The 57671-nt window shown below is 47.7% G+C and carries 54 protein-coding genes (1 of these 54 running past the window's edge); 42 read left to right on the plus strand and 12 right to left on the minus strand.

Annotated elements, in window-relative coordinates; all coding sequences use genetic code 11:
- The 24 genes from ACFQ3W_RS13200 to pduL all read left to right on the plus strand — a co-directional run.
- A protein-coding gene (locus ACFQ3W_RS13200) for a ribonuclease J (RefSeq protein ID WP_379319691.1) crosses the window boundary here: on the plus strand, window positions 1-883 show its 3' portion. It extends 797 nt beyond the left edge of the window; 883 of the gene's 1680 nt are visible here — the last part of the coding sequence; the start codon falls outside the window, past its left edge; its stop codon occupies window positions 881-883.
- A gap of 214 nt (window positions 884-1097) precedes the next feature.
- On the plus strand, window positions 1098-1871 hold the full coding sequence (locus ACFQ3W_RS13205; protein ID WP_379319692.1) for a ClpP family protease: 774 nt from the start codon (window positions 1098-1100) through the stop codon (window positions 1869-1871).
- Window positions 1868-2098 (plus strand): YlzJ-like family protein, encoded by a 231-nt coding sequence (locus ACFQ3W_RS13210; protein ID WP_379319693.1) that lies wholly within the window; start codon window positions 1868-1870, stop codon window positions 2096-2098. Before ACFQ3W_RS13205 ends, ACFQ3W_RS13210 begins: the two co-directional genes overlap by 4 nt.
- Window positions 2099-2170: 72 nt before the next feature.
- Complete coding sequence (locus tag ACFQ3W_RS13215; RefSeq protein WP_379319694.1) at window positions 2171-4840, plus strand: FtsK/SpoIIIE family DNA translocase; 2670 nt, start codon at window positions 2171-2173, stop codon at window positions 4838-4840.
- Window positions 4841-4980: 140 nt separating this feature from the next.
- Window positions 4981-5838: a spore cortex-lytic enzyme gene (gene sleB, locus ACFQ3W_RS13220; protein ID WP_379319695.1), complete on the plus strand. Its 858-nt coding sequence runs from the start codon at window positions 4981-4983 to the stop codon at window positions 5836-5838.
- Window positions 5839-5979: 141 nt separating this feature from the next.
- Window positions 5980-7284 carry an EF-P 5-aminopentanol modification-associated protein YfmF gene (yfmF, locus tag ACFQ3W_RS13225; protein WP_379319696.1) on the plus strand — a complete coding sequence of 435 codons (1305 nt, stop codon included), beginning with the start codon at window positions 5980-5982 and terminating at the stop codon, window positions 7282-7284.
- A gap of 31 nt (window positions 7285-7315) precedes the next feature.
- Entirely contained in the window at window positions 7316-8545 is a 1230-nt protein-coding gene (gene yfmH, locus ACFQ3W_RS13230; protein WP_379319763.1) for an EF-P 5-aminopentanol modification-associated protein YfmH, read from the plus strand.
- Between the two features lies 1 nt (window position 8546).
- The gene (gene ymfI / locus ACFQ3W_RS13235; RefSeq protein ID WP_379319697.1) at window positions 8547-9314 is read left to right on the plus strand and encodes an elongation factor P 5-aminopentanone reductase; all 768 of its coding nucleotides are present in this window, start codon (window positions 8547-8549) and stop codon (window positions 9312-9314) included.
- A gap of 92 nt (window positions 9315-9406) precedes the next feature.
- Window positions 9407-9661, plus strand: a complete 255-nt coding sequence (locus ACFQ3W_RS13240; protein ID WP_379319764.1) for a DUF3243 domain-containing protein — start codon at window positions 9407-9409, stop codon at window positions 9659-9661.
- 218 nt (window positions 9662-9879) lie between these two features.
- Entirely contained in the window at window positions 9880-10647 is a 768-nt protein-coding gene (locus ACFQ3W_RS13245; protein WP_379319698.1) for a DUF3388 domain-containing protein, read from the plus strand.
- Window positions 10648-10684: 37 nt separating this feature from the next.
- Window positions 10685-11740 (plus strand): helix-turn-helix domain-containing protein, encoded by a 1056-nt coding sequence (locus ACFQ3W_RS13250; protein ID WP_379319699.1) that lies wholly within the window; start codon window positions 10685-10687, stop codon window positions 11738-11740.
- A 173-nt stretch (window positions 11741-11913) separates the two neighbouring features.
- A complete protein-coding gene (locus ACFQ3W_RS13255; protein WP_379319700.1) occupies window positions 11914-12405 on the plus strand; it encodes a YajQ family cyclic di-GMP-binding protein in 492 nt (163 codons plus the stop codon).
- 153 nt (window positions 12406-12558) lie between these two features.
- Window positions 12559-13887, plus strand: coding sequence for a 30S ribosomal protein S12 methylthiotransferase RimO (gene rimO / locus ACFQ3W_RS13260; RefSeq protein WP_379319701.1), 1329 nt, complete (start codon window positions 12559-12561; stop codon window positions 13885-13887).
- Window positions 13884-14471, plus strand: coding sequence for a CDP-diacylglycerol--glycerol-3-phosphate 3-phosphatidyltransferase (pgsA, locus tag ACFQ3W_RS13265; protein WP_379319702.1), 588 nt, complete (start codon window positions 13884-13886; stop codon window positions 14469-14471). The genes rimO and pgsA overlap by 4 nt, the downstream gene beginning before the upstream one ends.
- 58 nt (window positions 14472-14529) lie before the next feature.
- Window positions 14530-15780, plus strand: coding sequence for a competence/damage-inducible protein A (locus ACFQ3W_RS13270; protein WP_379319703.1), 1251 nt, complete (start codon window positions 14530-14532; stop codon window positions 15778-15780).
- 713 nt (window positions 15781-16493) lie between these two features.
- Window positions 16494-17555 (plus strand): recombinase RecA, encoded by a 1062-nt coding sequence (gene recA, locus ACFQ3W_RS13275; RefSeq protein ID WP_379319704.1) that lies wholly within the window; start codon window positions 16494-16496, stop codon window positions 17553-17555.
- 124 nt (window positions 17556-17679) lie between these two features.
- A complete protein-coding gene (locus tag ACFQ3W_RS13280; RefSeq protein ID WP_379319705.1) occupies window positions 17680-18513 on the plus strand; it encodes a regulatory protein RecX in 834 nt (277 codons plus the stop codon).
- 309 nt (window positions 18514-18822) lie between these two features.
- Window positions 18823-20364, plus strand: coding sequence for a ribonuclease Y (gene rny / locus ACFQ3W_RS13285; RefSeq protein WP_379319706.1), 1542 nt, complete (start codon window positions 18823-18825; stop codon window positions 20362-20364).
- Between the two features lie 87 nt (window positions 20365-20451).
- Complete coding sequence (locus ACFQ3W_RS13290) at window positions 20452-21246, plus strand: TIGR00282 family metallophosphoesterase (protein ID WP_379319765.1); 795 nt, start codon at window positions 20452-20454, stop codon at window positions 21244-21246.
- 146 nt (window positions 21247-21392) lie between these two features.
- Entirely contained in the window at window positions 21393-21653 is a 261-nt protein-coding gene (locus tag ACFQ3W_RS13295) for a stage V sporulation protein S (protein ID WP_006286829.1), read from the plus strand.
- Between the two features lie 90 nt (window positions 21654-21743).
- Window positions 21744-22709, plus strand: coding sequence for a dipeptidase (locus ACFQ3W_RS13300; RefSeq protein ID WP_379319707.1), 966 nt, complete (start codon window positions 21744-21746; stop codon window positions 22707-22709).
- Window positions 22710-22918: 209 nt separating this feature from the next.
- Window positions 22919-24694 carry a 2-oxoacid:acceptor oxidoreductase subunit alpha gene (locus tag ACFQ3W_RS13305; protein ID WP_379319766.1) on the plus strand — a complete coding sequence of 592 codons (1776 nt, stop codon included), beginning with the start codon at window positions 22919-22921 and terminating at the stop codon, window positions 24692-24694.
- A complete protein-coding gene (locus ACFQ3W_RS13310) occupies window positions 24681-25547 on the plus strand; it encodes a 2-oxoacid:ferredoxin oxidoreductase subunit beta (protein WP_379319708.1) in 867 nt (288 codons plus the stop codon). The genes ACFQ3W_RS13305 and ACFQ3W_RS13310 overlap by 14 nt, the downstream gene beginning before the upstream one ends.
- A 119-nt stretch (window positions 25548-25666) precedes the next feature.
- Window positions 25667-26239 carry a phosphate propanoyltransferase gene (gene pduL / locus ACFQ3W_RS13315; protein WP_379319709.1) on the plus strand — a complete coding sequence of 191 codons (573 nt, stop codon included), beginning with the start codon at window positions 25667-25669 and terminating at the stop codon, window positions 26237-26239.
- A 73-nt stretch (window positions 26240-26312) separates the two neighbouring features.
- Here pduL and spoVAD read toward each other — a convergent pair whose 3' ends face one another.
- From spoVAD to ACFQ3W_RS13330, 3 genes are read right to left on the minus strand one after another with little or no spacing between them, the layout of a single operon-like run.
- A complete protein-coding gene (spoVAD, locus tag ACFQ3W_RS13320; protein ID WP_379319710.1) occupies window positions 26313-27317 on the minus strand; it encodes a stage V sporulation protein AD in 1005 nt (334 codons plus the stop codon).
- A 1-nt stretch (window position 27318) separates the two neighbouring features.
- The gene (gene spoVAC / locus ACFQ3W_RS13325) at window positions 27319-27807 is read right to left on the minus strand and encodes a stage V sporulation protein AC (protein WP_379319711.1); all 489 of its coding nucleotides are present in this window, start codon (window positions 27805-27807) and stop codon (window positions 27319-27321) included.
- A gap of 12 nt (window positions 27808-27819) precedes the next feature.
- A complete protein-coding gene (locus ACFQ3W_RS13330) occupies window positions 27820-28680 on the minus strand; it encodes a DUF421 domain-containing protein (protein WP_379319712.1) in 861 nt (286 codons plus the stop codon).
- A 178-nt stretch (window positions 28681-28858) separates the two neighbouring features.
- Between ACFQ3W_RS13330 and ACFQ3W_RS13335 the strand changes: the two genes are divergently transcribed.
- The 11 genes from ACFQ3W_RS13335 to ACFQ3W_RS13385 all read left to right on the plus strand — a co-directional run bounded on the left by ACFQ3W_RS13335 (window position 28859) and on the right by ACFQ3W_RS13385 (window position 40215).
- Entirely contained in the window at window positions 28859-29065 is a 207-nt protein-coding gene (locus tag ACFQ3W_RS13335; RefSeq protein ID WP_379319713.1) for a DUF1657 domain-containing protein, read from the plus strand.
- 229 nt (window positions 29066-29294) lie between these two features.
- Complete coding sequence (miaB, locus tag ACFQ3W_RS13340; protein WP_379319714.1) at window positions 29295-30845, plus strand: tRNA (N6-isopentenyl adenosine(37)-C2)-methylthiotransferase MiaB; 1551 nt, start codon at window positions 29295-29297, stop codon at window positions 30843-30845.
- Between the two features lie 40 nt (window positions 30846-30885).
- A complete protein-coding gene (locus tag ACFQ3W_RS13345; RefSeq protein ID WP_379319715.1) occupies window positions 30886-31365 on the plus strand; it encodes a RicAFT regulatory complex protein RicA family protein in 480 nt (159 codons plus the stop codon).
- 192 nt (window positions 31366-31557) lie between these two features.
- Window positions 31558-31956, plus strand: coding sequence for a PaaI family thioesterase (locus ACFQ3W_RS13350; RefSeq protein ID WP_379319716.1), 399 nt, complete (start codon window positions 31558-31560; stop codon window positions 31954-31956).
- Between the two features lie 80 nt (window positions 31957-32036).
- Window positions 32037-32816, plus strand: a complete 780-nt coding sequence (locus ACFQ3W_RS13355) for an NUDIX domain-containing protein (protein ID WP_379319717.1) — start codon at window positions 32037-32039, stop codon at window positions 32814-32816.
- Window positions 32817-32873: 57 nt separating this feature from the next.
- On the plus strand, window positions 32874-33422 hold the full coding sequence (locus ACFQ3W_RS13360; RefSeq protein ID WP_379319718.1) for a cysteine hydrolase family protein: 549 nt from the start codon (window positions 32874-32876) through the stop codon (window positions 33420-33422).
- Between the two features lie 7 nt (window positions 33423-33429).
- Window positions 33430-34884 (plus strand): nicotinate phosphoribosyltransferase, encoded by a 1455-nt coding sequence (locus ACFQ3W_RS13365; protein WP_379319719.1) that lies wholly within the window; start codon window positions 33430-33432, stop codon window positions 34882-34884.
- Window positions 34885-35242: 358 nt separating this feature from the next.
- The gene (locus tag ACFQ3W_RS13370; protein WP_379319720.1) at window positions 35243-36247 is read left to right on the plus strand and encodes a 2-oxoacid:acceptor oxidoreductase family protein; all 1005 of its coding nucleotides are present in this window, start codon (window positions 35243-35245) and stop codon (window positions 36245-36247) included.
- 26 nt (window positions 36248-36273) lie between these two features.
- Complete coding sequence (locus ACFQ3W_RS13375) at window positions 36274-38580, plus strand: thiamine pyrophosphate-dependent enzyme (protein WP_379319721.1); 2307 nt, start codon at window positions 36274-36276, stop codon at window positions 38578-38580.
- A gap of 21 nt (window positions 38581-38601) precedes the next feature.
- Entirely contained in the window at window positions 38602-39600 is a 999-nt protein-coding gene (locus tag ACFQ3W_RS13380) for an acrylyl-CoA reductase family protein (RefSeq protein WP_379319722.1), read from the plus strand.
- 87 nt (window positions 39601-39687) lie between these two features.
- The gene (locus ACFQ3W_RS13385) at window positions 39688-40215 is read left to right on the plus strand and encodes a hypothetical protein (RefSeq protein ID WP_379319723.1); all 528 of its coding nucleotides are present in this window, start codon (window positions 39688-39690) and stop codon (window positions 40213-40215) included.
- Between the two features lie 85 nt (window positions 40216-40300).
- Here ACFQ3W_RS13385 and ACFQ3W_RS13390 read toward each other — a convergent pair whose 3' ends face one another.
- Window positions 40301-40813 (minus strand): MogA/MoaB family molybdenum cofactor biosynthesis protein, encoded by a 513-nt coding sequence (locus ACFQ3W_RS13390; protein WP_379319724.1) that lies wholly within the window; start codon window positions 40811-40813, stop codon window positions 40301-40303.
- A gap of 147 nt (window positions 40814-40960) precedes the next feature.
- Here ACFQ3W_RS13390 and ACFQ3W_RS13395 point away from each other — a divergent pair, with 147 nt between their 5' ends.
- Complete coding sequence (locus ACFQ3W_RS13395; protein ID WP_379319725.1) at window positions 40961-42016, plus strand: CobW family GTP-binding protein; 1056 nt, start codon at window positions 40961-40963, stop codon at window positions 42014-42016.
- 95 nt (window positions 42017-42111) lie between these two features.
- Here the strand turns inward: ACFQ3W_RS13395 and ACFQ3W_RS13400 are convergent, their stop codons facing one another.
- Both ACFQ3W_RS13400 and ACFQ3W_RS13405 read right to left on the minus strand, forming a co-directional pair.
- Entirely contained in the window at window positions 42112-44184 is a 2073-nt protein-coding gene (locus ACFQ3W_RS13400; protein WP_379319726.1) for an ABC transporter ATP-binding protein, read from the minus strand.
- Between the two features lies 1 nt (window position 44185).
- Complete coding sequence (locus ACFQ3W_RS13405) at window positions 44186-45943, minus strand: ABC transporter ATP-binding protein (protein WP_379319727.1); 1758 nt, start codon at window positions 45941-45943, stop codon at window positions 44186-44188.
- Between the two features lie 536 nt (window positions 45944-46479).
- Here ACFQ3W_RS13405 and ACFQ3W_RS13410 point away from each other — a divergent pair.
- Window positions 46480-46782 carry a HesB/YadR/YfhF family protein gene (locus tag ACFQ3W_RS13410; protein WP_379319728.1) on the plus strand — a complete coding sequence of 101 codons (303 nt, stop codon included), beginning with the start codon at window positions 46480-46482 and terminating at the stop codon, window positions 46780-46782.
- 143 nt (window positions 46783-46925) lie between these two features.
- Here ACFQ3W_RS13410 and ACFQ3W_RS13415 read toward each other — a convergent pair whose 3' ends face one another.
- On the minus strand, window positions 46926-47429 hold the full coding sequence (locus ACFQ3W_RS13415; RefSeq protein ID WP_379319729.1) for an ADP-heptose synthase: 504 nt from the start codon (window positions 47427-47429) through the stop codon (window positions 46926-46928).
- A 265-nt stretch (window positions 47430-47694) separates the two neighbouring features.
- Between ACFQ3W_RS13415 and ACFQ3W_RS13420 the strand changes: the two genes are divergently transcribed.
- A complete protein-coding gene (locus ACFQ3W_RS13420) occupies window positions 47695-49464 on the plus strand; it encodes an ABC transporter ATP-binding protein (protein WP_379319730.1) in 1770 nt (589 codons plus the stop codon).
- An 89-nt stretch (window positions 49465-49553) separates the two neighbouring features.
- Here the strand turns inward: ACFQ3W_RS13420 and ACFQ3W_RS13425 are convergent, their stop codons facing one another.
- The 3 genes from ACFQ3W_RS13425 to ACFQ3W_RS13435 all read right to left on the minus strand — a co-directional run bounded on the left by ACFQ3W_RS13425 (window position 49554) and on the right by ACFQ3W_RS13435 (window position 51700).
- On the minus strand, window positions 49554-50051 hold the full coding sequence (locus ACFQ3W_RS13425; RefSeq protein ID WP_379319731.1) for a DUF2231 domain-containing protein: 498 nt from the start codon (window positions 50049-50051) through the stop codon (window positions 49554-49556).
- A 175-nt stretch (window positions 50052-50226) separates the two neighbouring features.
- Window positions 50227-50679, minus strand: coding sequence for a DUF441 domain-containing protein (locus ACFQ3W_RS13430; RefSeq protein ID WP_379319732.1), 453 nt, complete (start codon window positions 50677-50679; stop codon window positions 50227-50229).
- A gap of 34 nt (window positions 50680-50713) precedes the next feature.
- Window positions 50714-51700: a YpdA family putative bacillithiol disulfide reductase gene (locus tag ACFQ3W_RS13435; RefSeq protein ID WP_379319733.1), complete on the minus strand. Its 987-nt coding sequence runs from the start codon at window positions 51698-51700 to the stop codon at window positions 50714-50716.
- Window positions 51701-51928: 228 nt separating this feature from the next.
- Between ACFQ3W_RS13435 and ACFQ3W_RS13440 the strand changes: the two genes are divergently transcribed.
- The 3 genes from ACFQ3W_RS13440 to rsgA all read left to right on the plus strand — a co-directional run bounded on the left by ACFQ3W_RS13440 (window position 51929) and on the right by rsgA (window position 54877).
- Complete coding sequence (locus ACFQ3W_RS13440; RefSeq protein ID WP_379319734.1) at window positions 51929-52393, plus strand: DUF3939 domain-containing protein; 465 nt, start codon at window positions 51929-51931, stop codon at window positions 52391-52393.
- A gap of 146 nt (window positions 52394-52539) precedes the next feature.
- The gene (locus tag ACFQ3W_RS13445) at window positions 52540-53232 is read left to right on the plus strand and encodes an HAD family hydrolase (RefSeq protein WP_379319735.1); all 693 of its coding nucleotides are present in this window, start codon (window positions 52540-52542) and stop codon (window positions 53230-53232) included.
- Window positions 53233-53791: 559 nt separating this feature from the next.
- Window positions 53792-54877, plus strand: coding sequence for a ribosome small subunit-dependent GTPase A (gene rsgA / locus ACFQ3W_RS13450; RefSeq protein ID WP_379319736.1), 1086 nt, complete (start codon window positions 53792-53794; stop codon window positions 54875-54877).
- Between the two features lie 83 nt (window positions 54878-54960).
- Here rsgA and ACFQ3W_RS13455 read toward each other — a convergent pair whose 3' ends face one another.
- The gene (locus ACFQ3W_RS13455; protein WP_379319737.1) at window positions 54961-55746 is read right to left on the minus strand and encodes an alpha/beta hydrolase; all 786 of its coding nucleotides are present in this window, start codon (window positions 55744-55746) and stop codon (window positions 54961-54963) included.
- Window positions 55747-55993: 247 nt separating this feature from the next.
- Between ACFQ3W_RS13455 and ACFQ3W_RS13460 the strand changes: the two genes are divergently transcribed.
- Window positions 55994-57205 (plus strand): MFS transporter, encoded by a 1212-nt coding sequence (locus ACFQ3W_RS13460; RefSeq protein ID WP_379319738.1) that lies wholly within the window; start codon window positions 55994-55996, stop codon window positions 57203-57205.
- 84 nt (window positions 57206-57289) lie between these two features.
- Here the strand turns inward: ACFQ3W_RS13460 and ACFQ3W_RS13465 are convergent, their stop codons facing one another.
- Window positions 57290-57529 carry a hypothetical protein gene (locus ACFQ3W_RS13465; RefSeq protein ID WP_379319739.1) on the minus strand — a complete coding sequence of 80 codons (240 nt, stop codon included), beginning with the start codon at window positions 57527-57529 and terminating at the stop codon, window positions 57290-57292.
- Window positions 57530-57671 lie beyond the last annotated feature (142 nt).

The following is a 57671-nucleotide window of genomic DNA, read 5'->3' on the forward strand; positions in this document are numbered from 1 at the left end:
AGCGATCGCCCATGAACTGGGGTATTTGAATGTACCGGACGGTATTCTGATTGAACCGGAAGAAGTAAACAAAATGGCTGCTGATCGCGTAGTTATTCTATGCACGGGCAGCCAAGGTGAACCGATGTCAGCGTTAACCCGTATGGCCCGTTCCACGCACCGCAAGGTCGATATTTTACCAGGGGATACGGTTATTATCGCAGCTACGCCGGTTCCAGGTAATGAGAAATATGTGGGACGGACGATTGACGAGCTATTCCGCCTTGGCGCAGAAGTGATTTATAGTGGCTCCAATTCCGGAGTTCACGTTTCCGGGCACGGCAGTCAGGAAGAGTTGAAATTGATGCTTAACCTGATGCGGCCAAAATATTTCATTCCGATTCATGGTGAATACCGGATGCTTCGGAAACATGCTTTACTTGGACAATCCGTCGGAGTTGAGCCTGACAACATATTTCTGGTGGATATCGGAGAAATCGTTGAGATCCAAAACGGCGTAGCCCGTAAAGCAGGCAAAGTTCCGGCCGGCAACGTTCTGATTGACGGATTAGGAGTAGGCGATGTAGGTAATATTGTGTTGCGCGATCGCAAACTTTTGTCTCAAGACGGCATTTTGGTTGTTGTTGTAACCCTGAGAAAGCAGGATGGCACCATTGTATCCGGTCCGGATATTATCTCCAGAGGTTTTGTTTACGTAAGAGAATCCGAAGGCTTGCTTGATGAAGCGAACCGGATTGTCTCAAGCACTCTCGAGAGATTGATGAACGAGAACGTGAACGAATGGGCATCGCTTAAGACAAATGTCAAGGAAGCCTTAGGGCGATTCCTGTATGAGCAAACACGCCGTAGACCGATGATTTTACCGATCATCATGGAAGTTTAATTTTTTGAAAATCAAAAATCTAAAGAAAAAGTGACCTTTGTTATTTAGCACACAGTCGCCTCTTCTCCCGCCGGTAATATGGACGGTTCCTTGCGGGAAGAAGGGGCTTTTTTTGTTTTATGTTGTATAGAGAGGAGAAGTTTGTCGGCATACTAATTGCTGCGTTAGCTTGCGACGACTATAGGCCTCAGGGCTGAAAGGAAGGCGTTTTTTAATGAATAAAGATACAGGCAGCATGAAACCGTCCGCCCGCGAAGAAGAAGAAATCCCGCCCGGCTCTGACATGGAAAAGAAAGAACCGTCCGTTACTGATGTCATTCAGCAATTTGGCCAGACGAATGTTCCGACTACGGGAGAATCCAACGTTTATTGCTTAACGATAATCGGGCAAATTGAAGGCCACTTGGTACTGCCGCCGCAAAATAAAACGACGAAATATGAACATTTGATTCCCCAGCTTGTTGCAGCTGAGCAAAACCCACGAATTGAGGGATTGTTAATTATATTAAATACAGTTGGCGGTGATGTCGAAGCCGGCCTTGCTATCGCTGAAATGATCGCCTCGTTGACTAAACCGACGGTAACAGTCGTGATCGGAGGAGGCCACAGTATTGGTGTTCCAATCGCGGTTGCCTCGAATTATTCCCTGATCGCTGAAAGCGCGACAATGACGATTCATCCTATTCGGATGACTGGGCTCGTCATTGGCGTTCCGCAAACCTTTGAGTACATTGAGAAGATGCAGGAAAGAGTCGTTAGGTTCGTCACCACCCATTCAAAGATCTCTGAGGAGATGTTTAAGGAACTAATGTTCAAAACTGGAGAACTCAATCGAGATATCGGGACTGCAGTGGGAGGTAACGATGCCGTCAAATTCGGGCTCATCGATGCGATTGGAGGTATTGGTGAAGGGCTGAATCAACTGAATGTTTTGATTGAAAACCGCCGGAAGACTAATATGCACGGTCTAGAGGGGATAACGCAATGACACATTATACGATACTCCCGGAGGAAGCTTATTGGGAACAGGCGGAAGAACAAGAGGCGTACGGCGAAATTGAATTGCAGGGTGTGTTGATGCAAATCCGCATAGAACCTGGGAATCGGGCTACAATTGTACGTTTGCTGCGATGCAGTTTGGATGACTATTTAAATCCGGATTTCGCCCCTGGAAGACAAATTATGTTTTATCCGGCTCTCCAAAAGAAAGATTGAAATGCTAACCGGCTATTTCTACAGGTCCCCCTAGAGAATATGGTATAATAACCATCTAGGGGGTGTTTTCGTTTGGCACGGAAACGGAAGAAGAAAAAAGCTGCTCTGGGCAGCATGCTAAAATATGAAATTTACGGAATCATCCTTATTACCTTTTCAATTATTGCTTTGTCCGGGGAAGCCGCCGTGGGTAGAACCTTATCGAAAATGGCTGCTTTAATTCTCGGCAAATTTTATTTTGTTATTCCTTTAGTAGGTATTTACATAGGACTTGCTGTTATGATCAATCGAAAATGGCCGTCGCGGTGGACGACTCGTCGCAGCGGTATACTGCTTGCCGTACTGGCGCTCGCCTTAATGAGCACGATTTCTGCCATGCAGCAAAAAATAGCTCCAGCTGTTCCTTTAACAGCGGGAAACATCATAGGGCAAATTCACACTGACTTGCAGAGTGCATTATTTCAGACAGCGGCTACGGATACGGGATTTAGCTTGCTAGGGAGGAATATCAGCGGTGGATACGTCGGCGGGCTGGAGTTTGCGCTGCTGTATTCGCTATTCGGTGTAGCAGGCGCTAAGCTGATTATGATCGTTATGCTGGCGATTAGCTTTATGTTGATTACGGGGCTATCTTATGTAGATTTGTTTAAAATGCTTCACTCAAAAATGGGTGGACTTGGCGATCGGTTCAGCAAAAAAATGCGTCTGCTCCGTCCAGTACCAGTTACGGCTAAACCAAAAAAAGAAGAAGAGCATACTCCTCATGTCAATTTGTATGATGAGGAGCAAGAGGAGATGCCAACGACAGAAGCGGTTGCACGGAAAAAGCCGGTATTTTTTCAACTGCTGGGCTTTAAGGGACGCGAGGCGGATCAGGGAACGGTTTCCTCTTCAGACGAGGTGGACGAAGTTGGCTCGGATCCTGGGGCACATAGTCATTCGGAAGGTGCGATCAACTGGAATGAGCTCGATTACTCCGGTGTAGATGCTGGCGGTGCGCACGCAAACGGGGCGCAGGATCATTTTTCTGCTGCTGAAACGGATACTGTACCGATCATTCGCGATTTCTTCGATCATATTCAGCGAGAAGGCCATTTTCATGACGGCGAAGGACATGAGGGGATGAACGGTGATCACCCCACTGAAGAAGCAGAGCATGCCTTACGGGCTATTGATCCGGTGCATCAACCGAATGGAGAACCGGATATAGGTACGGAGGAAGCGAATGTAGATTCCTTGAAAGATAGTGCTGAAGTGGAGGGGCAGGAACATCTTGAAGCTGCGGATACCGTTCCTCAACCGCCCAAACCGGCGCCTAAACCCTACAAGCTGCCGTCCTTTAAGCTGCTTTCGAAGCCGGCGGGGACTGGCAAGTCCGGTGATCAGGCAGATTATATGCAGACCGCCCGTAAACTTGAGGCGACGCTGGAGAGCTTTGGCGTAAGGGCCAGAGTTTTAGAGGTCGTACGCGGTCCTGCAGTAACGCGCTATGAAATACAGCCGGATATTGGAGTTAAGGTCAGCCGAATCGTTAACTTGACGGATGACATTGCACTGGCCCTCGCGGCGAAGGATATCCGAATGGAAGCGCCGATTCCAGGTAAATCCGCTATCGGAATTGAGGTGCCGAACAACGAGGTATCGCTTGTAACGATGCGCGAGGTCATGGAAACACCAACATTTGTGGATGCCGAGTCCAAGCTGACCATCGCTTTTGGACGGGACATTTCCGGTCAAACGATTATCGGCAACTTGGCAAAAATGCCTCACTTACTTGTAGCTGGGGCAACGGGGTCTGGTAAATCGGTATGTATTAACGGTATCATTACCAGCATCCTGTTCAAGGCAAAGCCGAATGAAGTCAAATTTATGATGGTTGACCCTAAAATGGTTGAGCTGAATGTGTATAATGGAATACCGCATTTGCTTACTCCGGTCGTGACCGATCCAAGAAGAGCATCGCTCGCTCTGAAGAAGATCGTCGTTGAAATGGAAAAACGATATGAGCTGTTTTCCAAGTCGGGGGCACGGAACGTTGAGGGTTATAATCACATGATGAAGGATAATCCGGATGCGGTCCTGCCCTATATCGTCGTCATTGTGGACGAGTTGGCCGATCTCATGATGGTCGCAGCCAACGACGTAGAGGATGCGATCGCTCGTCTTGCTCAAATGGCTCGTGCGGCCGGAATTCATTTGATCATCGCTACGCAGCGTCCATCAGTGGATGTTATCACCGGTGTCATTAAGGCCAATATTCCCTCACGGATTGCGTTCGGGGTATCGTCTCAGGTGGATTCGCGGACTATTCTCGATATGGCGGGAGCGGAGAAGCTGCTCGGACGGGGGGACATGCTCTACATGCCGATGGGCGCATCCAAGCCGATTCGCGTTCAGGGCGCATTTATGAGCGATCAGGAAGTAGAGACGGTCGTTCATTATGTTCAGGGTCAGGGGCAAGCCGAATATGACGAGAGCCTCGTTCCTGAAGTGGATGATGATGTTCATGAACCGGAGGAAGTTCTCGATGAGCTGTATGATCAGGCGGTTCACATCGTTTTAGAGGCCAAGCAAGCATCTGTATCACTGCTACAGCGAAGGATGCGGGTTGGATACACCCGAGCGGCCAGACTTATTGATTCGATGGAGGCAAGAGGTATAGTAGGACCTTACGAAGGTAGTAAACCACGTGAAGTTCTAATGTCGATAGAGCAGTACAAAATGGGAAGGATATCTTCTTGAGCCACTAAGGACAAGGGACATCCTTCCCTTGTTTTCGTTCTAATTACCTTTGACTTTATGGTGCATAGGAAGGGACAATGCTTGTCATACTAAAGTTACCCATCCATGTTAATCCACTAAAGAGAGGTAGAGCTAAACGTATGAATAAAGCAAAAATATGGTTTGCCGCCGGTTTAGTGCTGCTTTTATTCGGAATCGGATACGGAGTCACTGTGTTCAAGCAAATCCATGTTGATGTCAATAAGGAGATCCCACACGATGCCGAAGCTCAAGCTGTATTCAGCAGACAGGTCATTGATTATGGGGCATTTGGCCGGGATGTATATGAACTGCAAGGGCGTTTATCGTATCTCGGTTTTTACAAGGGAAAATTAGATAGCTCTTTTGGCCTGAAAACGAAGAGAGCCTTAAAACGGTTTCAGGCGGAGTTCGGAATGAAGCCGGACGGCATTGCCGGATCTCGAACAAAGCTTAAGCTGTACAATGCAACAAAAAAATGGAGACCGGGCATGGAATTGACTCGGAAAGCCGCTACGACCAAGTCCAAGGCTAAGGTTAAGGCCAAGAAAACCGTAGCTAAAAAAAATGCCGGAAAGCTGAAGGCGACATCGACGGAGCTTTCACCTTCCAATGGCCTGGGACTCTCGGAGAATGATTTGAGAATTATGGCAAACGCCGTTTATGGCGAATCTCGGGGCGAACCCTTTGAAGGACAAGTTGCGGTAGCGGCGGTTATTTTGAATCGGGTTAAATCCCCAAGCTTTCCAAACACCGCGTCAGGCGTCATCTTTCAGCCTGGAGCCTTTACTGCAGTTGCTGACGGACAAATTTGGCTTGAACCGAATGAGATTGCTCGTAAAGCTGTGCAGCAGGCCTTGAACGGCTGGGATCCTACGGGTGGCTGTATTTATTACTTCAATCCGAACACGGCCACTTCAAAATGGATTTGGTCCCGGCCTCAAGTGAAGACGATCGGGGAACATATTTTTTGTATGTAAATATCGTCCAATCGAGAAGGAGCAGCCAATGGTGCATCAGGTTGCTTCTTTCCTTTGAAATGGTATAGAATGGAACTGAATTTCATATGATAAACCTTTAAATACAGTGCAATATAAGTCTCTTGCAAAGGAGTTTTGGTCTTGACTAAGACGCTATTTGAACGCGGCAAGGTGGGTCATATTCGACTTCACGTCTTGCCGACAACCCGATTCAAAACGTTTGCCGTTTCTCTCTATGCGGGCCTCCCGCTTCATGAGCAAACGGTTACTACAACAGCATTGACCCCTTTTGTACTGCGGCGGGGGACAAAATCTTATCCTGAGACAACCGAATTTAGAGAGCAGCTCGAGCATTTGTATGGTGCAGGATTCGGGTTTGATGTCTATAAACGTGGTAACTATCAAATTGTTCAGTTTCGGATGGATACGATTAACGATTCTTTTGTGGAGACTGGGGAGTCGCTCCTTGGAAAAACCTTTGCTTTTCTAGGCGAGGTAATAACCAAGCCAGTGACGGAAAACGATGCATTCCGGACATCCTATGTTGCCTCCGAACGAGAAACGGTTCGTAAAAAGCTCGAAAGCATCATCAACGATAAGATACGTTATGCCGCTGAGCGTTGTATGGAGGAAATGTTCAAAAATGACCCGTACCGCTTGCATCCGCTAGGCCAACAAAGTGATTTGGAGCAAATTACGCCTAATTCATTGTTTGAAGCCTACAAAAAATGGCTCAAACAGGCCAATTTTGACCTGTATGTCGTGGGAGACACTACGCTGGCTGAGGTAGAAGAGTTGGTGGCGCGAGAATTCAGCTTGGACCGCTCCAGTTCGTCCGAGTATGTTCCGGAAACCGGCGAAGTGAAAGCTCAAGAGGTTCGCACCGTTAAGGAAGCCCTAGATGTCAATCAAGGCAAACTGAATCTTGGACTGCGGACTCCGATTATGTATGGCGATGACCGATATGCCGCTGCGTTGATGTATAACGGAATTTTGGGCAGCTATCCGCATTCCAAATTGTTTGTAAACGTTCGGGAAAAGGAAAGCTTGGCTTACTATGCCGCGTCTCGGTTTGATGGACATAAAGGAATTGTGGGCATTCAATCGGGTATTGAAATCGATAATTACGAAAAGGCGCTTAGCATCATTAAGGCGCAGCTTGACAGTATGAGAGCAGGGGAGATCAGCGAACTCGAAATGTCGCAGACTAAAGCGATGATTCGCAACAGCTTGCTGGAGATGCAGGATTCGGCTTTTGAAATGATCGCGTTTGATTTTAACCGGGTTTTGTCCGGCAAAGATCGGTCCGCCGAAGAATTGCTCAGTCAAGTGGAGGCAGTAACCCCGGACAACGTTGTGGCTGTCGCTAATACGGTTGAGCTGGACACGATATACTTTTTGACAGGTCAAAAGGAGGTGCAGCCGCTTGAAAACGATCGCTTATAATGTACTGCAGGAAACCCTATACCATGAAACGATGGATAACGGGCTGCAGGTTTATGTACTTCCGAAGTCAGGTTTCAAAAAAACATATGCCACCTTTTCCACAAAATACGGATCGATCGACAATCATTTTCGGGTGGAGGGAGCACAGGATATTTCGGTACCGGATGGGATTGCCCATTTTCTAGAGCACAAAATGTTTGAGGAACCGGAGGGTGATATTTTTGCCAAATTCGCCTCACAAGGTGCTTCAGCAAATGCGTTTACGAGCTTCGATCAAACGGTGTACCTGTTCTCGGCGACTGAAAACATTTCAGAGAACCTGGAGACCTTGATCAATTTCGTACAGCATCCGTATTTCACCGATCAAAATGTAGAGAAGGAAAAAGGGATCATCGGCCAAGAGATCGGCATGTATCGTGACAACCCGGATTGGCGGGTATACTTTGGTCTAATTGAAGCGATGTATCGGGTTCATCCCGTTCATATTGACATTGCCGGGACGGTCGAGTCGATCGGCACGATTACGAAAGAGACGCTCTATACTTGTTACAATGCTTTTTACCACCCGAGCAATATGCTTCTATTTGTGGTTGGCGGCGTCGATCCGGAGGAAGTCATGAAGCTTGTTCGAGAAAATCAAGCGAAGAAGAAATATGAGCCTCAGGGCGGAATCGATCGGTTGTTTGAAGATGAGCCGAAGGAAGTTCATGAGAAGCGAAGAGAGACGCGCTTACCAGTTTCGTTGCCAAAATGTCTTTTCGGTTTCAAAGAGACGAAGCTTGGGCTCACAGGCGAAGCGCTGATGCGCAGAGATTTGACCACCAAGCTGGCGCTCGACTTACTGCTGGGGCCAAGTACGAAGCTTTACCAAAAGCTTTATGATATGAACCTGATCTCGGATAGCTTCGGACATGAGTACAACAGCAGTCCTAATTATGCATTCTCCGCAATCGGAGGGGATACAAGTGATCCTGACCGAATGATGGCGGTGATCCAAGAGGAAGCGAACGCGATTCTGTCCAGCGGCTTCAGAGAAGAAGATTTCGAGCGCGCCCGTAAAAAGAAAATCGGCGGATATTTGCGGATGCTCAATTCCCCAGAAAATATTGCCCACGAGTTTACCAGATATCGGTTCCGCGGCGGTGATTTGTTCGGTGTTTTACCGGTCTATGAATCGCTTACGCTTAATGAGGTAAACGAACGCTTGCGTGAACACATCGATTGGGAGCAGTTGTCCGTATCAATCGTGGTGAGTCCGTAATATGGCAATGGAGCATGGGGGAGGAAAAAGGCTTACTGATATGACAGTACTGATTACCGGTGCTAGTCGGGGAATCGGTGCTGAAGTGGCGGTCAGGTTCGCTTCCGTGGGCATGAACGTTGTTATCCATTATGGAAGATCACTTGAGGCGGCGAATGAAGTTGCACGAAAATGTCTTGAACTAGGGGCTAATGCTTACACGGTATCGGCTGACCTCCGAAGCAAGGATCAGATAATAAAGATGAAGGAACGGCTGGAGAACTATGGCCTTCATCCGGACATATTAATTAATAATGCGGGGATTTCCCATTACGGCATGCTGACCGATTTAAAGGAAGCCGAATGGGACGATGTGATGGACGTCAACTTAAAGAGCGTTTTTTTGTGCAGTCAGCAATTTATGCCTTATATGATCAGTCAGCGCTATGGGCGGATCATTAACATGTCCTCCGTATGGGGGCTAACAGGAGGCTCCTGCGAGGTGGCGTATTCTGCCTCAAAGGGAGGTATCAATGCATTTACAAAGGCGCTCGCTAAGGAGCTTGCTCCTTCCGGCGTAACTGTTAATGCCGTGGCGCCGGGGGCTGTAAAGACCGATATGATGGAACGCTTTGATAAGGAGGAGCTGAGATCCCTGGAGGATGAAATTCCTGTAGGGAGGTTGGCTTCGGCGAAGGAGATATCTTCGCTTGTCTATTTTCTTGCATTGCCGGAATCGGGGTACATTACAGGACAAATTATTAGTTCAAACGGCGGATGGTACACCTGAGGAATGCACTTTAGTCCTCGCGAATAAAAACACCAGAAACATCACATATTACGACTGTTGATTTTAAATCGCCAAACGAAGGAGGATTTATGATGTCAACAGTACTCAAAAATTTTGATACATGGAAGAAGTTTCTGGGTGAACGTGTTAAGCATGCTGAAAGAGCGGGCTTTAGTGAGGATGCGATCACAAATTTGGCTTACGAAATCGGCGGCTTCTTAGACGATAAGGTGGATCCGCAAAACGAATCTAATCGAGCGCTGAAAGAGATTTGGGATGTAGGGAACGAGGAGGAACGGAAAACCATCGCTCGTCTCATGGTAAAGCTGGCGAAGAAAAACGCATAATTGGTTTTCCGGAAAAGCTCCCGAACCCGGGGGCTTTTCCCCCATTTTGTAAGTCCCCTTGCCTTTCATTTTTATTTTATATATCATAAAACACATACGATTATTTTTCTGAACTGCGAACACTGTCAGAAAAAGAGAAACTGGTCGAATAGAATAGCAGGAATAAAGACCTATTTTGTCGAATCGTGCAAATAGGAAATTAAAGAAGGTGTCTTTGTATGGTACAAAAACAATGGTATTTGGAATACACGATACATAAGAACCGTCCCGGCCTTTTGGGTGATATTGCATCCATGCTCGGGATGCTGGAGATAAATATTCTGACGATAAACGGTGTGGAGGGAAAAACTCGCGGGCTCTTGCTAGAAACCGACGATGATGGCAAAATAGATCAGGTCAGCAAAATTCTAAACAAGGTAGATTCCGTCACAGTTACCGCTCTTCGCTCACCCCGGTTAGTCGACTTACTTGCGGTTCGTCATGGGCGCTACATTGATCGGGACTCCGACGATCAGAAGACATTTCGCTTCACTCGGGATGAGCTCGGAATACTCGTTGATTTTTTGGGCGAAATTTTTAAGAGGGATGGACATCAACTAATTGGACTTCGAGGTATGCCGCGGGTAGGCAAGACGGAATCCATTATCGCAGGCAGCGTATGCTCCATGAAACGATGGACCTTTGTGTCCTCTACATTGCTGCGGCAAACAGTTCGCAGTCAATTGTCTGAGGATGAGATGAATCCGAACAATGTGTTTATCATTGATGGTATTATCAGTACGCTGCGTTCCAATGAAAAGCACCATCAGTTGTTGCAGGATTTGATGTCGATGCCATCGACGAAAGTTGTCGAACATCCTGATGTCTTCGTGAAAGAATCGGAATACAGTTATGACAATTTTGACTTTATTATCGAATTGCGTAACAATCCGGATGAGCAAATCGTTTATGATACGTTCACTACAATTTACACGGACGATATGTAATCATTACTATAACTAATCAAAGCAGGAGGTGATGGTTGTGTCGGATTTGGGCCAGCAGTTGAGGGAAGCCCGCCTTGCCAGAGGTTTGTCGCTGGATGACATACAGGAAATGACTAAAATTCGCAAAAGATATTTGGAAGCCATCGAGTCAGGAGATTATAAAGTATTACCGGGGAGTTTCTATGTTCGAGCATTCATTAAAACGTACGCCGAAGCTGTTGGCGTAGATGCGGAGGAATTACTCGCCGAGCATCGCCCAAACGTGCCGGAAACCGAACCGGAACAAACGATGGAACCTGTTATGCAAAAGCGCCGCAGCAGGCAGCATTCGGAACGCAATTCAAAGTGGCTTTCTACCACATTAATGTGGTCTTTCGCTGTGCTGATCTTAGCTGTTATATACATGTATTTCACGGTTTGGGGCAAATCGGAAACTGCAGACAACAAGCAGCCGGATCCCACTCCGGTCACACAGGAAGCTCAAAAAGGTGGTCAAGCGCCTAGCGGAGACAATGCAGGTAAAACACCGGATTCTACTCCGGCAGGCAACACCGGGGATGCGACGGGTGATCCAGCTAACGGAGGAACAAAAACCGATGCAACGAACGGAACAGGCACTGACGCCACGGACAAGGAAGGTCAACCGGCTGCCGGAAGTATCACCGTTGTTCCGGACGGTAAAGAAGGAAGTGCAACGAAGTTTAAGGTACAGAATGCAGGGACTCAAACGGTACAGGCAGTCATCACGGCCTCAGGCAAAAGCTGGGTAGAAGTTCGGAAAGGCGGCAGAACCGGAGAGAAGCTGTATTATGCAAATATGGAAGATGGCGACGTTCAAACCTATGATGTTGGTCCGGAAGGGTTGTATATCAAGTCTGGCAATTCGAAAAATACGGTCATAACCGTTGCAGGACAAACGGTAGATGACGGTAAAACGACATCCAAATTATTGATAAACCTGGATAATGGCAGCACCGGTACTGATCCAAATCAGACTGGGAATACGGGCACGGATGGTGCAGGAACACCTGACGGAACCGGAACCGGGACCAATACAGGCACGGATACTGGGAATCAAACCGGCGGGGAATAAATAAATCAGCACATTAAAGAGGCGTTTTCTAACTGTTTCGGTTGGAAAACGCCTTTTCTGTCTAGACTCTTAGGTATGGAATACTGGATGAACGCTCGACTTTGCGAAAACTTTTACATATAATTAAGAATCATAAAGTAGAAAAGATTGGTACAAGGAAAGGATTGTGAACTATGGCTTCAGAAAGTTCATTTGATATTGTATCCAAAATGGACATGCAGGAACTCACCAACGCGATCAATCAAACGGAGCGTGAAATCGCCAGCCGCTTCGACTTTAAGGACAGTAAAAGCGAACTAAAGCTGGAAAAAGATGTACTCGTTGTTGTGTCCGATGACGAATATAAGCTTGGTGCCGTTATTGATATTTTGCAGTCGAAAATGATCAAACGTGGTTTGCCGATCAAAAATTTGGATTACGGTAAAGTAGAACCGGCATCTCTCGGAACTGTGCGCCAAAGAATTAGCCTGAAGCAGGGCATAGACCAAGAGAATGCGAAGAAAATCAACGTGCTGATTCGCGATTCCAAGATAAAAGTAAAAAGTCAGATTCAAGGTGATCAAATCCGAGTCACCGGCAAAAGCAAAGACGATCTGCAGCAAATCATCCAGCTACTTCGTAAGGCGGATCTTTCGCTTGACTTGCAGTTTACCAACCTTAAATAAGCGGTAAAACTAAGAAGGGGTCTCCTGCATTATTTGGCGTGCATGAGGCCTTTCACGTTTTTGACAGCGTCGTCCACGAATATTATACTTGTAGAGGTTATTCATACAGATAAAATATGGGATCACGGCTGATATTGATGGGGGAAAGAATTGATGACAGAAAAAGTGAAAATAGTGACGCTGGGCTGCGAGAAAAATCTGGTTGACTCCGAGATCATGTCGGGTCTCATCGATCAGCGCGGTTATTCCTTGGTAGATAAACAAGAGGATGCAACCGTCATAATCGTCAACACCTGCGGCTTTATCGATGCGGCGAAGGAAGAATCGGTCAATACGATTCTTGATCTGGCCGAGCTAAAGGAAACGGGAAGGCTTAAAGCTCTAATTGTATCGGGCTGCCTTACGCAGCGTTACAAGCAGGCACTAATGGAAGAAATGCCAGAAATCGACGGTATTGTTGGTACCGGCGATTTTCATCATATTAACCGGATCGTTGATGAAGCTCTTAAAGGTAAAAAGCCTGCGTTAGTTGGTAATCCGGTCTTTAATTACGAGCAGGCGTTACCGCGAAAGCTATCTACGGCAAAGTATACGACTTATGTTAAGATTGCGGAAGGCTGCGATAATAACTGCACATTTTGCAGCATTCCAATCATGCGTGGTAGCTTCCGCAGCCGCTCCATGGAATCGATTGTTGAGGAAGTCAGAGGGATGGCGGCTCAAGGCGTTAAAGAGATCAGCCTGATTGCACAGGATTCCACCAATTACGGAACGGATTTGTATGGAGAATTCAAGCTGCCCGAGCTTATGGACAAAGTGAGCCAGGTTGAAGGAATTGAGTGGGTCCGGCTGCATTATGCTTATCCGGGATTTTTTACCGATGAATTAATCGAGATGATTGCTTCCAATCCGAAAATTTGCAAATATATCGACATGCCTTTACAGCATAGTGAAGATGCAATTTTGAAAAGAATGCGTCGTCCTGGAAGAAACCGGGATACTCGTGAGCTGATTGCTAAGATTCGTGCTCGCATCCCTAACGTATCGCTTCGCACGTCTCTGATCGTCGGCTTTCCGGGTGAAACAGAAGAAGATTTTGAACGGTTATGCGATTTTGTACGTGAAATCAAATTTGATCGGCTCGGCGTATTTACGTATTCTAAAGAAGATGACACACCTGCATCAAGACTGCCTGATCAGATTGATGAGGATGTCAAAGAATGGCGGGCTAATACGTTAATGGAGATTCAACGCTCCGTTGCGGATGAAAATAGCGGTAAGTACATTGGACAGGTGCTGGATGTGCTTATTGAGCGCTACGATGGTCGAAGCGATGTCTTTGTAGGTCGCTCTCAATTTGATGCTCCTGAGATTGATGGAGAAGTGTTTGTATCGAAATGCTCCGCGCAAATCGGAGATGTGACCAAAGTTCGGATAACACATGCATTTGAATATGATTTATCCGGGGAGGCTGTACAGTGAACTTGCCCAACCGAATCACCATTACCCGTATCTTAATGATTCCACTGATGCTTGTTTTTTTGCTGCTGGATGGGGAATGGCTGTCCCAGGAGATCGTCCTCGGCGACTATTCACTGCCACTTAATCAGCTGATCGCTGCGATTTTGTTCATCATAGCTGCCAGCACGGACGGAATTGATGGATATATCGCCAGAAAATATAATCTCGTGACCAATCTAGGAAAACTGCTAGATCCACTTGCAGATAAACTACTGGTCGGGACTGTACTGATCGGGCTAGTGGCACTAGGGAAATGCGATGCATGGATCGCCGTGATCATCATTAGCCGTGAATTCGCCGTTACCGGGCTTCGCGAAGTTGCTTTGCTTGAAGGTTCTGTCATTGCGGCAAGCAAATGGGGCAAGGCAAAAACAATCACACAAATCATTGCGATTTCGGCGCTGCTGCTGAACAATTTTCCGTTTGTATGGGTCTCGATTCCGTTTGATGATATTGCCATCTGGATTGCGGCGATCATTACGGTTTACTCAGGGATTGATTACTTTGTTAAAAATAAAAATGTGCTTTCGTTCTCAAAAGCGTAATACCGAAATTTTCGAATGAGGCTGATGTGAAATCCGCCACTAAGGAGACGTGAGAAAGATGAAAGCAGAAATTATTGCCGTAGGGACGGAATTACTGCTTGGTCAAATCGTCAATTCCAATGCTCAATACTTATCCCAAGAGCTGGCTGCTCTTGGGATTGACGTTTATTTTCAAACCGTTGTAGGGGACAACACGAACCGACTTGCTCAGGCAGTAGAGGCGGCGACTTCACGGGCTGATTTGCTGATTTTTACCGGGGGACTCGGCCCAACACAGGATGATTTGACGAAAGATTCCTTAGCCTCCGTATTAGGCCGCTCCTTACATATTGATCCGGAAGCTATGGAAAACGTTGACCGTTTCTTTAAGGACCGTGGCATTCCGATGACAGAAAACAATCGGCGTCAAGCGCTGTCCATCGACGGAGCTACGCCTCTTCCTAACGAAACCGGCCTTGCGGTTGGAAATGCCATCGCGGACCAAGGAAAGTTCTACATCGTGTTGCCTGGTCCTCCAAAAGAAATGAAACCGATGTTTGAAAAGCAAGCTAAGCCTTGGATACTGGAGCATGTACTCTCCGGAGCGATGCCTCTGTTCTCGAAAATGCTTAAATTCGCCGGCATTGGTGAATCTGCGCTCGAAACGAAGCTGCTTGATCTAATAAAGGAACAGACAGACCCTACCGTAGCTCCTTATGCGAAGGAGGGCGAAGTGACGATCCGCATCTCTACGAAAGCGCCGAATGAACAGGAAGCCATGGAAAAGCTTGATGTGATGGAACGAGAAATTGCTTCGCGCCTCCCTAACCATTTGTATGCGAACATCGACGTCCCGATCGAAAAAACAATTGTCGATTTGATGGCCGAACGCGGCCTAACCTTAAGCGCAGCCGAAAGCTGCACCGGAGGATTGCTGATGGAAATGATTACAGCAGTCCCAGGCAGTTCTGCCGTTTTCACTGGCGGAATCGTCTGCTATTCTAACGCAATGAAGGAAAAGCTGCTAAACGTTCCTCACGAATTACTCGAAGGCGAAAACGCTCCCGGCGCCGTCAGCGCCGAGACCGCGATTGTGCTCGCTGAGGAGGTCCGGCAAATCACGGATACCGATTTCGGTCTATCTATCACCGGCGTAGCCGGGCCTAGCCATTCCGAGCGCAAGCCTGTCGGCCTCGTCTACATAGCCCTTTCTCGGCGGGACGGAGAAACCTCTGTTTACGAGTTGAACCTGAAAGGAAGTCGTGAAATCATCCGCCTGCGGACCGTTAAAACGATTCTTTATCACCTATGGAAAGAAATTAAGGCATAGTTCAAGCCTGCTTGCACTTCATAGCCGCGCCATTGTATAATCAAACCACGGAAGAACCGTAGCAAACATTTTTGTTGTGCTGCGGTTCTTTTTTTGTTGTTATTTCACTGAAGGGAGGAGAGAACTAACCCAGACACAAAACCCAAGCCAGACGCATTCCCCGAAGGGGAACAGCGTTCCAAGCACGCAGTCCAGGCGCATTCCCGAAGGGAACAGCCCTACAGGAGCGCCTCAGTAACTCCCCCGTTATTAAAAGGTTTACCCAGGTAACCCAGGAACAAAAAAAGTAAGACGTGCCCCGAAGGGGAGAAAAGCGTTCCGAGCACGAAGCCAGGCGTATTCCCCGAAGGGGAACAGCCGTAGGAGCGCCTCAGGCACACCCCCGTTATCGAAAGGTTTACCCAGGTAACCCAGGAGCAAAAAAGTAAGACGTACCCGAAGGGGGAAAAGCGTTCCAAGCACGAAGTCCGGGCGCATTCCCCAGAGGGGAACAGCCCCGCAGGAGCGCCTCTCTCCCTCCCACGTTAGTCCAGTTTGCGGGTATCCAAAGGGCAGCAGGCCCTTGGGGCCCTCCCTTACGGTAAGGGAGGGTTTGGGAGGGATGAGATACACCGAATGTATGTTCGAAAAAGTGCTTGGCAAACATTCCAAAACACGGTACAATTATAAACGTTAGAACTCATGTATTTATTTCTATGAAGGATGTGAGCTGATTGTCAGATCGTAAAGCAGCGCTGGAAATGGCGCTTCGTCAAATAGAAAAGCAATTCGGTAAAGGGTCGATCATGAAACTGGGAGAATCCACACATATGCAGGTGGAAATCGTCCCAAGCGGATCGATTGCTTTAGATATAGCTCTTGGAATCGGGGGATTGCCTCGTGGCCGGATTATTGAAGTGTATGGACCAGAATCATCTGGTAAAACGACGGTAGCGCTGCACGCCATTGCAGAAGTGCAGAAAATTGGTGGACAGGCTGCTTTTATCGATGCGGAGCATGCGCTTGATCCCTCCTACGCAAGCAAACTGGGAGTTAACATTGATGAGCTGCTGTTATCTCAGCCGGACACCGGTGAACAAGCTTTGGAAATCGCCGAAGCGCTGGTTCGCAGTGGTGCTGTAGATATTATAGTTATTGACTCTGTAGCAGCCCTTGTCCCTAAAGCGGAAATTGAAGGCGAGATGGGGGATTCCCACGTAGGTCTTCAAGCACGTTTGATGTCTCAGGCTCTCCGTAAACTTTCGGGCGCTATCAGCAAATCGAAAACGATTGCGATCTTTATCAATCAGCTTCGTGAAAAAGTCGGCGTTATGTTCGGAAATCCGGAGACAACACCAGGTGGACGCGCACTGAAGTTCTATTCAACGGTTCGTTTGGATGTTCGTCGTATAGAAACGATTAAGATGGGCAATGACATGGTAGGGAACCGGACACGGATCAAAGTTGTTAAGAACAAAGTCGCCCCTCCGTTTAAACAAGCTGAGATCGACATTATGTACGGCGAAGGCATCTCCAAAGAGGGTAGCATTATTGATATTGGGGTTGAACTGGATATCGTCGATAAGAGCGGTGCGTGGTATTCTTTCGCTGGAGAACGCCTCGGACAAGGCAGAGAAAATGCCAAACAGTATTTAAAGGAACACCCGGAAATCGCCAATACGATTGAGCAGAAAATACGGGAAGCTAGCAATTTGACGACTTCTGTTACTCCTGCCTCCGCAAGTGAAGTTGAAGAGGATGAAAGAGAAGAACAAGCGCTTTTTGAAGAAGAATAATACATTACCATCAAGCGCTCTGACCGGTGACATGTGCCGGGGCAGAGCGCTTTTGTATAAGCAGTGGGCCAAAATGGTCACATAGAATATGAATTCAATAGGCACATTGACAGGGGGATGCCGTGTGAATGATCGAGATTACGTCCAGGGCACACGGGCTAAGGAATATAAGCCACAACATAGAGAAAGCGAAATCGTAGATATATCCGATGAATCGCTTTGGGAGCATAGCAAACAAACATTCGATCGGGAGGCTTCCGATCATCAAGAACAAGCGCTAGATAACCTGCCGGATGATACAGAGCTAACAATTCAATCGGTTTTGATGTTAAAAAAGCCCAAACATCGCTATCGCATATCGTTTGGAGCATACGCCTTGGAAGTTCACGAGGACGTCATGATTAAGTACCGGATGATCAAAGGAGCGGTATTTACAAAAAGCGAGCTAGAGGATATCGTATCCGCTGATGAGCGCCAGAGAGCGTATGCCGATGCCATTGTGTACTTGAGCAGAAAACCCCGTACTGCTTATGAAATCTCCTTTCGGTTACGAGAAAAGGGCTGGGCAGAGGGGACGATTCAAGAGGTTGTCGAACGGCTTGGAAGAGAAGGGTTTGTTGACGACGCTGCTTACGCACAAGAATGGGCCTCTCAGCGGGTGAGGAACCGTGGCAAGGGGAAATTATGGGTGCGCCATGAACTGCGTCAGAAGGGCGTGTCTAAGCCTCTCATTGAGGAGGCACTGGACGAGGTTAGTGAGGATGAGGAATTAAGCAGTGCAATGCAGCTCGCTAGGAAGAAATGGCAGGGGACTTCCGGTGAGCCGGCAGATAAGATGCGAAAGACGGGAGCTTTTTTGCTAAGAAGAGGCTATTCCGGGGCGGTTGTGTCCAAAGTTGTTCGCGAGCTAAGCAGAAAAGATGGTTTTAGCGTTACGGAAAATTGGGAAGAAGAGTAGGGATAGCTGAGGGAACTCTTGTCACTTGCTTGACAATATCTTTCGTCAAATAATAAAATGAACATGAATCTATATTAACGAGTGTCCCTTTTTTCCTTCCAAAATTATGGACTTCGGAGTAGATTCTACTTTCCAATCATGAAGGCCACACGTTCGCATAACTGTAGAACGTTCATGCGAAACGTGCATGAGCCGCTGAACTGAAAGGGCATGTCATGTATTCTTAGTATGAATGATGAATGTGAAACGTAATTACAACTGCAAAAATCCCAAGGAATGCCTTGGAGGAAACAACGAGGAGGTGAACAGATGAACGCTGGAATCTGGATCGTTCTCGTTGCGGCCGCTTTATTCTTTGGGTTCGTGATCGGGTATTTTATTCGCAAATCTCTTGCAGAAGCTAAAATTTCCAGTGCGGAACAAGCTGCAAGTCAAATCTTGGAAAACGCGAAGAAAGACGCAGAAGCACTGAAAAAAGAAACCGTTCTGGAGGCTAAGGACGAAGTCCATAAGCTCAGATCGGAAGCTGATAAAGACATTCGTGAACGTCGGAATGAAATTCAACGACAAGAAAGACGATTGTTGCAAAAGGAAGAGTCGCTGGATAAAAAATTAGAATCGCTGGAACGTAAAGAAGAGCAAGTGGTTAGCAAAGAGAAACGAATCGAAGAAACACAACAACAAATCGATTTGATTTACAAAAGTCAAGTTCAGGAACTGGAACGTATCTCGAATTTGAGTATGGAAGATGCTCGTACGATTATTTTGAATAATGTAGAGCAAGAAGTTCGTCATGAAACGGCACAGATGATTAAGGATATTGAACAGCAAGCGAAGGAAGAAGCGGATAAGAAATCCCGCGAGATTATTACGCTGGCTATTCAACGTTGTGCAGCTGATCATGTTGCAGAAACGACGGTATCTGTTGTAACCCTTCCTAACGAAGAAATGAAGGGACGGATTATTGGCCGTGAAGGACGCAACATCCGGGCTCTTGAAACGTTAACCGGGATTGATCTCATTATCGATGATACGCCGGAAGCGGTTATTTTGTCGGGCTTTGATCCGATTCGCCGTGAAATAGCCCGTACTGCACTGGAGAAACTGGTGGCAGACGGACGCATTCACCCGGCACGAATCGAAGAAATGGTCGAGAAATCACGCCGGGAAGTCGACGAACGAATTCGCGAGTACGGCGAACAAGCTACATTCGAAGTGGGCGTGCATGCATTGCATCCTGATTTGATCAAGATTTTGGGACGGCTCAAGTTCCGGACAAGCTACGGTCAGAACGTACTGAAGCATTCGATGGAAGTTGCTTATCTGGCCGGATTGATGGCTGGGGAGCTTGGCGAGGATATAGCGCTGGCCAAACGAGCAGGCTTGTTGCATGATATCGGTAAAGCGCTTGATCATGAAGTGGAAGGATCTCATGTCGAAATCGGCGTGGAACTGGCTAAGAAATACAAGGAGCATCCTGTGGTCATCAACAGTATTGCATCTCACCATGGGGACTGCGAAGCAACGTCTGTTATCGCTATGCTGGTTGGCGCAGCCGATGCATTGTCGGCAGCAAGACCAGGTGCGCGTCGCGAAACGCTGGAAACGTACATCCGCCGGTTAGAGAAGCTCGAGGAGATTTCCGAGTCTTTCGAAGGCGTTGAGAAATCGTTTGCGATTCAAGCGGGTCGTGAAGTTCGCGTAATGGTACAGCCGGATAAAATTGACGATGCGGAGGCTTTCCGCCTGGCGAGAGACATTACGAAGACGATCGAGAATGAACTCGATTATCCAGGTCATATCAAGGTAACCGTCATTCGCGAGACGCGGGCGGTTGAATACGCGAAGTAAAGGTTAAGCTGAAAAAGTGGCCCCCTTAGGGCCGCTTTTTCATTGCTGTCTGAAAGTGGACAGCGTTTTGAAAGAGGAGGGAGTATCATTAAAGTTCTGTTTATCGGAGATATCGTTGGGAATACGGGGCGCAAAGCTGTTAAAGCTACGCTGCCTCATTTGAAATCGAAATATAATCCGCATATTATTATCGCCAATGGTGAGAATGCGGCTGGCGGACGGGGGATCACCGCGAACATCGCCAAAGAGTTTTTTGAGCAAGGCATCCATGGATTAACGATGGGCAACCATACCTGGGATAATAAAGAAATCTTCGATTTTATCGATGATGAGCCTCGAATGGTCCGCCCTGCCAACTTCCCGCCAGGGACGCCTGGGCTTGGGTCAACGGTCATTAAGGCTAACGGTAAAGAACTGGCCGTGGTCAACCTGATGGGGCGTACCTTTTTGCCAGCGATCGATGACCCGTTCCGTGCAGCGGACGAAATTCTTGGACAGCTGTCCAAGAAACATAAATGCATTTTAGTTGATTTTCATGCTGAAGCTACCTCTGAGAAAATCGCGATGGGCTGGTACTTGGACGGTCGGGCTTCTTTGGTTGTTGGAACGCATACGCATGTACAAAGCAACGACGATACGATTCTGCCTCAAGGTACCGCTTATTTGACCGATGCTGGTATGGTTGGTTCGCGAGAAGGTATTCTAGGCATGGAACGTTCTGCTGTATTGCGCAAATTCACGACACAGCTTCCGGTCCGTTTTCAAGTTTGCGAAGGAAAATGGCATTTTCATGGTGTTCTAGTAGATCTGGATGACGCTACCGGTAAGGCACTCAAAATCCAGAAAATCCGTCTGCTCGAAGACGAATGGCTCATGGACTAACGTCTGCATAAATCGTAAGGTCGTTCTCGATAAGACTTAAATATAAGTCCTCCCAAGCCCTAGGAAAAAGAAGGAATTTATTAGAGAATCCACGAATATCTTTTTATTAGTGGAATCAAACCATCATTCCCAGGGAGGTACTTACTATGGAAGTATTAAAAGTTTCAGCAAAATCCAACCCCAACTCCGTTGCCGGTGCGTTAGCCGGGGTTCTCAGAGAACGTGGCGCTGCTGAACTTCAGGCTATTGGGGCAGGCGCTCTAAACCAAGCCATTAAAGCTGTAGCGATCGCCCGGGGATTTGTCGCGCCTAGTGGTGTCGACTTGATTTGTATTCCGGCATTTACTGACATAGTCATAGATGGTGAAGATCGTACTGCTATAAAACTGATTGTAGAACCGAGATAATAATTCTAAGTTAAAACTGACGCCTGTTTACGCCATGTAGACAGGTTTTTTTGTTTTTTAGTCATACACTGACGATTGGAGGAAATTCCAGTGATTAAAAAACCCGTAATTGATTTTCATTGCGACGCATTAAGCAAAATGCTGCTTGATCCGAAACTTGATTTTACCCAGGACGAACGGCTGGATGTCAACCTCACCCGGATGGAAGAGGGGGGTGTTCGGCTGCAGTGTTTTGCAATCTTTTTGTCTCAGAGCCTTGGAAAACCGAAGATAGAGCACATTTTGAACCAGATTGATATTTTCAATCAACGAGTAATTAGGTTTGGAGTAACTCCTGTGTTCACAGCCGAAGATTTCATAGCTTTGGAGCAAAGTGGGGGGCAGGGGGGAATCTTGTCTCTCGAAGGTGCGGACGGTCTGGAGGGCAATTTGTTTTATTTGCAGCTATGTTATGAAAAAGGGGTAAGATTTCTCGGGCTGACATGGAATTACGCGAACTGGGCTGCGGATGGTATTTTGGAGCCGCGAGGAGGGGGCTTAACCCCGGAAGGAGTAAGTTTGGTGAAGGCTTGCCATGAACTTGGTATGATCCTCGATGTTTCACACTTGTCCGTAAAAGGTTTTTGGGAGCTGGCCGAGCTTGCGGGACATTCCGGAAGACCATTTATCGCTTCTCATTCCAATGCCCATCATATTTGTCCAAACGCCCGAAATCTACGTGACGATCAAATAAAAGAAATCATTAGACTGGGTGGAAAAATCGGAATAAACATGTACCCTCCATTTGTTAAAGAGGGGGAAAATACGTCGATTCGAGACATCTTACCCCATATTGACCATATCTGTTCCCTTGGCGGTGAGCACACGATAATGCTTGGTTCGGATTTTGACGGAATAGAAATTCACTTAAGCGATTTACAGCATGCCGGACAATATGCGGACTTCGCAAATTTCCTACTGAAGCATTATTCCGAGGAGCTTGTTTGGGGATGGTTGTACGGCAATGCAGCAGGCTTTTTAAAAGCGTGGTTGCCACCTAAGGAGAAAGCGCTTTAATCTATGCATTTACGAGAACGAAATGATCGAAAACTACTATATGAAAAAAGGCTGGAAAACGCTTGCTTTTTGTGAAGCCGAGACATAAAATTGACATGACTCTGAAACAGAATGTTCACATACATTGAGGATATTGTGATCTCTTGCATGTCGGCATTCCAGTTCATGAAATCTATTTCTATCGCGATACGATTAAAGGGGTGGCGATCTTGATTAGTCAATTGTCTTGGAAGATCGGTGGGCAGCAAGGCGAGGGCGTTGAAAGTACTGACCGGATTTTTTCGACGGCCTTAAACCGACTGGGTTATTACTTGTACGGGTATCGGCATTTTTCGTCCCGTATCAAAGGCGGCCATACGAACAACAAAATCCGGATTAGTACGAAGCCGATTCGCGCGATTTCCGACGACTTGGACATCTTAGTCGCTTTTGACCAGGAAAGTATCGATTTAAATGCGCGCGAACTACGTGCCGGCGGGGTTATTGTGGCAGACGCCAAATTTAACCCGACCGTTCCAGAAGGTGTCAATGCTCGCTTATTTCCGGTTCCGATTACGAGCATTGCGGAAGAACTCGGTACTTCCCTGATGAAGAACATGGTGGCTTCGGGAGCCTCATGGGCATTGCTCGGACTTCCGCTAGAGGTATTTAACAAAGCGGTGGAAGAAGAGTTTGGCCGTAAAGGTCCGGCTATTGTAGAGAAAAACGTAGAAGCGGTAAAACGCGGGGCTGACTATGTGCTTGAGCTTGCTGGAGGTCCGCTCGACGAATTCAAGCTTGAGCCGGCTGATGGAAAGCAGAAGCTGTTCATGATCGGCAATGATGCCATCGGCTTAGGTGCGGTTGCTGCAGGCTGCCGGATTATGAGTGCTTACCCGATTACGCCGGCTTCAGAAATTATGGAGTACCTGATCAAGAAATTGCCGAAATTCGGCGGTACCGTTGTTCAGACGGAGGATGAAATCGCTGCGATTACGATGGCGATCGGTGCAAGTTATGGAGGGGTTCGCACCATGACAGCGTCAGCTGGACCTGGCTTGTCCTTGATGATGGAAGCGATCGGCCTAGCCGGAATGACGGAGACGCCGGTAGTTATTGTGGACACGCAGCGCGGGGGGCCAAGTACAGGCTTGCCAACGAAGCAGGAGCAGAGCGATATTAATGCGCTGATCTACGGAACACACGGGGAAATTCCGAAGATTGTACTTGCGCCTAGCTCTATCGAAGAGTGCTTCTATGATACGGTTCAAGCCTTTAACCTTGCGGAAAAATATCAGGTGCCGGTTATCCTAGCAACGGATCTGCAATTGTCGCTCGGTAAACAATCCTGCGAGACGCTGGATTTCAACAAAATTTCAATCGATCGGGGTTATTTGGTTAAGGATATTCCGGATCGCGAAGATAACAGTATGTTTAACCGTTACGCTTTTACCGAAAATGGCATATCGCCTCGTGTACTCCCTGGCGAAAAGAACGGAATTCACCATGTTACCGGGGTAGAGCATGATGAGTCGGGACGTCCGTCGGAAAGTCCGGTCAACCGGAAGAAAATGATGGATAAGCGTCTACGGAAACTGGTGCAACTAGAAGTGGAAAATCCGATTCATCTTCAGGCTCCACACGCCGAGCCGGACATTTTAATCGTGGGTATGGGGTCCACGGGCGGCACGATAGAGCAGGCACGGCAATGTCTTGAGGGTGATGGCTTGAAAGTCAATCATATGACGGTTCGTTTAATGCATCCGTTCCCAACGGAACAAGTGCTTCCGCAGGTCGCCAAGGCGAAGAAGGTTATCGTTCTGGAGAATAACGCAACCGGGCAATTGGCTAATTTGATTAAACTGAACGCCGGACATCACGATAAGATCGCAAACGTGTTGAAATATAACGGAAATCCATTCCTTCCTTCGGAAGTTTATGAAGAGTGCAAGAAGGTAGCCGGGAATAAAGAGCAAGAGGAGTTGGTGAAAAATGGCAACCTTTAAGGAGTTTCGAAACAACGTAAAACCAAACTGGTGCCCTGGATGCGGCGACTTTTCCATTCAGGCGGCCATCCAACGTGCTGCAGCTAATGTCGGCCTAGAACCTGAAGACCTAGCTGTTATTTCCGGTATCGGCTGCTCCGGTCGGATTTCCGGTTACATTAATGCATATGGTGTCCATGGTATTCACGGGCGGGCGCTGCCGATCGCTCAAGGCGTGAAATTGGCAAACCGTGATCTAACGGTTATTGCCTCCGGCGGCGACGGCGACGGATTCGCCATTGGCATGGGTCATACGGTTCATGCGATTCGCCGGAATATCAACATTACGTATATCGTTATGGACAACCAGATTTACGGATTGACCAAGGGACAGACCTCTCCTCGCAGCGGGGAAGGCTTCAAGACCAAGAGTACGCCGGAAGGCTCGATAGAATCAACATTGTCGCCGCTCGAAATTGCGCTAGCATCGGGAGCCACCTTTGTTGCTCAATCGTTCTCCAGCGATCTGAAGCAACTGACTTCGTTGATTGAACAAGGCATACAGCATGAAGGATTTTCCTTGATCAACGTATTTAGTCCTTGCGTGACATTCAATAAAGTAAATACTTACGATTGGTTTAAAGAGAATATTATTAATCTCGAAACGATCCCGGATTATGATCCGAGCAATCGCGCCATGGCTATGGCGAAGCTGATGGAAACCGGCAGTATGATCACCGGTCTGATCTATCAGAACAAAGAGAAGAAGAGCTATGAAAATCTTGTGCACGGCTTCAAAACAGAGCCACTGGTTCATCAACAACTCGCTCTATCTGAAACGGAGTTTGACAATCTTGTAGCAGAATTCAGATAATTCGGCAAAAGGCGTCCTTTTTTTACAGGACGTCTTTTCCTTTTATGGACTATTAGGTGTATAATGATTACCGATGCGAATCGTCATCAACATAGAGAATATACGAGGAGTGTTTGCAAATGAGCAAAACTGTACCTGTCGGCGTATCTGCACGTCATATCCACCTAACTCAGGAACATATCGAAATTTTGTTTGGTAAAGGTTATCAGCTTACGGAATTCAAACCGCTATCACAACCTGGGCAATTTGCTGCTAATGAACAAGTTGCTGTGATCGGCCCTAAAGGACAATTTGAAAAAGTTCGTATTTTGGGACCGGCTCGTTCGGCTTCACAAGTAGAAATTTCCCGTACTGATTCTTTTGCGATTGGGGTTAAAGCACCTGTTCGTGAATCCGGAAATATCGAAGGAACTCCAGGAGTAACGGTAAAAGGTCCTGCTGGTCAAATCGAACTGGAAAAAGGCGTTATCGTTGCTGCCCGTCATATTCACTTCCATACGTCCGATGCCGAAAAATGGGGCGTTAAAGATAAACAACTGCTAAAAGTCCGCCTGGGCGGAGAACGCGGTTTGGTATTGGAAAACGTCATCGCACGTGTATCCGATAACTTTGCGCTGGACATGCATATTGACACGGACGAAGCAAATGCCGCTGGTGCTAAAACAGGCGATATTGCTGAAATCGTTGAATAATTCGCTTTAACTTGCTTTAGCGTAAAAAAGGCTTGCCTTATGCAGATTTCCTGCGTGAGACAAGCCTTTTGTGCTATTGTTCAATGGATACGGCGTGAGCGATACATGGGATGCTTTCCCCTTGCTGATAGGAGATGGGGGAGAGAAGAGCTCCTGTGGCAACCACAAGAATCCGTTTTAACTCGCCACGCTGTACTTTTTTTAACAAATGGCCATAAGTAACTACGGCTGAGCAGGCGCACCCACTGGCGCCAGCTTGAACCTGCTGCTTCTCGTAATCGTAAATCATCATTCCGCAGTCTTGATAGTTCGTCTCATGGATCGGTATATTGTGCCGTTTGAACAAGTCGTTCGCGATCGCATACCCAACTTTGGACAGGTCACCCGTCACAATGAGGTCGTAATAGGAAGGCTCAATCTGCAGGTCGCGAAAATGGGCTTCGATCGTATCAACCGCAGCCGGAGCCATCGCCGCTCCCATATTGAACGGGTCGGTGATGCCCATATCGATAACACGACCAATGGTAGCAGACGTGACCGAGGGTCCCTCGCCTTCGAGCGACAAAACCGCAGCGCCTGAGCCGGTTACGGTAAACTGTGACGTAGGGGGCTTCTGGGAACCGTATTCGGTCGGATAGCGAAACTGTTTCTCCACACTGGCATTGTGGCTGCATGTTCCGGCGGCCGCATACTTAGCGCCCCCTGAATTGACGACGTAAGAAGCCATAGCCAAACTTTCCATAGAGGTCGAGCAGGCTCCAAACATCCCGATGTAAGGGATGCTTAGCGTTCTTGCTGCGAAACTGCTGCTTATGATTTGATTCATGAGATCGCCGCCGAAGAGGAATTGAATTTGCTCTTTCGTAAGCCCGGCGTGTTCAATAGCTAAAGAAGCTGATTCCTCAAGCAGCGTTCGTTCGGCCTTCTCCCAGCTATCCTGTCCCAGGTATAGGTCTGCATGGATAATATCGAAATCTTCCGCGAGCGGACCTTGTCCTTCAAACGGTCCGACTACAGTTGCGGTGCTGATAATTTTCGGCTTATTCTCAAACACCCAGCTTTGATGGCCCTTTAGCATTTCAATGACCTCCCCCAGCGTATCCCGGAACAAAGATAGCGTATATGATGCCAATGAAAAAAGCTGCCACTGTTCCGAATACGATGACAGAACCGGCGAGCTGAAACATGCCTGCTCCTACGCCCAGCACGAGTCCTTCGCTGCGGTGTTCTATTGCGGATGATGCTACTGAGTTGGCAAACCCCGTAACAGGAACGGCGGTGCCTGCTCCGGCCCACTGCGCAATTTTATCGTAAACACCGAAGCTGGTTAGGATAACGGAGAGGATGACAAGCGTCGCCACCATCGGGTTGGCCGCTTCTTTTTCACTCATTCCCCCAAAGTGAATAAACGCTTGGCGGATACATTCACCTAGCAGGCAAATAAGACCTCCGACTAAAAAAGCCCGCACACAGTTGCCAGCCACCGGCCGCTTTGGCTCAAGGGAGTTGGCAAGCCTCTTATATTGCTGCTGCGTAGGCGTCAGCTGCTTATTTTGTTTCTTAGCCATGCTGCATCTCTCCTATTGTGTTAATATCGGTTTAACCTGATCGATAACTTGTTGAAGGCGAGCCGAGCAGTCACCGTATAATTTCTTTGCTGCTTCTTGCTCTGAGGATAGGGCGAACATCTCCAGATCTGCTTCGCACTTTTTGAGTTGGGCCAACAAGACGGGCTTCTCCTGCGGTTGTGGAACAATGAGCTGATCATCATACAGGTCTGCATAAAACTGACCATACGCGTCCACTTGTCCAAGATTGACATTATCGAGCGATACGCCAAGCTTCTCGAGTTCTGTATTGAGCCAGTGACGATTTAGGCCAAGAGTGGCTAACGGCTCATCCATAATGTTTCCATCAATGATGACCGTTTGAGGCTCCGGCTCCGGCGCCACCTTGATGCCTAGTTGGGAAGGAGTGAGCGGTTGATATTCATTTTTCAGAAGGGTATTAATTTGTCCATCCGGCTCTATGACGGCAAATTCCACCTCAGCGACTTTGAAAATACTCTTTTTCCGCAGCTGCTCCATCAAGTCTTCGTTGCTAAGCCTTTCTTTCTTAAGGTTATCCTCAAGAATTTTGCCGTCCTTAATGAGGACCGTGCTGCTGCTATCGATCAGATCCCGGGCTTTTTTGCTCTTAAGCTGCAAATATTCTATGCCAAGGGACACTATGAACCAAACGGAAACGGCGATGATGCCTAGGTACCAGTCGTTGTTGATATCTAGGGAAATGTATGCCGTTATGCTACCGATCGTGATCCCCGTTATATATTCGAAAAATGAAAGCTGAGATATTTGCCTTTTCCCAAGAAGTCGGGTGATAACAAACAAGATAAGCACGGCAGCCAATGTTCTGACAATAACCTCTAACCATACCGGCATGCGGATACTCCTTTCGACTTAAACATTTCAATCCGTGGTGAGCTATCCCAATTATGTGCGGGAGGAAATACTTTTACTAATACAAAATGTGGTAATTTAGAGGTTGCATGATTTGATTTGGAATAGGCGAAACTTACGTTTGAACAATTGATGCTCAACGTAAAGGTGGTGAATTTTCATGACTGTAGCTGCCCAAGTTAAAACGACATTGGCATCTCTAAAAAGCGCGCAGGCAAACCTTGAACAGTTTGCACTAAATACGCAAAATCAAGAAGCCAAAAACCTGTTTACCCAGGCTGCAGAGCAAACACAGCAAATCGTAACTCAAGTCGAAAGCCGCGTACAGCAGCTGGAAAATGAAGAGCCTCAGTATAAAGGCTTTTAAATGCAGTATGGGCGATTAACAGAAAAGATCCGTTCGAAATCGAGCGGGTCTTTTTGCTATTATATGGATATATGTATGTCTGCTTCTCGCGTCCCACAAGGGAGATTCACAACTGCTTATCTGGATATCATAGACGAAGCATGTTATAATTTAGTGTAATGCATTTTTACTTATATGATTTTCGCCCCTAGGGAGCTTAGATAGATCGGTAAAGGAGTGAGCGGGCAGCATGGCCAAAGAAACCAAAGATTACTCCAAGTATTTTGACTTCTCCGACGCCCGGGTCATTTCAGAGGATGAACGGGGAAAGAAGATCAGAATCCGCGGAAGGGATATTCAGATTTTATCAGAACCGAACCATCGGATGGAAAAGCAGCGCGGGAAAGAAGATGTGAAGGTTCATTACGAGAACGCTGTTCCCGAGGAACTGAAAGGTCTCGGCCAAGGAAAACACTATATCGTCTATACATTTGGATGTCAGATGAATGAGCACGACACCGAAACGATCAAAGGACTGCTCGAGCAAATGGGCTATCGTCCGACAGAAGATCGGAAGGTAGCGGACATTATACTGCTTAACACCTGTGCGATTCGTGAAAATGCTGAGGATAAGGTGTTTGGCGAACTTGGACATTTAAAGGGTCTAAAAACGGAGAAGCCCGACCTGCTTCTTGGCGTTTGTGGCTGCATGTCTCAAGAGGAAGGCGTAGTTAAGCGGATTTTGCAGAAGCATGGCTTTGTGGACATGATTTTCGGAACCCACAACATTCATCGTCTGCCACACCTAATTCAAGAATCATTGTTCAGCAAGGAAATGGTCGTCGAAGTATGGTCCAAAGAAGGCGACATTATTGAAAATCTGCCCAAAAAGCGGGAAGGTATGCGGGCATGGGTTAACATTATGTATGGATGCGATAAGTTCTGTACGTATTGTATTGTGCCATTTACCAGAGGCAAGGAGCGAAGCCGCCGTCCGGAGGATGTGATTGCAGAAGTTCGGGAGCTGGCACGCCAGGGATATAGGGAAGTAACCTTGCTTGGACAAAATGTTAATGCATACGGTAAGGATTTCGCCGATATCCATTACACCTTTGCAAATCTGATGGACGATATTCGGCTGATTGACATTCCGCGCGTCAGATTTACAACCTCTCACCCACGAGATTTTGATGATGCATTAATCGATGTGCTTGCCAAAGGCGGTAATCTGGTAGAGCATATTCACTTGCCAGTACAGTCCGGAAGTAGTGAAGTCCTTAAGCGAATGAGTCGGAAATATACGCGCGAGCATTACTTGGAGCTGGTTCATAAAATCAAGGCGAAAATTCCAAACGTTGTACTGACGACGGACATCATCGTCGGCTTCCCGGGTGAAACAGAAGAGCAGTTTCAAGAAACGTTGTCTCTTGTGCGCGAGGTAGGCTACGATTCGGCATACACGTTTGTGTATTCGCCGCGCGAAGGAACTCCGGCCGCGGTAATGGAAGACAATGTTCCGATGGAAGTGAAGAAAGAGCGGCTGGCTCGTCTCAACGAGACGGTCAATGAATTCAGCCGGAAAAGCAATGACGAAATGCGTGGACAGATCGTCGAAGTGTTGGTTGAAGGCGAAAGCAAAAATAACATTAACGTGTTGTCAGGACGCACTCGCAGCAATAAGCTTGTTCATTTCGAGGGTGGAGCAGACTTGATCGGCAAGTTCGTTCATGTTGAAATTACGGATCCGATGACATGGTACATCAAGGGGAATATCGTTTCGGAGCCTGTTCATTCCAACTAATGAGATAATGAGCTAATGGCTTCATGCCCATAAAATTTGGATGATTCATGTTAAGGAGGTTGTCACTTTGGAGCATCATTCTGATCACACCGATTGTGGGATCCCAAAATTTGATTCCAGGGATTTGGTGATCCGTGAAGATATTATGGCGAAATCGAAGGAGCTAGCCGAGCTGATCGGGACGAGTGAAGAGGTTCGGCAGTTTCAGAAAGCAGAAAAGCTGATTCAACAGCATGAACGGATCCAAGTTTTGATCAGCGCGATTAAGAAGAAGCAGAAAGAAATTGTAGCATTTGAAAGCTTTCAAAATCAGACGATGGTACAGAAGATAGAGCAGGAAATTGAGGAGCTCCAGGATGAATTAGACGGCATTCCACTCGTTACGGAGTTTCAGCAAAGCCAAAGCGATATCAATTACTTGCTTCAGCTCGTCGTATCTGTGATACGTGATACGGTATCTGAGAAGGTAAACGTTGAGTCTGCCAGTGAACCGGCCGTTACATCCGGTTACGGAGAGTAATACTGAAATGTGTCGGTGCGGAGGCATGTTCCTCCGCACTTTTTTAAAGATATGTGAATGTGGACAAGTACCACTAATCAACATATTTCATATTATGAAATATTTCGTTTTGATTGAACGATTTATGGAATATTAAAAAGAGAGCACGTAGATGCAAAACGAGCATAGCTAGGTTTAAGGGGGATATGAGAAATGAGCATGGTCTTTGATGATGAAATCATGCAGCGCGAGGAACAATCATTTTGGGGGCTACTTGGTCTGCGCTTAATCTCGGCCGATGTCGATCGGGTGGAGCTTGGCTTAACGGCAAGCGAGTCACATCTAAATTCTATGGGAATTGTGCATGGAGGGGTATTATCTTCCATGATGGACCAAGCGATGGGAACGCTCGTAGCTACGGTAAAAGGGAAGTTTGGCGTAACTACTCATTTGAACACCAACTTTTTAAGCCCGATGCGGATTGGTGAATTGGTAGTATCGGCTTATCCGCTGCATGAAACACATCGGACGATGACGCTACGCGCAGAGGTTAGGGACGCGGAAGGCACCCTGGGCTGTATTGCCACAGGAACGTTTCGTCTGCCACGATAATAACAAAATGGGTTACCTCGGAATGCCAAGCTAGATATTAACAAGCTGGCGTTATCATAAGACTGATGTGGTGATACGTGATGAGCAAAGAGCAAGAGCAAGGGAAAGCAGTTAATGAGGTTAAGAAATATCGGACACCCGACGGAATTCCGGCCGATATCGTGATGTTTACGTTGACTAGACAGGAGCGAAAGGCTTCCACAAAATCTCTTCCACGCTTTGATCTGAAAGTCATGCTGATACGTCGGCGCAGCTGGCCTTTTGCCGGAGCTTGGGCGCTACCTGGAGGGTTCTCCCAGGAGGATGAGTCCCTGTATGAAACAGCTAGACGGGAGCTCAAAGAGGAGACCGGGGTTGACGGGTCGCATTTGGAGTATCTTGGCGTATACAGCAAGCCGGGACGTGATCCGCGCGGATGGATTATTTCGCACGCCTTTTTTGCCCTGGTAGAGGAATGGGTGCTTGAAAAACGCCAATCGGCGGATGATGCGCAGGAGGTAGGCTTATTTACCGTCCGGGAAGCACTTGAGGATTTGCAGTTGGCGTTTGATCACCGTGAAATACTGCAGGACGCTTATAAAAGAATCCAGCAGCAAATGCTTCATACGACGATTGCGAAGCAATTCCTGCCACCGCAATTTACGCTTGGAGAATTGTATCAGGTCATCCAAACGGTAGTTCCGGATTTCGCTGAATTGAATTTTATTCGTAAGATCACTTCAACTCGAAGCAGACAAGGAATTTTAGAGGAAGTGCGCGATGAGAATGGAAAGCCAATGCTGTCCAATCAGTATTCGCAGCGACCGGCGCAATTGTACCGTTTTACGGATTTTGCTCCGCAGCTTTCGATTTATACGTAGACTAAGTTTGTTTTTACATAAATATTGTTCAGCCATGTAAAGTTGGGAGATGATCGGATGAAAGCCTTAATCGTAATTGACTATACGAAGGATTTTGTAGACGGAAGCTTGCCGGTTGGGGAGCCTGCAGTCATCATCGAACCGGCGATATGCCGCCTGACTGAAAGCTTTGTCGAGAACGGGGATTTCGTTGTGATGGCGGTTGACCTTCATGAGCGTGGCGATGCTTATCATCCGGAAACAAAGCTGTTTCCGCCTCACAATTTGCGGGACTCAGAGGGTAGAGCTTTGTACGGGGAACTGGCCGATGTATACGCAAGGAACTCGGAACGCATTTACTGGATGGACAAAACAAGGTATAGCGCTTTTTGCGGCACAGATCTGGAGTTAAAGCTGCGGGAGCGGGGCATTACCGAGGTGCATCTGATCGGGGTTTGCACGGATATTTGCGTATTGCATACTGCAGTGGATGCGTACAATAAGGGGTTTGCCATAACAGTATATGAGGATGCGGTGGCGAGCTTTAATCCGGAAGGCCATACCTGGGCGTTGGGACATTTTCGCAGTAGTTTAGGGGCAACTGTATTAAACAGCCAGAGGGGATGAAAGGATCATGCAAGCAGAGGGCTTGGCATTGCATACCGACAAGTATCAAATTAATATGATTTACGCACATTGGTTGAACGGTACCCATTTAAGAAAAACAGTGTTTGAAGCTTACTTCCGTAAGCTGCCGTTCGGTAATGGTTATGCGGTATTTGCAGGACTTGAGCGTATCGTAAATTATATTCGCGGTTTACGGTTTACGGAGAAGGATCTTAACTATTTGGCGGAGCAGGAAGAAAATTATAAACCGGAATTTTTGGATTTATTAAAGGATTTTCATTTTACTGGGACGATCCTTTCAATGAAGGAAGGGGCGCTCTGTTTTCCTAACGAGCCGTTAGTACGAGTAGAGGGGACCATCATGGAAACCCAGCTGGTGGAAACGGCTTTGCTGAACTTTATGAATTTCCAAACCCTGATTGCCACGAAGGCGTCGCGGGTAAAACGGGTGGCGGAGAACGACGTGCTGCTTGAATTTGGAACCCGGCGCGCGCAGGAAGCGGATGCGGCGATTTGGGGGGCGCGTGCGGCGTATATTGCCGGATTTGATGCAACCTCGAATCTACTCGCGGGCGAAATTTTCGATATTCCAACCAAAGGGACACATGCCCATTCATGGGTTCAAATATTTGATTCGGAGCAAGAAGCGTTTGAAATCTATGCCAAAGCGATGCCGGATCAGGTTTCATTGTTGGTCGATACATTCGATACGCTGAAAAGTGGCATCCCGCACGCTATCATGACCGCGAAGAAGCTTGAGGCGGCAGGCAAACGGATGAACAGCATCCGGCTTGACAGCGGTGATTTGGCTTATCTATCGATCCAGGCTCGTAAAATGCTGGATGAAGCGGGACTTCCTTACGTGAAGATCGTCGCTTCGAATGATCTGGATGAGAACACGATTTTCAACTTGAAGGCCCAAGGGGCGAAGATCGATATTTGGGGAGTTGGTACACAGCTCATCACCGCAGCCGATCAGCCGGCCTTGGGCGGTGTGTATAAGCTGGTGGAACGGGAAAAGAACGGACGGATGGAGCCGACGATCAAAATTTCCGGAAATCCTGAGAAAGTCACCACACCGGGCAAAAAAGATGTCCTACGTATCGTCAGCAAAGGCAGTGGCAAAGCCATCGCTGATTATGTTTGTTTTCCTCACGAGGAGCAGGCTCGGACAGACGGCAAGCTTCGTCTGTTTGACCCGGTCCATCCATATATCAAAAAATCGGTGAAAGACTACGAGGCTATCCCGATGCTGCAGCCGATTTTTGAGGAAGGTAAACTTGTTTACGAGCTGCCGACACTCCATCAGATCAGACAATATCATCAAGAGCAGTTAAATTTGTTATGGCCAGAGTATCTACGGAAGTTAAATCCAGAAATTTATCGTATTAGCTTAAGCCAAGAAGCTTGGGAATTGAAGCAAAAGATGATCGAGGAGTATGTGGGGCAGCAAGAGGAGTAGAGTTTGCCAATTTTTGAATAGAGGTTGCTTTGCAGTCTTTGAGCTGCAGGGCAACTTTTTTTTCGTTTCAAGGAAATAATTATTTCTCGGGAAAGCGCAAAAACCGCTATAAATCGGCGTTTCCGACTATGAGTTTCGACAAACGCTGTTGGCCTCCGAGCAGAAGATCATGCTGACGGGATGACTTCATTCCTAGTTTTTGCGAGGTTCAGCGAGATTGTCCATATGACATTTGTTACATAAGTCACACTGTATTTATGCTAAATTTAAAAATTAAGAAAGAAATATTTTTTGTGTGATATTTTGCACTTATTTACGTCGTTATGAACTCGCATTTGCGAAGAAGGGAGTCAAACGCGTGGTACAATTACCAAAATTAAACGAGCTTGGTTTTTTTGAAATCCGTTTAGAATCCATAGGTGGTCTAGGAGCGAACCTGGCGGGAAAAATGCTGGCTGAAGCCGGAGTCGAGGGAGCAGGTCTGGGGGGAGTCAGTTTTTCCTCTTACGGCTCCGAGAAGAAAGGTTCGCCTGTAAAGGCGCATATTCGTTTCTGTGATCTGGACACGCCGATTCGTGATACATCACCTGTAGAACGGCCGCACATTGTTGGCATTTTCCAAGAGGCTTTAGCCAAGACAGTTAACGTAATTAGCGGGATATATGAGGACAGTACTGTTCTCGTTAATTCACTTAAAACTCCACAAGAACTGAAGGAGAAAATGAAGCTCATCGGCGGGACGATCGCGGTTATCGATGCAACAGGCATCGCGTTGGAAGAGAAAAACCGCGTCAATATGGCCATGCTCGGGGCTTTGTTCCGGTTGTGTCCATTCCTGGATCCCGAAACGATGAAGGATGTTATCCGCAAATCCCTGGAGAAGAAATACCCACAGACGGTTGCGCCTGCACTGGCCACATTTGAGCGAGGGTACCAGGAGGTTGTATTCGAAACCTTTAGTTTACCGGAAGGGGCAAGCATGCCTGAATTCGTTCGGGCGGATACGCCAGTACTTGGCTATGAAACTCAGCCAATCGGCGGGATTATTATTAATCCGGGCAACAGCATTTTGAAGGATCTTAGCATTTCACGCTCCGGGATGATGCCACATTTCAATGAAGAATCGTGTATTCATTGCGCCCAGTGCGATAACGTCTGCCCTGACAATTGCTTTGTTTGGGAGGAACGGCCCGATAAAAAGGGACGGCCGCAAATGTTCCTGCAGGGTATTGATTACCAATACTGCAAAGGCTGCCTGAAATGTGTTCACGCCTGTCCGACGGACGCGCTGTCCGGAGAGCGGGAAGAAGACGGCTATGCCGAGCAGCACCGGGTGCCGCACTTGTTCGATTTGGTTCGATAAAAGAGCTAGAGAGGTGGTATTGACAAATGGCGATCGACTTTGAAAAAGAACGCCGGACCGGCACGGTAGAGCAGCGTGTCGTTTATGAGTCAGGCAATGAGATGGCGGCCTATGCGGCCCATCAAATTAATTATCATATTATGGGGTATTTTCCGATTTCCCCATCTACTGAAGTAGCGCAGTTTCTAGACTTGATGAAAGCAAACGGTCAGCACGACATCAAACTGATCCCTTCAGACGGCGAGCACAGCTCCGCCGGGATTTGTTACGGTGCTTCAACGGCTGGCGGCCGGGTATTTAATGCAACCAGTGCCCAAGGTTATTTGTACATGCTTGAACAAATGCCGGTACAGTCGGGAACGCGTTTTCCGATGGTTATGAATTTGGTCTGCCGTTCGATCTCTGGACCACTCGATATTCACGGAGATCATTCGGATTTGTATTTTGCACTCAACACTGGTTGGCCTATTCTTATGTGCCGCGACCCGCAAGCTGTATATGATATGAACATTATGGCGATCAAGCTGGCCGAAGACCCAGAGGTGAGATTGCCGGTGCTCGTCGCTTCGGACGGTTATTTCACGTCCCACCAAAAACGTCGTGTGCACACTTTTGCTAATCAGGAAGACGTTTTGAATTTTATCGGTGAGCATCCGCCGGAAGGGTTCCCGCAAACGCTGGACCGCAACAATCCGATTACCGTCGGACCTTACATGAACGAACCGGATTACATTAACAATTGCTATCAACAGTCTGAGGCCATGTATAATGCCGAACGCGTATTTGAAAGAATCGCGGACGAATATGCAGAGCTGACAGGCCGTGAATATAAAATGCTCGATCTGTACCGGATGGAGGATGCTGAAGTCGCAGTATTCCTGATGAACTCCGCGTCGGAAATCATCAAGGATGTGGTGGACGAGCTGCGCCGTCAAGGCATTAAGGCGGGTTCCATCGCACCAAATATGATTCGTCCATTCCCGCAGAAGCAAATTGCCGAAGCGTTGAAGAATGTCAAAGCGATTACGGTCGGAGACCGTGCGGATTCTTACGGCGCGCATGGCGGTAATATGGTTAATGAAATTAAGGCTGCTCTGTTCACATACGGAAATCATACGACACAGGTTGTAAGCCGGATTTATGGTCTTGGCGGCAAAGAGTTTTATGCCGAGGACGGTCATCATTTATTCCAGCTTGCGATTGATGCGGCTAAGAAAAGCCATGTGGATATTCCTTTCGACTATTACGGCCATACGCCTGGTGATAAAGAGAAAGCGCCAAAACGGGTGCTGCACCCACTTAAATTTGAAGACCTGAAAACCGGTCTGATTACAGTCACTCGCAATGAGGAAACCGGCAAGTTAGGCGTTCGGATTCCTCCGCTACGTGCACTCACGAAGAAACCGAAACGGATTGCGCCGGGGCACGGGGCATGTCCGGGCTGCGGTATTTTCTCGGGACTCGAGCTGTTCTTCAAGGGGATTGAAGGGGATATCGTCGCCTTGTTCCATACCGGCTGTGCGATGGTCGTTACGACAGGCTATCCGTATTCCTCCCACAAAGCAACCTACATCCATAACCTGTTCCAGAATGGGGCGGCAACCTTGTCCGGTGTTGTGGAAATGTTCTGGGAGCGCAAACGCAGAGGCGAGCTTGACGGGCTCGGTCTGAAGGAAGATTTCACGTTCGTCATGGTAACTGGCGACGGCGGGATGGACATCGGCATGGGACCGGCCATCGGTGCCGCGCTGCGTAATCATCGGATGATTATCGTAGAATATGATAACGAAGGATATATGAATACCGGTGCGCAATTGTCGTATTCGACACCACTTGGTCACCGTACATCAACTTCCAACATCGGGAAAGTGCAAAAAGGGAAGGCGTTCCAGCATAAGGATACCCCGCAAATTATGGCAGCGACAAACATTCCTTATGTGTTTACCGGCAGTGAAGCCTATCCTCAGGATTTGGTGAAGAAAGCAGCCAAGGCTCAGTGGTACGCCCAAAATGAAGGTCTGGTTTATGGTAAAATACTGATAGCTTGCCCGCTCAACTGGATCAGCCCGGATGATCAAGGCACCAACATCGTCGATGCAGCAGTCAACTCCTGCTTCTTCCCGCTGTACGAGGTTGAACATGGACAAACAACGATTACGTACAATCCGGAAGAAAAAGAGAAACGAATTCCTCTTACGGATTGGCTGAAAACGATGGGAAAAACTCGCCATTTGACGAAGCCGGAAAATGCCGCCGCCCTTGCAGAGTTCGAGCAAGAGGTCGAACGGCGCTGGAAAGTTCTGCTGGCTAAGCATGAGCATCCATACTTGTAATCTGGTGAGGAGGATAATCATTTGGAAAAGCAGTTTCGCGCTTTCCGTGTACATCAAGATGAGCAGGGCTTTCGAGGTGAAATCGAAACGATCGGACCAACCGAATTACCCGATGCAGAGGTTACAATTTCGGTTCACTACTCCAGTGTAAATTATAAAGATGGTTTAGCGAGTATTCCGGAAGGGAAGATCGTAAAAAGCTTTCCCTTCATTCCCGGGATTGACTTGGCCGGGGAAGTGCTGGAATCCCGCGATACCCGGTTTCAGCCTGGTGATAAGGTGCTTTGTACCGGCTACGGGCTTGGTGTCACGCATGAAGGCGGCTTCGCTGAGCTTGCCCGTGTACCGGCCGATTGGCTTGTTCCGCTGCCTCAAGGGCTATCGGTACTTGAAGCTATGGCGATCGGTACTGCCGGATTCACGGCGGCGCTTTCGATCCAGCGTCTGTTGGATAACGGCCTCACTCCGGAAGACGGACCTGTTCTAGTTGCTGGTGCTAGCGGCGGTGTAGGAAGCATCGCGGTCGCGATCCTTGGCAAATTGGGCTTTCAAGTAGTCGCCATGACCGGAAAAAGCGATATCCGTGAACAACTCGTCGCATTTGGTGCCTCTGAGGTTATCTCACGAGAAGATGCCGTTACAGCATTTAAAGGGGTGCTCGGCAAAGAGCGCTGGGCAGCGGTTGTGGATCCGGTAGGCGGACCTGTAACCGCAGAGCTCCTAAAAGCTGTGAAATACGGCGGATCCATTGCTTTATCTGGCCTTACTGCCGGGGGGAAAGTGGAGACCTCAGTCTACCCGTTTATTTTGCGGGGAATCAACCTGCTAGGTATCGATTCGGTTTTCTGCCCTATGTCGCTTCGTTTGCAGCTATGGCAGCAGCTTGCTGGTGCGTGGAAGCCTGGTGGGGTACTGAGCTCAGGGGTGAAAGTATACCCTCTGGAGCAGCTTCCATTGGCTTTATCCACCGTTCTTGAGGGGAAAGCGTTAGGACGTCAGGTTATTTCCCTACTGTCGTAGCCTTATAGTGGTATAATTTGGTCATCACAGAGACAACCTAACACCATCCAAAGCGAACAAAGCCTTGTACGAAGGATGGGATTGCTAATGATTTGGTGGAGGGTTAGCCTCGGTCTGACCTTAACGTTGTCACTGTTCACCGGGTGCAGCAGTGGAACACAAAAAGTGGCAAAAGATGAAATGAACAAGTACTCCATGGAGAGCGCTCGCGAAGGAAATGTACGGCAGCTTAACAGCGGGACAACGCTAAACAGCGCCCTGCTGAATTCACTTCAGACCGAGTGCGCCAAACGGAAAATTCGCCTAACGCATGAGACTTATGCCGAAGGCTTGGACGGAAGCATCAGCTACAGCTACTTCATCAATGGAGATGCTCGGCATTTTCTGATCGTCCACGTATTTCCCAGTGAAGGCGACCGGATGAAGAGGATTACAGAAATTTATGGTACGAATCATGATAAGCCGGCTTCAGTAAACGGAGCTTCCGTCATTGCAGCACGCCATAATACTGCACTTGTCTACGCTTCAAGCGGAAACAAAGACGGGAAATATCGCGGCCAGATGAAGACTGTATTTGATCAAGTGCTGGATCGTATTCGCACCAAAATCGATTAACAAAAAATAAACCAACTTCTTATCCTTTCTTCTAAAGAGGTAAGAGGTTGGTTTTCTTTTTAATTAGATATAGGGTGATCTCAGACTACTGTTTATAAATCTCCCGCATCACATGCCGCAGTTCGGGAATAATGATTCGCTCCATCGCCAGCTTGACCGCCCCTTTAGAACCTGGCATCGAGAAAACAGCCATATTGCTGACTGTTCCGGCAATCGCCCGGCTTAAAATCGCCGCAGAGCCGATATCCTCCGTAAAGCTGAGGTAACGGAAAATTTCCCCGAATCCGGGCATTTCTTTATTGAGCAGGCTGCGCACCGCTTCATAGGTGGTGTCCCGAGGCGCGATACCGGTTCCTCCGCTGAGCAAGACCGCTTCAATGCCGCGATCGGAGGCCGCTTCACGGAGCAACTGCCGTATGCCGTCATAATCGTCTTTTACGATAGTATAGCGTGCTATTTTATATCCGTTTTGCTCCAGCAGTTCCTTCATCAGCTGCCCGCTGTAGTCATTATCTTCGGTTCTCGTGTCAGATACCGTTACAACCATGCAAGAAACCTGATCCGGTGCTTCACTGCGATGTTCATCTACCGATCTCATCTAAATCGATTCCTTTCTTTATGGACTAATTACATTTTACCACTTCTAGGCCTAAACATCTCGACGTGATATTCGGGTTGCATGTTGTGGCAGCTTGGTGTAAACTCGCATTCATGAAGACAGGTAGCGGAAGTGGAGGAGAGCCATATGGAAAAAATAACGCCTGTATATATATTATCCGGCTTTTTAGGCAGCGGAAAAACGACACTGCTGCAGCGATTGCTTGCGCTTTGGCAGGAGCGAGGACTTCGCCCAGCCGTAATCATGAATGAGATCGGTGACGTGAATCTGGACGGGCTGCTCGTATCCAGCGATGTCCCGATGGCTGAAATGATCGGTGGCTGTATTTGCTGCACGATTCGCGGGGATTTGAGCGTACAGATGGCTGAGCTTATTTCTAAGGAACAACCGGATCTTATCGTGATTGAAGCGACCGGAGCGGGTAATCCTCTGGAAATCTTCGATGCGGTAACCGAGGTTTCGCTTTATCTCAAGCTGGATATTAAACCGATGATCACGGTAGTGGATGCACTGCATTTTGCCGATTTGTACGCTTCTCAGAAAGGGAAAACATACCGGCTTATGCTGGAGCAAATTCGCTGCGGCTCCGTGCTCGTGCTTAATAAAATAGACCTGTTAAAAGAAGGGCAAGAGCAGGAAATTAGGGGACAGCTGCAAAAACTCAATCCGTATGCTGACATTATCTCCACAGTGAAATGTGGGGTGAATTTGGACAAGATCTTGAGCGGGGTTAAGGATAGCCATCCACAGAACGACCAGCCCCTGCAGGCTGCTAAAGGATGCGGATGCAACGATGGCGAAGGGCATCATCACTGCAGTCATCATCATGACCATGATCACCACAATGAAGGGGAGCAGCGCGAAAGCGGAGAAAAGGATGCTCACCCGCATGCTTCCCATGAGCATGTCACAGTCTACACCCACTATTTTCACGGACCAATCGACAGCAACGATTTTGAGCAGTTTATTGCCGAATTACCACGGGATATTTACCGAGGAAAGGGCATTTTGCAATTTTCGGATACGGCCAGCCGTTTCTTATTCCAGTATGCTTATCGGGAAGCCGATTATTTAAAAATTACACCGCAAGGAGAGGTGCCGGATGTCGCTGTATTTATCGGTGAACATTTCGATAAGAACCTGATCGCTAAGCGGCTGAATGATCTTGAGCAGAGAGAGTAGAAGAGAGATAACACAAAACCGCCGAACATTAAGGTCCGGCGGTTTTCTTTGTCCTTTTTCATATCTTTTTATTGTTCTCTATATATGTTTTTAGTTTAACTTGGATTTGCTGCAGGTGTAACCGCTCTTGGTTCAGCTCCCCCTGCAGCTGGATTATCAGAGGCCCCATGCTGCAGACGGTACATTTGATAATACCGGCCGCCCTGTGCCAGGAGTTCATCATGCGTTCCCCGCTCCACAATTTCCCCGCGATGCAGCACCAGAATTTGGTCGGCATTGTGGATCGTGGAGAGTCGGTGAGCGATAATAAATGTCGTGCGTCCCCGCTTCAGCACTTCAAGAGCAGACTGGATCAATGCTTCGGTTTCCGTATCGATGTTGGACGTCGCTTCATCCAGGATAAGGATTGCCGGATCATACGCCAGCGCCCTTGCAAACGAGATGAGCTGCCGCTCCCCGGCAGAAAGCGTGCTGCCTTTTTCCACAACCGGTTCGTCTAGGCCCTTGGGCAGGTGCGCCAAAATCTGAGTAGCCCCAACATCGTTAAGTGCTTTTTCAATCGTTTCGCGGGATATGCGTTCGTCTCCAAGACTGACATTGGAGGCAATCGTCCCGGTAAAGAGATAAGGGTCCTGCAGTACGATGCCCATATGCTGACGAATCCACTGCTTCGGCAGGTCTTTAACAGGTTGACCGTCAATCATGATCGTTCCTTTTTGCGGATCATAGAAGCGGAAGAGCAGGTTAATGATCGAACTCTTGCCGGACCCGGTATGACCAACGAGAGCGACCGTTTGACCTTGCTTCGCTTCAAATGAAATGTTCTTAAGCACATAATCCTTCTTGTATGCGAACGATACATCCTTGAACACCACGTTTCCTTTGTAACGCGGCATCGATCCGTCCACAACATCCTCACCCGGTTCGTCCATCAGGGAAAATACCCGTCCGGCGGATACCATAGAGGAATCAAGAGCAGCCAACTGGTTAACCATCCCGGTAATCGGCTGGAATAGACGACCCAGCACATCGACGAAGGCGTACAGAACGCCTAGCGATATGACGCTCGTTCCATCAAGTTGTGCCGAACCGAAATACCATAACACGACGGCAAAGGAGAGACTACGAATGACATTGACCAAGTTGTGCGAAGTGAATGCGTTTAAATTCAGCATTTTGTTTTGGTTTTTCATGTAATCGTCGTTCAGCTTCTCGAATTCTTCCTCGGTTTGCTTCTCGCGGCGGAAAATCCGGATGATCGACATGCCTTGAATCGATTCGTTGATAATCGCGTTGATCTCACTTAACCGGGAGCGGATGATCGTGTTGTATTTCGTAGCCAGTTTCCGGTAAAGGATAACCCAAGCCCAAATAATCGGTACGACGAATAAACAGATAAGTCCGAGCCGCACGTCCAGCAGGAAGAGAGCCACGTAAACCCCAAGCATATTAATGATGCCAGAGAAGAAGTTTGCCAGAACGGCGATAAACAGTTCCTTGATCGCTTCGGTGTCATTAGTGACGCGGGAAACGACTTTCCCGGCCGGCAGATTATCAAAAAAGTGCACCGGCAACCGCTGAATATGGGCATATACGTCAATCCGAAGCTTTTGAATAACCTTATTCGCCGAGGATTGAAGCCAGTATGTTTTACCGAATTCCATCACGATGGAGACAGCAAGGAAGGCGAAGTACCAACCTATCAATGAAATAATGCCGGGGATCTCCGGTTTGTAAAAAGCAAATAGCTCAGTAGCGCTTAGTTTTACCGCCGGGTAACCTACTGTTTTGTCTTTCTGGTTCAAGGTTAAAATTCCGTCCTTAAAGCTTCGGGCACCGGAAACGTCTGCGACGGCCGCATCTACGAACACAAAGCTGGTGCCGACTTGCAGCACTCGAACCTCGCTGCCTTTCGCTTCGCCTTCCGCAAAGCGGTCGGCTCGTTTAAAATGACGGCCCTCAAACTCGACGGTGCTTTTGCCCGTTGCAGTCGTTTCATAGAACGGTTTTTCAATCGCGAGCATGTGGTCGTCGATCATGGTGCGGGCGAGAAATGGACCGGCGAGATCGGCGGCTACGCCGATTGCCAGCATAATTAGTGCTAAAATAAATGTCTTTTTCGCCACGAGGGCGTATTTGAAAAGCGATTTCCCAATTTGGGTGTGCATCTTAGGACACCTCCCCGTCAGAAAGGTTGGATTCCACTTGCTGACGTTCGTATTGTTCACGGTACCAGCCGCCCAGCTCGAGCAGCGTTTCATGGGTACCTTGTTCGATAATTTGACCTTTTTCCAACACGACGATCCAGTCGGCATGTTCAACCGCGGACAACCGATGCGTGGAAATGAGCGTCGTTTTGCCGGAGCGTTTGCTGCGAATGTTGGTAATGATTTTCGCTTCGGTACGCGCATCGACAGCAGATAAGGCATCGTCCAGAATCAGAATTTCCGGATCGGCGATAAATGCTCTGGCCAGCGAGACACGCTGCTTTTGTCCTCCGGAAAGGGCAACGCCTTTTTCACCGACTAACGTATCAAGACCGTCTGACAGCGTGCCAAGATCCTGGTCAAATGCAGCGGTACGTATAGCTTCCATAATGTCGTCGTCAGGCGCATCCTTCATCCCAAACTGGATATTCTGACGGACCGTCTTGGAGAACAGAATCTGTTCCTGTGGAACATAGCCGGCCCATCCGTGAAGCTGATTCAGTGCGATGTTCTGAATTGGCACACCGGAGATGGCAATCTCACCGGTGCCGAGCGGATATTCATGGAGCAACTGCTTTAATAGCGTCGACTTACCGCTGCCCGTTTTTCCAACGATGCCTAACGTTTCTCCACGACGAATCGTCAGATCAATGTGCTCCAAATTGTTGATCGTTGAAGTAGGGTAACGGAAGGTTACATCTTTAAACTGGATGGTCTCAGGAGCCTTCACATTCGTCGGATTTGGTGCATCCTGTACATCTGGAGTTACGCTCAGCGTTTCGTTCACACGATCTAGCGAAGCGCCTCCGCGCTGCATGACGTTAATCAATTCACCGATGGCAAACATCGGCCAAATCATCATCCCTAGGTACATGTTGAAGGATACGAGATCGCCCAGGGTTAATTCGTTATGAAATACGAGATACATGCCGTATGTCAATCCGATCGCATAACTGAGTCCGACACAAAAGCGAATAGTCGGTTCAAAGTAAGCGTCAACTTTGGCCACAGCTAAGTTTTTCTTGTAAACGTCGTTCGTAATTTCCTCAAAGCGTTTTTCATCATGCCGTTCTTGTACATAGGCGCGGATGACGCGGATGCCCGCTACCGATTCCAATACCTGATCGTTCATATCCCCGAAAGCATCCTGAGCAAGCGTATAACGCTCGTGGATAATCCGACCGTAGATCTTCATCGCCAGAGCAATGAAGGGGAGAGGAATGATGGCCGCGAGGGTCAGCTTCCAGCTGATCAGTGTACTCATGGCGATAAATATGACGGACAAATATGCGGTAGAATCGGTAAGTGTCAGCATACCGAACCCGGCGGTTGTGGCGACTGCGCGTAAATCGTTTGTGGCCCGAGCCATGAGGTCACCGGTGCGGCTCCGTTCAAAGAACGGCGGAGTCATTCGCAGCAGGTGGCTCATGAAGCGGGAACGCAGCAGGCGTTCCACCAGATTTGATCCCCCAAACAGTTCCCGCATCCATATGTACGTAATCAGGTAGATAAAAATAAGTACGCCGATGATTAATGCGATGTATTTCGTTAGTGAGCCCCAGGTTACCGTGCCGGCGACTATTTCATCGATGGCGCTGCCGAGCAGTCGAGGCGGGGCAAGTTCCACGATTCCTGCGACGATGAGAAAAATAAGCCCAATGGTGTAGCGCTTTTTTTCTCGGCTGAAAAACCAGCCTAAATTTTTCAAAACAGAGAACATTTCGTTGGTCTCCTCCTTATCTTTCTGTAGATGACATTGTTAAACAGTTTTTCACATTCATCGTTATCATTTGTGCTTGTTTCCGAGTTTACCTCTACAGTGGTTTGAAACCGCAAAAAAGGCATATCGCTCGTAAACGATATGCCTTAAGACCATAACATATGTTCGCGTTCGTTACTTGATGCAAGTAACCTCCGCGTATGATATTGCCGAATCCCGTAAAACAACGGGGCGGTTAGTACTTAGTACTATGCAAATCCAATCCTGCAGGGGTTACTCCGGTATTCAGTTGTTTGCGGTCCGCTTTTTTAAACGCGGGATTATATTTAAACTTGAACACCATTTCTCACCCTTTCTAATTTGGTAATTAATTGAAATCTGATCTCGTATGTTCACGATTCTACACCCGTTTTCGGAAGGTGTCAAACCTATTTTTCATAATGTATTTAACAGAATGAATGAGTTGACGATCATTTGTTTGGCATTCATCACAAATTAGTCTAAAATATAAACAAACGTGAGAGGAGGAGAGTCTGATGATCAAGGTTACTCATGAAGCCGCCGATTGGTTCAAACGCGAACTGGGTCTTGAAGCAGGGCAAGCGGTACGATTTTTTGCGCGCTACAGCGCAGGCGGCAATTTGCATCCCGGATTCTCGCTCGGGATCGACGTTGACCGGCCGGTATCGCCGGGGATTACCTCGGTGGTGGAAGGAATTACGTTCTTTATGGAGGAGCGGGACATGTGGTATTTGAATGGTTATCATTTGAACGTGTCCTACGATCAGGGATTAGGCGACATTGAATATGAGTATGAAGCGGCTGGTCCACCGAATTAATCGATCATTGGGTTATGCCGAAACGCATCAGTATGATTAGCCAGGTGTCTATTTTTTTGAAGAATAGCGAAGAGGCCCGTTTTTGGCGGGCCTTCTATTTATCTTGGGACTTATTATGATTTTTTTAAAAAAAGTTCATGGCATTAAATCATGCTATCTTCCATCGCAAACTCAAAGTCCCCGATATCAAATACCTGTATCGGCATTTCTGCTTCGATAATTCGGCGGATCAGTTCAAGCTGGTCGGTTAACACTGGAGCGTTCTCCCGCTGAGCGGTCAGTACGATTTCGGTCTCAATCGGGTCGAGTAATTCGCCGTATCTCTCATTATCAATCGCGTTGACTACGGTCCAAGAGATTTGGTCACCAAAGAGAATCGATGGGCTTTTTGACCAGGGGACACCTAGGGCCCGTTCCAGTTTTTTGCGGTTTAACGGTTCTTCTAAATAGGCGATCAACTCGCCAATTTTATGTTTGACATGCAGGTCGTCGGCGGGATCGTTCATGAGCGGCTCCGGACTGTTTTGAAATTCATAAAGCTCCATGATTGTGGTGTAAGGTACAATATATTCCACAGGTGCTTGCGGCACCATCAATTCTCCGTATATCGCCACCATCACGGCTTCAATGACAAATCGGCGTGACATGGTCAATCCTCCTAAAGCGGTCTTTGCCTGGTTACTGTATAGCTGAGCAGTACTACGAATTTACTAAGGAGTATACCACACATGGTATATAAATTCAGCTTTGACAAAGCGAAAATGGCATTTATCCCTAGGTAAAAGAGATTTTATCTAATGAATCGGAACTTGCTAGACGGCAAAACCCAACTGACGGAGGAGACGCTATACTGGATTAAGCAGCAACAAGGACTTTATATACTTCGTTTATACAGAGGATGTGTTTTTAACTTTGAAGCATTGGAAGACTTATTTTAGATTCGTTCGTCCCTATACTAAATGGATCATCGTCACTTTGCTGATTGGGATGCTCAAGTTCGGCATTCCATCATTGCTTCCTTTGGTTCAAAAATATGTAGTCGATGATATTTTACTAAATCAGGCCATTGATATTGGGCAAAAGGTATCACAGCTTATGGTGGTGCTTGGCATCACATTTGTCTTGTTTGTCATTGTTCGGGGGCCGGTAGAGTATGCGAGGCAATATTTTGCCCAGCTCATTACTGCTAAAATTTTGTTCGACCTTCGCAATCGGCTCTACGAGCACCTGCAGCGATTATCGCTCAGATACTACCAGAATACCAAGGTCGGCGAAGTCATTTCTCGCTTTATTAACGATGCGGAGCAGACGAAAAATATCGTAGAGGTCGGGATGATGAACGTATGGCTGGACACGTTTACGCTCGTCTTTGTGCTTGGGTTTATGTTCTATTTGAACCCGGTGTTGACCCTCGTATCGATTGCAATTTTTCCGCTGTATGCCATTGCGGTGAAAATTTTGTACAAGCGGCTGAAAAAGCTGACCAAAGAACGTTCCGCTGCCCTCGCCGGTATCCAAGCCTACTTGCACGAGCGTATTCAAGGCATTTCAGTTATCCGCAGCTTTGCGCTGGAGCGGTACGATCAGAAGAAGTTCGAGGGCATCAATGGCAAGTATCTGCAAAAAGCGATGGCTCACAGCCGATGGAATGCCTGGACGTTTGCCATTATCAACACGATGACCGACATCGCGCCGCTGCTTGTGATTGGTTATGGTGGATACCAGGTCGTTCAAGGACATCTGACCCTGGGAACGTTTGTTGCATTTTTTGGATATCTGGACCGACTTTACGCGCCACTAAAACGGCTTATTAACTCTTCGACGGTGCTGACGCAAGCTTCTGCTTCGTGGGAACGAGTGTTGGAGCTGCTTGAAGAGCCTTATGACATGACGGATGAGCCGGATGCGGAGGTCATGACTTCAGGGAACCACGGTATTGATCTTCGAAATGTGTGGTTTAAATATCAGGAGGAGGGCACATGGGTGCTCAAAAATATTTCTCTCCAGGTTAACCCGGGTCAAACGGTAGCTTTTGTTGGAATGAGTGGAGGAGGCAAGTCTTCGCTGGTCGGTCTGATCTCTCGTTTCTACGATATCCAAAAAGGCGCGCTTACTGTAGGCAGTGAAGATGTGCGCCACTGGACAATGGAAAGCCTACGTAGTCAAATCGGGATGGTGCAGCAGGACAACTTCCTGTTCAGCGGCAGCGTGCGCGACAACATCCTGCTCGGACGTCCCGATGCAGATGAGGAGGCGGTAATCGCCGCAGCCAAGGCGGCCAACGCCCACGATTTTATCATGGAGCTGCCGCAGGGCTACGATACGGAAGTGGGGGAGCGGGGCGTCAAGCTGTCCGGCGGCCAGAAGCAGCGGATCGCAATCGCCCGCGTCTTTTTGAAGGATCCGCCGATTTTGATCCTCGACGAAGCGACCTCGGCGCTGGATCTGGAATCCGAGCATCTGATTCAGCAGTCCCTTCAGCAGCTGTCGCGGAGCCGTACGACACTCATCGTCGCGCACCGTTTGTCCACCATAACACACGCCGATCTAATCATCGTCATGAAGAATGGTGAGATCGCCGAGCGAGGCACGCATGAGGAACTGATGGCTAACCCGGATGGTGTGTATGCGCAGCTATACAGCATTCAGAACCTGAATTCACAGCCTCAGCCAGCTATTTGAAGGATGCTGGGGCAGTCGCAAAAATATTTCAAATAAAGGTCCCCTCTTTTTGAGGGGACCTTTTGCAATAAACAGGATCCATGTGCCTATTAGTTCAAGGGCTGTATGATATTCAAACGGGCTTGGCCCAATTGGGCGCTCTGCTGAATGGAGGAGATCGGTGCTTGAAGACTTTCTTTTTCGCCGCCCTTGTCAGGATGAACCATCAGACCTCCAAGATGCCCGGTATAAGACACTAGCAGCACGCCGACCAGGGCGGCAGCTAGGTAAATAGCGTTTCCGCCGAGTTCTTTCTTTTTACGGAAATGGAACCACAACCGGATGAGTGATAACGCAATGAACAAGAACATGGTCATATTCGCGAATAACTCATGTCTTTCAACAAGCGCTTCCTCCGATTCCTCTGGTCCTGTCATCACGGCAGCGATAGCCCCTAGTGTTCCGATGATCAAACAGAGAAAGGCGGCGGTGTGCCAGTCCTTTTTCTTGAGGAAAACAGCGGCTAAATCAAACAAAAAGCTGAATAAGAGCATAGCAATCGGTACGTGAATGACGATGAAATGCAGATTGTTTACTAGGTAACTCATTAAGAATCCCTCCAACTTGGAATTTCGTTTCTAAGAACATTATGCAGCTTGTTTCTTTAAATTTTCTTAAAAAACGATGGAGGATCAAATTTTCTCGTTACAGGTTATAGAGCTTATACGAAGAGAGGTTGCTCCAAGATGAATGTGTTCTTGGAACAACCTCGCCTGTATTACTTTACCATTTTCCGATCAGCAACGATAGAATTCCGGCAGCGATCAGTGGGCCTACAGGAACGCCGCGGAAGAAAGCGACGCCGAGCACGGTGCCGATTAAGAGGCCAGCTACGACGGTTGGTTGGTTTCCCATGAGCGTTGCGCCCCGGCCGCCAAGCCAGGCCACGAGGATACCGACGCCGATGGCAAGAAGGGATTTCCAGTGAAGAAAAGAGGCCCATAGCGTTTGAACGGATATTTTGCCGCTGGCCACTGGTGTCATCACTCCGATGGTCAGTACGATAATACCCAGCGTCAGTCCATATTTCTCCAGCCATGGAAACGTGTTATTCAAATGCAGCACCCGAAGAAGCAGTAAGACGATCATGGCGACAGTGATTGGCATATTGCTGCTGAAAATACCGAGTGCAGCCATAACCAGTAACAGTAAAGCGGTGACATCAATTTGATTCATGTTAAAACTCCCTCTAGTTCGGATTCACGGGGACCTATTTTCCGCGGTACGCCATAATATGCTCTGCGATCAAACGGCCATGCTCGCGCCCCGTTTCGATAAACACCTCATTAGCGTTACGCCCTGAGGCGATAACACCGGCGACATATAAACCATGGACGTTCGTTTCCATCGTTTCCGGGTCGAACACCGGCTTATCCATATCTTCCGACAGCTCAACTCCAGCTGCAAACAACAATTCACGGTCCGGACGAAAGCCGGTGAGAGCGAGCACAAAATCGTTAGGAATAGTGATGAGACTACCGTCTATTTCCGATTTGATTTCGACTTCATCTGGCCGGATAGCCACGATTTTGGATCGCAGCTTCAGCTGAATTCTGCCCTTATCGACCATACTATCAAAGATTGGCTTAACCCACGGCTTGACCGACGCAGATAGCTTTTCCCCTCGGCATACCACTGTTACTTCAGCATTGACGCGTATTAACTCCAGAGCGGCATCGACCGCGGAATTACTTCCACCGATAATAGCTACTCGCATTCCGGTATAAGGGTGAGCCTCCTGGAAATAGTGGGACACTTTGTCGGTATTTTCTCCGGCGATGCCTAAAATATTGGGATGATCAAAATACCCTGTAGAGATAATGACATGTTTTGCTTCATATTCCCGAGTTTTTCCCCCGCGTTTCACGGAGTGTACGAGGAAAGTACCGTCCGCTTGGCGGGTGACATTCGTTGCTTCCTCATAAGCCGCTACGGGAACGTTATAGAAATCACTAACCTTTCTATAATAAGCAAGCGCTTCATGGCGATATGGTTTTTCATTTGAAGTCGCAAACGGGATATCCCCGATTTCCAGCAGCTCCGGAGAGCTGAAAAATTGCATATGGATAGGATAAGAAAAAATGGAATGAACAAGACAGTTTTTCTCCAGTACTAGGGCATTTAATCCACGCCGCTGGCATTCGATCGCCGCCGATAATCCGCATGGTCCTGCTCCAATTATTATGACATCCTGCATAGGAGACCTCCTAAATCGCATTTCTGAAAACATAGTTTTTCCAAAACAATACCATCCTACAGCAAATGATTAAGATTCGCCAGTTGTTCATCATTTTCGTAAGCAAAACGAGGTATGACAAACCTATGACATTTCAAATTTTAAGGGTGCACAAGTAACCTTTTTGGAGTACACTAAGGGTGTAAGCGTTTGCGTTAAATTTAAACTATTGAAAGGGAGGCACCGGTCATGAAGTTATGGTTTAAAAGGAAACGTCAGCCTGCTCATGTCGGCATCCCGACTGCCGTGGAGGTCTCGCTGGATCAGGTGAGGGAGGCAGTACTACATTATGAAGCTGAAATGCCCCAAGGGGTAACCCGGTTGTCGCTGCTGCTGCCCGACGGAAGTCTGGACATGAAGCGTTTGTCGAGATATTTAGGTGGGATATCGGACCAAAAGTTTTATTTGTCGAAGGAAACTTATGAGATTTTTAATGAAGCCGACCGTCAAATTCCGTACTACTTGGATATGGTTCAGGCAGCGGTCGACAACTATATGGAGGAGCAGGGCAAACTTCCTTTGGTAAAAGGTTCGTCCCAATCCGAGGTGGATTTTCGGTTGTTGATGAGAGAGCATTACCTGCGCGAATTGCCGCCGTTTCCCCTGTATATGACGGATGAGGAATTTATGCTCACCCATAAGCCAAGTAAGTGAATTAAATTTTCTGCTCAAATATATTTATTAATAATAAAAGCGCAAGATCCGTCTGTGGGTCATGCGCTTCTTGTTTTTACGTTTTTCTTATTGACAGGTTGTTTTACAATAGAGGAAAGACAGCTAGAGAAAGTAGGGGGAAACCATTGCAGCTCAAAGCAGTGATGTTTGATTTGGATAATACGCTGATGGATCGGGACTATACGTTTCGAAGTTTTGCGAGGCAACTCACGATAGAATGCTTAGTACCTATGGCGGACGACGCCCGCGAGAAACTGGTTGACGATATCGTGGAAAGGGATGCGGACGGATACAGGGATAAAGACGGTTTTTTTCTAGAGCTGCTCGACATATTACCTTGGAAAAAACATCCGGAGCTAGGCGAACTGAAGCAGTATTACGACCGCTATTACATGTCTCACGCAAAGGTGATGGATCATGCATTGGAGGCGCTTGAAGCCTGCCGCTCTATGGGACTTCGCCTAGGTATCATTACAAATGGGACCAGCCATTTGCAGCATGGTAAAATTGACACTCTACAGCTTAGAGATTATTTTGATGCGATTGTGGTTTCTGGAGATGTTGGCATTCGCAAGCCGGATCAGCAAATTTACCTTATGGCCTTGGAACGCTTAGGCTCACGACCGGAGGAGACTGTCATCATTGGCGATCATCCGCGGAATGATATATGGGGAGCAGCGCAGGTGGGCGTTCGAGGGATTTGGCTGATTCGCAAGCACCGCTGGGACGAGGGGCTCGAAGGAGGCAGACCTTGGAAAACAATCTCGGAATTGAATGAAGTCGTACCACTGCTAACTGAAAGTACTCATCTGGGCTGAAGGAGTTTCACGGGAAGTATTGCCAAGGAAACTATTGACAAACGATGTATTCATCCACTATGATGTTTACAAATCTTTTTAAGGAGGCTGATGATTTATGAATAGAGTTGTTACTGTTCTAAACGATTCGTTGACATCTCATTTTGTAAATACGGTCTTCTTGACGGAAATGGATTTTGCGTTGACGCATTGATGGGGGTCTAGTTGGTTCTTGACCAATCATTTACGTCAGCTATAAATTGGTGAATCCAGCCGTGGGACCGTTTTACGTTCCCGCGGCTTTTTGCTGTCTCTTCAGAACACTAAGCTTCTGAAGTAGGCAATAGGGGTTAGAAATGAACCGGCTCTGTCTTTGTTAGCAAAGGCAAGGGATGGTTTGTTTATTGCAACCTTAACATGCAAAGCGCGGGACTGATGTTCCCGCGCTTTTTTAGCTTTGGCGGGGATTAGATGGTCTTAGAGGTATGGAGGAGCTTCTTGATCTGTTAAGAGGGCCTGAAAAAAGAGACAGGATTTGAAATGAAATCACAGAGTTGAACATTTTAAGGAGGACTCACCATTGGATTTGAACGTATGGGGATGGAATAGCGAGCGGGATACCGCTTTTGAGCAATTAGGACTTGAACATGTATGTCCGGCACGAGTCATTGCCGACCACGGCCGGAAATACCGCGTCATCACGCCGCGCGGAGAAGGTTGGGCGGAAATGACAGGCAAGCTGCAATTTGAACTGGGCGAGCGGAGTGAATATCCAGCCGTTGGTGATTGGGTAGCGCTGCGATATTTGGAAGATGAGGGGGCGGATGGAGTCATCCATGGCTTGCTACCTAGAAGTAGCCGTATTTCCAGACGCGCCGCTGGCTCGGTTCCTATGGAGCAGATCGTTGCGGCTAACGTTGACCTGTTGTTTTTAGTTGCCGCACTCAACCAGGATTTCAATCTGCGACGACTGGAAAGATATTTGATCATGGCTTGGAACAGTGGGGCTTCGCCCGTTGTTGTTCTAAGCAAAGCAGATTTATCCGATGATCCGGAACGACATGTTAGCGATGTGGAGCTTATCGCTCCTGGTGTCCCGGTAATTGCAGTCAGTGCATTACAGGATGAAGGGAAGGAACAAATCGATGCTTTGCTGAAGCCAGGCGTGACCGTAGCTTTGACGGGATCGTCAGGTTCGGGAAAATCCACTATCGTCAACTGGATGGCCGGGCAGGATATTCAGCTGACTCAGGAAATCCGCGAAGATGATAGCCGTGGGCGACATACGACGACCCATAGGGAGTTGTTTCTGCTTCCTCAAGGCGCGGTTATGATTGATACACCAGGAATGCGTGAGCTCCAATTATGGGATGATGACGGCGGCTGGTCAGAAGCGTTCAACGATATAACCGAGCTAGCCAAACAGTGCCGTTTCAGCGATTGCCACCATGAGCTGGAGGCTGGTTGCGCGGTTAAAGAGGCGATCCAAAGCGGTCAACTGGATCCTAAACGCCTGGATAATTACCTGAAAACGCAGCGCGAGCTAAAATATCAGGCGGCTAAGGAACGAAGCCGTCAGCGTGCGGTAAAAGCAGCTGTTGGAAAAAGCGAGGCTCCTCGCGGTAAAGGCGCACAGCGCAGACGTTATGAACGGGATTGGGAGTAAGTATATCGAAATGGATTAACAAGATGTATAATACGAAAACCGCTGGGGGAAGTCCTCCAGCGGTTATAAATGTGAAAGCCTGTTTATTTGTTGTTTGAAGATAGTGGCAGCCATTTTAAAACATCCTGAATCTTGGCATCCCAGTAACCCCACTCATGCGTACCAGGCCCTTCTTCATAGGTCAACGGTAAGCCGGCAGTCGTGCAAGCTTCACGGAAAACCTGGTTGTCTTCGTACAGGAAATCTTCCGTTCCGCAGCATTGGTACAGCTTAGGAACCGGTTTGCCATCCTGGCCTACTTGCTTCAGCAGCTTAAGAAGGTCATTTTCCGTATTTTCTGGCCCGGTTTCTCCGAATATGTAACGGAATAGAGGAGTAAACTCCAGGCTGGATTGGTAGCTATTCGTAATGTTGAGTGCCCCTGACAGGCTAGCCGCTGCACAGAACACCTCCGGTTTGCGCAAAGCGAGCTTAAATGCGCCATATCCGCCCATCGATAAGCCGGCGACAAAGGTATCCTCACGTTTGTCGGATAGCGGGAAGAAAGAGCGGCAGAGGTGCGGCAGCTCCTCGCTGACAAAGGTCCAGTAACGGTTGCCTTGAGCCATATCGGTGTAGAAGCTGAGATCAACCTGCGGCATGACGACGGCAAGCCCGAGCCCGGAAACATAACGTTCAATCGAGGTCCGGCGCAGCCAAATCGAATCGTCATCGGACATGCCGTGCAGCAAATAAAGGGTAGGGTAAGGACCTGAAACAGCGCTGGCGGACATACCGATTTGTTTTGTGGCGGGCTCCGGCAAAATGACGGTCATGGAAGTGCTGAGCCCTAAGGTTTCCGAGAAGAAGCGACATTGAAAAAGTGCCATAGATCAAGCTCCTTTGTATGGGGTTGTTCAAGAAACGAAAATTCAGCATTCGTCGAAATATAATCGCTTCCTAAACCCCTATGAATTTGCAAGGACAGGCCCGTTGACCTTGCAACGCCTGACCTTAGTTCGATTATATCGCGAATAGGCTGATTTCTAAATATTACAAATCACAACCGGATCATGCTACAATGAAACAACGAGCCATAGGTCGGTAGAAAGAGAAGACAACAATGGGGGTGGAGAGATGGCTTTCCCCTGGAAAAGAAATCTATATGTGCTGTGGACCGGTGTGTTTTTCTGCAGTATGGCCTATTCGATGGTCATACCGTTTATGTCTCTTTTCATTGCACATGATCTCGGGGTAAAAGAAAATTTGACGGTTTGGTCCGGCTTTGCTTTCGGTATCACTTTTTTAGCCGGTGCCTTAATCGCTCCGTACTGGGGATCGCTATCGGACAAGTATGGTCGCAAGCCAATGCTGCTGCGTTCGGGATTTTCTTTATGTGCGGTCTATATTTTAAATTCATTCGTACAAGATCCTTATCAGCTAATCGCCGTGCGAATTTTGTCCGGACTGCTGGCGGGTTATGTTCCGTCCGCAATTGCGCTTGTAGCAACGAACACGCCGGAGAAGCACGTCGGTTTTTCCCTTGGCATTATGTCTACGGCCGGTGCGGCCGGCGGGATCATCGGACCGATGATCGGCGGATCGCTAAGCAAATTTATCGGATACCGGGAATCATTTTTGGCTGCGGGAGCTGTGGTCCTATTATCAGCTTTAATTGCCTGGATTTTCGTTAAGGAAGAGAACTATGACCGGAACCGAGCACGCTCTCATGTGCAGGACGATCTTAAGGAGGCTTCCGCTAACCGACCGCTGATGAACAATTTGGTGGTTGTACTCATAGTAACGACCTCAGTTATGGTATTGGAGCCGTTGCTGTCTCTTTACGTTCTAAACCTGGGGGCTTCGACGGCAAATGCGTCTTTTAGCTCGGGCATTATCTTCTCGGCGGTGGGCATTTCTACCGTGTTAGCCGCTCCGTTCTGGGGAAAAATTGGCGAGCGAATCGGGTATCGGAATACATTAATCATCGGTCTAATCGGTGGAGGAATCGGGAATTTTCTGCAACTCTTCTTCCACAGCTTAGTCGGTTTCGGCGTTCTGCGTTTTGTGTATGGGTTGTTCTTTGCGGCTGTTTTCCCGGCTTTAAATGCGCTGATCGTCCAAGCGACCAAACCGGAATTTCGAGGTAGGGCGTTCAGCCTGAACCAATCATCCAGCCAGCTTGGCAATATGGCCGGGCCGGTTATAGGCGGGGTGCTCGGGAGTTGGATTTCAATTCCGCATGTCTTTGTCCTGAATGGGATTTTGCTTAGTCTAACCGCATTTACGCTTCAGTTCAACTTGAAGGGTCGCCGGGCGAATAAAGCCTCGGAGGATATCCGTGTTTAAAACTTAAAAAGAAAAAGTAGAAACTCCCCTTACGCTGCCAATAGCGAGCAAAGGGGAGTTTCTACTTTCCAAATCATTCGTAGATTAATAGAGAGAAAGAGCCAGCGAATCAAACTCGCTCTTGCTGTGAAGGATCGCTTCGGAACCTTCAATTTCGATGCTGATCAGCGAACCCAAGCATTTCTTCAATGCCTGCTTGCCGTTCCTATATTTGTTTTCTAGCGCGCTGGTCAGCAGTTTCAAGGTACGCTGTACAGGTTGCTTGCTGTCGACGTTGAAGTAAACCGGAACAAGATTGTTTTGGAAGTTAATTAAAATTTTCATGGTAATCACCTCTATACAGTGGTCTCATAGTAATTATTGTAGGTTTGAAAACTTAAAAATAGATTAAGAAAACATTATAATTCAATAAATATTTGATGACGGTAGCAAGATAGATTGGTCTTTCTTTTTCCGGCTTATTTCT

The sequence above is a fragment of the Paenibacillus puldeungensis genome, from assembly GCF_042678945.1.
Classification (GTDB): domain Bacteria; phylum Bacillota; class Bacilli; order Paenibacillales; family Paenibacillaceae; genus Fontibacillus; species Fontibacillus puldeungensis.

What these genes read in the sequence shown, in the direction of transcription:
- ACFQ3W_RS13335 (WP_379319713.1), top strand. Translation starts at nt 28,859, where the DNA reads ATGACTGTAGCTGCCCAAGTTAAAACGACATTGGCATCTCTAAAAAGC.
- ACFQ3W_RS13345 (WP_379319715.1), top strand. Translation starts at nt 30,886, where the DNA reads ATGATTCATGTTAAGGAGGTTGTCACTTTGGAGCATCATTCTGATCAC.
- rimO (WP_379319701.1), top strand. Translation starts at nt 12,559, where the DNA reads ATGACAGAAAAAGTGAAAATAGTGACGCTGGGCTGCGAGAAAAATCTG.
- ACFQ3W_RS13205 (WP_379319692.1), top strand. Translation starts at nt 1,098, where the DNA reads ATGAATAAAGATACAGGCAGCATGAAACCGTCCGCCCGCGAAGAAGAA.
- ACFQ3W_RS13310 (WP_379319708.1), top strand. Translation starts at nt 24,681, where the DNA reads ATGGCAACCTTTAAGGAGTTTCGAAACAACGTAAAACCAAACTGGTGC.
- miaB (WP_379319714.1), top strand. Translation starts at nt 29,295, where the DNA reads ATGGCCAAAGAAACCAAAGATTACTCCAAGTATTTTGACTTCTCCGAC.
- sleB (WP_379319695.1), top strand. Translation starts at nt 4,981, where the DNA reads ATGAATAAAGCAAAAATATGGTTTGCCGCCGGTTTAGTGCTGCTTTTA.
- ymfI (WP_379319697.1), top strand. Translation starts at nt 8,547, where the DNA reads ATGGCAATGGAGCATGGGGGAGGAAAAAGGCTTACTGATATGACAGTA.
- ACFQ3W_RS13395 (WP_379319725.1), top strand. Translation starts at nt 40,961, where the DNA reads ATGGAAAAAATAACGCCTGTATATATATTATCCGGCTTTTTAGGCAGC.
- ACFQ3W_RS13350 (WP_379319716.1), top strand. Translation starts at nt 31,558, where the DNA reads ATGAGCATGGTCTTTGATGATGAAATCATGCAGCGCGAGGAACAATCA.
- rny (WP_379319706.1), top strand. Translation starts at nt 18,823, where the DNA reads ATGAACGCTGGAATCTGGATCGTTCTCGTTGCGGCCGCTTTATTCTTT.
- ACFQ3W_RS13410 (WP_379319728.1), top strand. Translation starts at nt 46,480, where the DNA reads ATGATCAAGGTTACTCATGAAGCCGCCGATTGGTTCAAACGCGAACTG.
- ACFQ3W_RS13360 (WP_379319718.1), top strand. Translation starts at nt 32,874, where the DNA reads ATGAAAGCCTTAATCGTAATTGACTATACGAAGGATTTTGTAGACGGA.
- ACFQ3W_RS13460 (WP_379319738.1), top strand. Translation starts at nt 55,994, where the DNA reads ATGGCTTTCCCCTGGAAAAGAAATCTATATGTGCTGTGGACCGGTGTG.
- ACFQ3W_RS13255 (WP_379319700.1), top strand. Translation starts at nt 11,914, where the DNA reads ATGGCTTCAGAAAGTTCATTTGATATTGTATCCAAAATGGACATGCAG.
- ACFQ3W_RS13415 (WP_379319729.1), bottom strand. Translation starts at nt 47,429, where the DNA reads ATGTCACGCCGATTTGTCATTGAAGCCGTGATGGTGGCGATATACGGA.
- ACFQ3W_RS13455 (WP_379319737.1), bottom strand. Translation starts at nt 55,746, where the DNA reads ATGGCACTTTTTCAATGTCGCTTCTTCTCGGAAACCTTAGGGCTCAGC.
- ACFQ3W_RS13210 (WP_379319693.1), top strand. Translation starts at nt 1,868, where the DNA reads ATGACACATTATACGATACTCCCGGAGGAAGCTTATTGGGAACAGGCG.
- ACFQ3W_RS13440 (WP_379319734.1), top strand. Translation starts at nt 51,929, where the DNA reads ATGAAGTTATGGTTTAAAAGGAAACGTCAGCCTGCTCATGTCGGCATC.
- ACFQ3W_RS13270 (WP_379319703.1), top strand. Translation starts at nt 14,530, where the DNA reads ATGAAAGCAGAAATTATTGCCGTAGGGACGGAATTACTGCTTGGTCAA.
- ACFQ3W_RS13400 (WP_379319726.1), bottom strand. Translation starts at nt 44,184, where the DNA reads ATGCACACCCAAATTGGGAAATCGCTTTTCAAATACGCCCTCGTGGCG.
- ACFQ3W_RS13435 (WP_379319733.1), bottom strand. Translation starts at nt 51,700, where the DNA reads ATGCAGGATGTCATAATAATTGGAGCAGGACCATGCGGATTATCGGCG.
- ACFQ3W_RS13465 (WP_379319739.1), bottom strand. Translation starts at nt 57,529, where the DNA reads ATGAAAATTTTAATTAACTTCCAAAACAATCTTGTTCCGGTTTACTTC.
- ACFQ3W_RS13425 (WP_379319731.1), bottom strand. Translation starts at nt 50,051, where the DNA reads ATGAGTTACCTAGTAAACAATCTGCATTTCATCGTCATTCACGTACCG.
- ACFQ3W_RS13330 (WP_379319712.1), bottom strand. Translation starts at nt 28,680, where the DNA reads ATGCCGGTATGGTTAGAGGTTATTGTCAGAACATTGGCTGCCGTGCTT.
- ACFQ3W_RS13375 (WP_379319721.1), top strand. Translation starts at nt 36,274, where the DNA reads ATGGCGATCGACTTTGAAAAAGAACGCCGGACCGGCACGGTAGAGCAG.
- ACFQ3W_RS13405 (WP_379319727.1), bottom strand. Translation starts at nt 45,943, where the DNA reads ATGTTCTCTGTTTTGAAAAATTTAGGCTGGTTTTTCAGCCGAGAAAAA.
- spoVAD (WP_379319710.1), bottom strand. Translation starts at nt 27,317, where the DNA reads ATGCTAAAGGGCCATCAAAGCTGGGTGTTTGAGAATAAGCCGAAAATT.
- ACFQ3W_RS13390 (WP_379319724.1), bottom strand. Translation starts at nt 40,813, where the DNA reads ATGAGATCGGTAGATGAACATCGCAGTGAAGCACCGGATCAGGTTTCT.
- yfmH (WP_379319763.1), top strand. Translation starts at nt 7,316, where the DNA reads ATGGATAACGGGCTGCAGGTTTATGTACTTCCGAAGTCAGGTTTCAAA.
- pduL (WP_379319709.1), top strand. Translation starts at nt 25,667, where the DNA reads ATGAGCAAAACTGTACCTGTCGGCGTATCTGCACGTCATATCCACCTA.
- ACFQ3W_RS13430 (WP_379319732.1), bottom strand. Translation starts at nt 50,679, where the DNA reads ATGAATCAAATTGATGTCACCGCTTTACTGTTACTGGTTATGGCTGCA.
- ACFQ3W_RS13245 (WP_379319698.1), top strand. Translation starts at nt 9,880, where the DNA reads ATGGTACAAAAACAATGGTATTTGGAATACACGATACATAAGAACCGT.
- ACFQ3W_RS13295 (WP_006286829.1), top strand. Translation starts at nt 21,393, where the DNA reads ATGGAAGTATTAAAAGTTTCAGCAAAATCCAACCCCAACTCCGTTGCC.
- ACFQ3W_RS13355 (WP_379319717.1), top strand. Translation starts at nt 32,037, where the DNA reads ATGAGCAAAGAGCAAGAGCAAGGGAAAGCAGTTAATGAGGTTAAGAAA.
- spoVAC (WP_379319711.1), bottom strand. Translation starts at nt 27,807, where the DNA reads ATGGCTAAGAAACAAAATAAGCAGCTGACGCCTACGCAGCAGCAATAT.
- ACFQ3W_RS13385 (WP_379319723.1), top strand. Translation starts at nt 39,688, where the DNA reads ATGATTTGGTGGAGGGTTAGCCTCGGTCTGACCTTAACGTTGTCACTG.
- ACFQ3W_RS13240 (WP_379319764.1), top strand. Translation starts at nt 9,407, where the DNA reads ATGTCAACAGTACTCAAAAATTTTGATACATGGAAGAAGTTTCTGGGT.
- ACFQ3W_RS13365 (WP_379319719.1), top strand. Translation starts at nt 33,430, where the DNA reads ATGCAAGCAGAGGGCTTGGCATTGCATACCGACAAGTATCAAATTAAT.